At 62.7% G+C, this 55,159-nt stretch carries 56 protein-coding genes, 2 tRNA genes, 1 pseudogene and 1 riboswitch (2 of these 60 only partly in view); of the genes and pseudogenes, 31 read left to right on the top strand and 28 right to left on the bottom strand.

The annotated features are described in order from the left end of the window. Positions 1 to 1,186, bottom strand: the 5' portion of a protein-coding gene (locus Q0603_RS05980) for a xanthine dehydrogenase family protein molybdopterin-binding subunit (protein WP_298723489.1). The gene continues 1,019 nt to the left of window position 1, outside the view; the window shows 1,186 of its 2,205 coding nt (coding positions 1-1,186); its start codon is at positions 1,184 to 1,186; the stop codon falls past the left edge of the window. A 20-nt stretch (positions 1,187 to 1,206) separates the two neighbouring features. After that, positions 1,207 to 1,668: a (2Fe-2S)-binding protein gene (locus tag Q0603_RS05985; RefSeq protein WP_298723493.1), complete on the bottom strand. Its 462-nt coding sequence runs from the start codon at positions 1,666 to 1,668 to the stop codon at positions 1,207 to 1,209. A gap of 315 nt (positions 1,669 to 1,983) precedes the next feature. Here Q0603_RS05985 and Q0603_RS05990 point away from each other — a divergent pair, with 315 nt between their 5' ends. Continuing rightward, on the top strand, positions 1,984 to 2,418 hold the full coding sequence (locus Q0603_RS05990) for a helix-turn-helix domain-containing protein (RefSeq protein WP_298723497.1): 435 nt from the start codon (positions 1,984 to 1,986) through the stop codon (positions 2,416 to 2,418). A 15-nt stretch (positions 2,419 to 2,433) separates the two neighbouring features. Here the strand turns inward: Q0603_RS05990 and Q0603_RS05995 are convergent, their stop codons facing one another. After that, positions 2,434 to 3,342 carry a LysR family transcriptional regulator gene (locus tag Q0603_RS05995; RefSeq protein WP_298723500.1) on the bottom strand — a complete coding sequence of 303 codons (909 nt, stop codon included), beginning with the start codon at positions 3,340 to 3,342 and terminating at the stop codon, positions 2,434 to 2,436. A 114-nt stretch (positions 3,343 to 3,456) separates the two neighbouring features. Here Q0603_RS05995 and Q0603_RS06000 point away from each other — a divergent pair, with 114 nt between their 5' ends. Next, positions 3,457 to 4,569: an HlyD family secretion protein gene (locus tag Q0603_RS06000; RefSeq protein ID WP_298723503.1), complete on the top strand. Its 1,113-nt coding sequence runs from the start codon at positions 3,457 to 3,459 to the stop codon at positions 4,567 to 4,569. Positions 4,570 to 4,579: 10 nt separating this feature from the next. Further along, positions 4,580 to 5,599: a DUF2955 domain-containing protein gene (locus Q0603_RS06005; RefSeq protein ID WP_298723505.1), complete on the top strand. Its 1,020-nt coding sequence runs from the start codon at positions 4,580 to 4,582 to the stop codon at positions 5,597 to 5,599. A gap of 99 nt (positions 5,600 to 5,698) precedes the next feature. Here Q0603_RS06005 and efp read toward each other — a convergent pair whose 3' ends face one another. Then, positions 5,699 to 6,271, bottom strand: coding sequence for an elongation factor P (efp, locus tag Q0603_RS06010; RefSeq protein WP_298723508.1), 573 nt, complete (start codon positions 6,269 to 6,271; stop codon positions 5,699 to 5,701). Positions 6,272 to 6,412: 141 nt separating this feature from the next. Between efp and epmA the strand changes: the two genes are divergently transcribed. The 8 genes from epmA (at position 6,413) to argE (ending at position 14,843) form a co-directional block, all read left to right on the top strand. Next, positions 6,413 to 7,477, top strand: coding sequence for an EF-P lysine aminoacylase EpmA (epmA, locus tag Q0603_RS06015; protein ID WP_298723511.1), 1,065 nt, complete (start codon positions 6,413 to 6,415; stop codon positions 7,475 to 7,477). After that, positions 7,456 to 8,133 (top strand): extensin family protein, encoded by a 678-nt coding sequence (locus tag Q0603_RS06020; protein WP_298723514.1) that lies wholly within the window; start codon positions 7,456 to 7,458, stop codon positions 8,131 to 8,133. The genes epmA and Q0603_RS06020 overlap by 22 nt, the downstream gene beginning before the upstream one ends. Before the next feature lie 81 nt (positions 8,134 to 8,214). Then, complete coding sequence (locus tag Q0603_RS06025) at positions 8,215 to 9,543, top strand: hypothetical protein (RefSeq protein WP_298723517.1); 1,329 nt, start codon at positions 8,215 to 8,217, stop codon at positions 9,541 to 9,543. A gap of 114 nt (positions 9,544 to 9,657) precedes the next feature. Beyond that, a riboswitch (SAM riboswitch) is annotated at positions 9,658 to 9,737 on the top strand. Positions 9,738 to 9,808: 71 nt separating this feature from the next. Next, positions 9,809 to 11,035, top strand: coding sequence for an O-succinylhomoserine sulfhydrylase (metZ, locus tag Q0603_RS06030; RefSeq protein WP_366132449.1), 1,227 nt, complete (start codon positions 9,809 to 9,811; stop codon positions 11,033 to 11,035). Between the two features lie 165 nt (positions 11,036 to 11,200). After that, a complete protein-coding gene (locus Q0603_RS06035) occupies positions 11,201 to 12,253 on the top strand; it encodes an OmpA family protein (protein ID WP_298723519.1) in 1,053 nt (350 codons plus the stop codon). 185 nt (positions 12,254 to 12,438) lie between these two features. Further along, positions 12,439 to 12,846, top strand: coding sequence for a Co2+/Mg2+ efflux protein ApaG (gene apaG / locus Q0603_RS06040; protein ID WP_298723522.1), 408 nt, complete (start codon positions 12,439 to 12,441; stop codon positions 12,844 to 12,846). A 70-nt stretch (positions 12,847 to 12,916) separates the two neighbouring features. Beyond that, on the top strand, positions 12,917 to 13,543 hold the full coding sequence (gene folE / locus Q0603_RS06045; RefSeq protein ID WP_298724209.1) for a GTP cyclohydrolase I FolE: 627 nt from the start codon (positions 12,917 to 12,919) through the stop codon (positions 13,541 to 13,543). 91 nt (positions 13,544 to 13,634) lie between these two features. Further along, on the top strand, positions 13,635 to 14,843 hold the full coding sequence (gene argE / locus Q0603_RS06050) for an acetylornithine deacetylase (protein ID WP_298723525.1): 1,209 nt from the start codon (positions 13,635 to 13,637) through the stop codon (positions 14,841 to 14,843). Here the strand turns inward: argE and Q0603_RS06055 are convergent. Then, positions 14,820 to 16,202 (bottom strand): formimidoylglutamate deiminase, encoded by a 1,383-nt coding sequence (locus Q0603_RS06055; protein ID WP_298723528.1) that lies wholly within the window; start codon positions 16,200 to 16,202, stop codon positions 14,820 to 14,822. The genes argE and Q0603_RS06055 overlap by 24 nt on opposite strands. 67 nt (positions 16,203 to 16,269) lie before the next feature. Here Q0603_RS06055 and hutI point away from each other — a divergent pair, with 67 nt between their 5' ends. Then, positions 16,270 to 17,511 (top strand): imidazolonepropionase, encoded by a 1,242-nt coding sequence (gene hutI, locus Q0603_RS06060; protein WP_298723529.1) that lies wholly within the window; start codon positions 16,270 to 16,272, stop codon positions 17,509 to 17,511. A gap of 125 nt (positions 17,512 to 17,636) precedes the next feature. After that, positions 17,637 to 17,981, top strand: coding sequence for a hypothetical protein (locus tag Q0603_RS06065; protein WP_298723532.1), 345 nt, complete (start codon positions 17,637 to 17,639; stop codon positions 17,979 to 17,981). Between the two features lie 21 nt (positions 17,982 to 18,002). Here Q0603_RS06065 and Q0603_RS06070 read toward each other — a convergent pair whose 3' ends face one another. After that, the gene (locus tag Q0603_RS06070; protein ID WP_298723535.1) at positions 18,003 to 18,785 is read right to left on the bottom strand and encodes a creatininase family protein; all 783 of its coding nucleotides are present in this window, start codon (positions 18,783 to 18,785) and stop codon (positions 18,003 to 18,005) included. A gap of 610 nt (positions 18,786 to 19,395) precedes the next feature. Here Q0603_RS06070 and Q0603_RS06075 point away from each other — a divergent pair. Then, positions 19,396 to 20,688, top strand: coding sequence for an RsmB/NOP family class I SAM-dependent RNA methyltransferase (locus Q0603_RS06075; protein WP_298723538.1), 1,293 nt, complete (start codon positions 19,396 to 19,398; stop codon positions 20,686 to 20,688). On the opposite strand, the gene Q0603_RS06080 is transcribed toward Q0603_RS06075, so the two are convergent. The 4 genes from Q0603_RS06080 to Q0603_RS06095 all read right to left on the bottom strand — a co-directional run bounded on the left by Q0603_RS06080 (position 20,626) and on the right by Q0603_RS06095 (position 24,390). Further along, positions 20,626 to 21,417, bottom strand: coding sequence for a GMP synthase (locus tag Q0603_RS06080; RefSeq protein WP_298723541.1), 792 nt, complete (start codon positions 21,415 to 21,417; stop codon positions 20,626 to 20,628). The genes Q0603_RS06075 and Q0603_RS06080 overlap by 63 nt on opposite strands. A gap of 19 nt (positions 21,418 to 21,436) precedes the next feature. Beyond that, positions 21,437 to 22,243, bottom strand: coding sequence for an alpha/beta fold hydrolase (locus tag Q0603_RS06085; protein ID WP_298723543.1), 807 nt, complete (start codon positions 22,241 to 22,243; stop codon positions 21,437 to 21,439). Between the two features lie 31 nt (positions 22,244 to 22,274). Then, positions 22,275 to 23,036: a glucose 1-dehydrogenase gene (locus Q0603_RS06090; protein ID WP_298723545.1), complete on the bottom strand. Its 762-nt coding sequence runs from the start codon at positions 23,034 to 23,036 to the stop codon at positions 22,275 to 22,277. Between the two features lie 127 nt (positions 23,037 to 23,163). Beyond that, positions 23,164 to 24,390, bottom strand: a complete 1,227-nt coding sequence (locus Q0603_RS06095) for a threonine ammonia-lyase (protein ID WP_298723550.1) — start codon at positions 24,388 to 24,390, stop codon at positions 23,164 to 23,166. A gap of 202 nt (positions 24,391 to 24,592) precedes the next feature. On the opposite strand from Q0603_RS06095, the gene Q0603_RS06100 reads away from it, so the two are divergent. Further along, a complete protein-coding gene (locus tag Q0603_RS06100) occupies positions 24,593 to 25,099 on the top strand; it encodes a DUF2244 domain-containing protein (RefSeq protein WP_298723553.1) in 507 nt (168 codons plus the stop codon). Between the two features lie 53 nt (positions 25,100 to 25,152). Here the strand turns inward: Q0603_RS06100 and dapB are convergent, their stop codons facing one another. After that, positions 25,153 to 25,968 (bottom strand): 4-hydroxy-tetrahydrodipicolinate reductase, encoded by an 816-nt coding sequence (gene dapB, locus Q0603_RS06105; RefSeq protein ID WP_298723556.1) that lies wholly within the window; start codon positions 25,966 to 25,968, stop codon positions 25,153 to 25,155. A gap of 272 nt (positions 25,969 to 26,240) precedes the next feature. Then, positions 26,241 to 27,302: an AraC family transcriptional regulator gene (locus Q0603_RS06110; RefSeq protein WP_298723559.1), complete on the bottom strand. Its 1,062-nt coding sequence runs from the start codon at positions 27,300 to 27,302 to the stop codon at positions 26,241 to 26,243. A 173-nt stretch (positions 27,303 to 27,475) separates the two neighbouring features. On the opposite strand from Q0603_RS06110, the gene Q0603_RS06115 reads away from it, so the two are divergent. Continuing rightward, positions 27,476 to 27,844 (top strand): DsrE family protein, encoded by a 369-nt coding sequence (locus Q0603_RS06115; protein ID WP_298723562.1) that lies wholly within the window; start codon positions 27,476 to 27,478, stop codon positions 27,842 to 27,844. A 464-nt stretch (positions 27,845 to 28,308) separates the two neighbouring features. On the opposite strand, the gene dnaJ is transcribed toward Q0603_RS06115, so the two are convergent. Both dnaJ and dnaK read right to left on the bottom strand, forming a co-directional pair. Beyond that, a complete protein-coding gene (gene dnaJ, locus Q0603_RS06120) occupies positions 28,309 to 29,460 on the bottom strand; it encodes a molecular chaperone DnaJ (protein ID WP_298723565.1) in 1,152 nt (383 codons plus the stop codon). A gap of 102 nt (positions 29,461 to 29,562) precedes the next feature. Continuing rightward, on the bottom strand, positions 29,563 to 31,488 hold the full coding sequence (dnaK, locus tag Q0603_RS06125) for a molecular chaperone DnaK (RefSeq protein ID WP_298723568.1): 1,926 nt from the start codon (positions 31,486 to 31,488) through the stop codon (positions 29,563 to 29,565). Positions 31,489 to 31,918: 430 nt separating this feature from the next. Between dnaK and pncA the strand changes: the two genes are divergently transcribed. Further along, on the top strand, positions 31,919 to 32,545 hold the full coding sequence (pncA, locus tag Q0603_RS06130) for a bifunctional nicotinamidase/pyrazinamidase (RefSeq protein WP_366132459.1): 627 nt from the start codon (positions 31,919 to 31,921) through the stop codon (positions 32,543 to 32,545). A 234-nt stretch (positions 32,546 to 32,779) separates the two neighbouring features. Beyond that, positions 32,780 to 33,400, top strand: coding sequence for an alpha-ketoglutarate-dependent dioxygenase AlkB (locus Q0603_RS06135; RefSeq protein ID WP_298723574.1), 621 nt, complete (start codon positions 32,780 to 32,782; stop codon positions 33,398 to 33,400). 282 nt (positions 33,401 to 33,682) lie between these two features. On the opposite strand, the gene grpE is transcribed toward Q0603_RS06135, so the two are convergent. The 4 genes from grpE to Q0603_RS06155 form a co-directional block, all read right to left on the bottom strand. Then, positions 33,683 to 34,342 (bottom strand): nucleotide exchange factor GrpE, encoded by a 660-nt coding sequence (grpE, locus tag Q0603_RS06140; RefSeq protein ID WP_298723578.1) that lies wholly within the window; start codon positions 34,340 to 34,342, stop codon positions 33,683 to 33,685. Between the two features lie 212 nt (positions 34,343 to 34,554). Further along, on the bottom strand, positions 34,555 to 35,589 hold the full coding sequence (hrcA, locus tag Q0603_RS06145) for a heat-inducible transcriptional repressor HrcA (protein WP_298723581.1): 1,035 nt from the start codon (positions 35,587 to 35,589) through the stop codon (positions 34,555 to 34,557). A 128-nt stretch (positions 35,590 to 35,717) separates the two neighbouring features. Further along, positions 35,718 to 35,918 carry a hypothetical protein gene (locus Q0603_RS06150; protein WP_298723584.1) on the bottom strand — a complete coding sequence of 67 codons (201 nt, stop codon included), beginning with the start codon at positions 35,916 to 35,918 and terminating at the stop codon, positions 35,718 to 35,720. Positions 35,919 to 36,101: 183 nt separating this feature from the next. Continuing rightward, a tRNA-Gly gene (locus tag Q0603_RS06155) sits at positions 36,102 to 36,176 on the bottom strand. A 298-nt stretch (positions 36,177 to 36,474) separates the two neighbouring features. Here Q0603_RS06155 and Q0603_RS06160 point away from each other — a divergent pair. The 3 genes from Q0603_RS06160 to Q0603_RS06170 all read left to right on the top strand — a co-directional run bounded on the left by Q0603_RS06160 (position 36,475) and on the right by Q0603_RS06170 (position 40,365). Next, positions 36,475 to 36,550: transfer RNA gene (locus Q0603_RS06160), tRNA-Glu, on the top strand. Between the two features lie 68 nt (positions 36,551 to 36,618). Then, positions 36,619 to 38,205: a DUF6538 domain-containing protein gene (locus tag Q0603_RS06165; protein WP_366132451.1), complete on the top strand. Its 1,587-nt coding sequence runs from the start codon at positions 36,619 to 36,621 to the stop codon at positions 38,203 to 38,205. Positions 38,206 to 38,496: 291 nt separating this feature from the next. Beyond that, complete coding sequence (locus Q0603_RS06170; protein ID WP_298723650.1) at positions 38,497 to 40,365, top strand: replication endonuclease; 1,869 nt, start codon at positions 38,497 to 38,499, stop codon at positions 40,363 to 40,365. Positions 40,366 to 40,522: 157 nt separating this feature from the next. Here the strand turns inward: Q0603_RS06170 and Q0603_RS06175 are convergent, their stop codons facing one another. From Q0603_RS06175 to Q0603_RS06195, 5 genes are all read right to left on the bottom strand, one after another. After that, the gene (locus Q0603_RS06175) at positions 40,523 to 40,771 is read right to left on the bottom strand and encodes a hypothetical protein (RefSeq protein WP_298723653.1); all 249 of its coding nucleotides are present in this window, start codon (positions 40,769 to 40,771) and stop codon (positions 40,523 to 40,525) included. Next, entirely contained in the window at positions 40,771 to 40,950 is a 180-nt protein-coding gene (locus Q0603_RS06180; protein WP_298723656.1) for a hypothetical protein, read from the bottom strand. Before Q0603_RS06180 ends, Q0603_RS06175 begins: the two co-directional genes overlap by 1 nt. Before the next feature lie 147 nt (positions 40,951 to 41,097). Further along, positions 41,098 to 41,718, bottom strand: coding sequence for a hypothetical protein (locus Q0603_RS06185; RefSeq protein WP_298723659.1), 621 nt, complete (start codon positions 41,716 to 41,718; stop codon positions 41,098 to 41,100). Then, positions 41,718 to 42,626, bottom strand: a complete 909-nt coding sequence (locus Q0603_RS06190; RefSeq protein WP_298723662.1) for a hypothetical protein — start codon at positions 42,624 to 42,626, stop codon at positions 41,718 to 41,720. The genes Q0603_RS06185 and Q0603_RS06190 overlap by 1 nt, the downstream gene beginning before the upstream one ends. After that, positions 42,607 to 42,921, bottom strand: coding sequence for a hypothetical protein (locus Q0603_RS06195; RefSeq protein ID WP_298723664.1), 315 nt, complete (start codon positions 42,919 to 42,921; stop codon positions 42,607 to 42,609). The genes Q0603_RS06190 and Q0603_RS06195 overlap by 20 nt, the downstream gene beginning before the upstream one ends. A 181-nt stretch (positions 42,922 to 43,102) precedes the next feature. Between Q0603_RS06195 and Q0603_RS06200 the strand changes: the two genes are divergently transcribed. After that, positions 43,103 to 44,566, top strand: coding sequence for a MobA/MobL family protein (locus tag Q0603_RS06200; RefSeq protein WP_298723666.1), 1,464 nt, complete (start codon positions 43,103 to 43,105; stop codon positions 44,564 to 44,566). A 122-nt stretch (positions 44,567 to 44,688) separates the two neighbouring features. Here the strand turns inward: Q0603_RS06200 and Q0603_RS06205 are convergent, their stop codons facing one another. Then, on the bottom strand, positions 44,689 to 45,120 hold the full coding sequence (locus Q0603_RS06205) for a hypothetical protein (protein WP_298723669.1): 432 nt from the start codon (positions 45,118 to 45,120) through the stop codon (positions 44,689 to 44,691). Positions 45,121 to 45,416: 296 nt separating this feature from the next. On the opposite strand from Q0603_RS06205, the gene Q0603_RS19320 reads away from it, so the two are divergent. Both Q0603_RS19320 and Q0603_RS06210 read left to right on the top strand, forming a co-directional pair. After that, positions 45,417 to 45,506, top strand: coding sequence for a hypothetical protein (locus Q0603_RS19320; RefSeq protein ID WP_366132452.1), 90 nt, complete (start codon positions 45,417 to 45,419; stop codon positions 45,504 to 45,506). A gap of 63 nt (positions 45,507 to 45,569) precedes the next feature. Further along, a complete protein-coding gene (locus Q0603_RS06210) occupies positions 45,570 to 45,779 on the top strand; it encodes a hypothetical protein (RefSeq protein WP_298723671.1) in 210 nt (69 codons plus the stop codon). Between the two features lie 100 nt (positions 45,780 to 45,879). Here Q0603_RS06210 and Q0603_RS06215 read toward each other — a convergent pair whose 3' ends face one another. Genes Q0603_RS06215 through Q0603_RS19325 form a run of 3 tightly spaced genes read right to left on the bottom strand, consistent with a single transcriptional unit; the run spans position 45,880 to position 47,860 of the window. After that, positions 45,880 to 46,260, bottom strand: a complete 381-nt coding sequence (locus Q0603_RS06215; RefSeq protein ID WP_298723674.1) for a hypothetical protein — start codon at positions 46,258 to 46,260, stop codon at positions 45,880 to 45,882. After that, positions 46,257 to 47,558: a type II toxin-antitoxin system HipA family toxin gene (locus tag Q0603_RS06220; protein ID WP_298723677.1), complete on the bottom strand. Its 1,302-nt coding sequence runs from the start codon at positions 47,556 to 47,558 to the stop codon at positions 46,257 to 46,259. Before Q0603_RS06220 ends, Q0603_RS06215 begins: the two co-directional genes overlap by 4 nt. Beyond that, complete coding sequence (locus tag Q0603_RS19325; protein WP_366132453.1) at positions 47,555 to 47,860, bottom strand: helix-turn-helix transcriptional regulator; 306 nt, start codon at positions 47,858 to 47,860, stop codon at positions 47,555 to 47,557. Before Q0603_RS19325 ends, Q0603_RS06220 begins: the two co-directional genes overlap by 4 nt. A gap of 396 nt (positions 47,861 to 48,256) precedes the next feature. On the opposite strand from Q0603_RS19325, the gene Q0603_RS06230 reads away from it, so the two are divergent. The 3 genes and pseudogenes from Q0603_RS06230 (at position 48,257) to Q0603_RS19330 (ending at position 50,059) form a co-directional block, all read left to right on the top strand. Beyond that, entirely contained in the window at positions 48,257 to 48,412 is a 156-nt protein-coding gene (locus tag Q0603_RS06230; RefSeq protein ID WP_298723683.1) for a helix-turn-helix transcriptional regulator, read from the top strand. Between the two features lie 5 nt (positions 48,413 to 48,417). Then, positions 48,418 to 48,888: a hypothetical protein gene (locus Q0603_RS06235; RefSeq protein WP_298723685.1), complete on the top strand. Its 471-nt coding sequence runs from the start codon at positions 48,418 to 48,420 to the stop codon at positions 48,886 to 48,888. Beyond that, a pseudogene (locus tag Q0603_RS19330) lies at positions 48,881 to 50,059 on the top strand (HipA domain-containing protein). The gene Q0603_RS06235 and the pseudogene Q0603_RS19330 overlap by 8 nt, the downstream one beginning before the upstream one ends. A gap of 434 nt (positions 50,060 to 50,493) precedes the next feature. Here Q0603_RS19330 and Q0603_RS06250 read toward each other — a convergent pair. Continuing rightward, entirely contained in the window at positions 50,494 to 52,077 is a 1,584-nt protein-coding gene (locus Q0603_RS06250) for a winged helix-turn-helix domain-containing tetratricopeptide repeat protein (RefSeq protein ID WP_298723690.1), read from the bottom strand. Positions 52,078 to 52,305: 228 nt separating this feature from the next. On the opposite strand from Q0603_RS06250, the gene Q0603_RS06255 reads away from it, so the two are divergent. From Q0603_RS06255 to Q0603_RS06270, 4 genes are all read left to right on the top strand, one after another. Continuing rightward, on the top strand, positions 52,306 to 53,127 hold the full coding sequence (locus Q0603_RS06255) for an alpha/beta hydrolase (protein ID WP_298723692.1): 822 nt from the start codon (positions 52,306 to 52,308) through the stop codon (positions 53,125 to 53,127). Positions 53,128 to 53,188: 61 nt separating this feature from the next. Then, complete coding sequence (locus Q0603_RS06260; RefSeq protein ID WP_298723695.1) at positions 53,189 to 53,935, top strand: SDR family oxidoreductase; 747 nt, start codon at positions 53,189 to 53,191, stop codon at positions 53,933 to 53,935. Positions 53,936 to 53,998: 63 nt separating this feature from the next. After that, on the top strand, positions 53,999 to 54,451 hold the full coding sequence (locus Q0603_RS06265; RefSeq protein WP_298723700.1) for a hypothetical protein: 453 nt from the start codon (positions 53,999 to 54,001) through the stop codon (positions 54,449 to 54,451). A 42-nt stretch (positions 54,452 to 54,493) separates the two neighbouring features. Then, on the top strand, positions 54,494 to 55,159 hold the 5' portion of the coding sequence (locus Q0603_RS06270; protein WP_298723705.1) for an MBL fold metallo-hydrolase. 252 nt of this gene lie beyond the right edge of the window; the window shows 666 of its 918 coding nt (coding positions 1-666); it begins with the start codon at positions 54,494 to 54,496; the stop codon falls past the right edge of the window.

Below are 55,159 nucleotides of genomic sequence, written 5' to 3' on the forward strand. Positions count from 1 at the left end.
CCTGTTCGGGCTTGATGCCGAGGATACGCGCGGCATTCGCCTGATCGACGGTCTGGAACTGATCGCCAGCCCAGATTTCGACACCGTCCGCCGTCAGCCTGACGACGCAGTCCAGCGGCTCCATCGGCGCATGGGCGAGATAGGGGAAGTCGTAGGTCGCCTCGACTACCTTGGCCGCCTTGGCAAAGGCGGCATCGACATCGCCCTGCTTGCGTGCCGGCTTGCCGGGCGTTTTGGCGAGAGTCCTGTATTCGGCCAGGATCTCGTCCGTGCTGCGTTTCTCAGCGGCGGAATCGTCCCATTCGATCTCCAGGGCTTCGCGGCCCTTGCTGGCGGCCCAGAAATTCTTCGCTACGACGGCGACGCCATTGTCGATCTGCACCACATGCGTCACGCCGGGCACCGCCCTGGCCTTGGTCGCGTCGAAACGCTTCACCTTGGCGCCGAAAAGCGGCGGCCGCTGCAGTACGGCAGTAAGCTGGCCGGGCTGTTTCACATCGAGGGTGAACTGCGCCGTGCCGTTGCTTTTCGGGCGCGCATCGAGGCGTGGCACGTTCTTGCCGATGAGGGTGAACTCGCTCGGGTCTTTCAGCGTCACATCGGTCGGCGGCATCTGTCGCGCAGCGGCCTGCGCCAGTTCGCCGAAAGTCGCCTGGCGGTTCGAGGCGGCATGGCTGACCACGCCCTTGGAGACGGTGATCTCGCCGGGCGGCACCTTCCATTCCGCTGCTGCAGCGGCGACCAGCATGGCGCGCGCGGTGGCGCCGGCGCGGCGCAGCTGCTCGAATGAATTGGCAATCGCGGTGCTGCCGCCGGTGCCCTGGATCGTCCCGAAGGCCGAATTGGCGTAAAGCGCCGCATTGGCGGGCGCGCCTTCGGTGCGGATCTGCGACCAGTCGGCATCCAGTTCCTCGGCCACGATGGTGGCAAGGCCGGTGTAGGTGCCCTGGCCCATTTCCAGATGCTTCGACAGCACGGTGACGGTGTTGTCGGGCGAGATGCGGATGAAGGCATTCATCGTCTCGCCAAGCGGCTTGATGCTGCCATCGGTGACGGCGGCGGCCGCGGCCTTGCCGCGCGGCGCCCAGTGGAAACCGATCACCAGTCCGGCGATGGCAGCAGCGCTGCCTTGCAGGAAACGGCGGCGGTCGGCTTCAGGCAGAGTGAACTTGCTTTGCTCGGTCATTGTCGGTGCCTCGCTCTGGTTCAGGCGCGCAGCGTCTTGGCGGCGTCGTGGATGGCGCTGCGGATGCGAACATAGGTCGCGCAGCGGCAGATGTTGCCTTGCATCGCTTCGTTGATGTCGTCGTCGCTCGGCTGGGTGTTGGACGACAGAAGGGCCACCGCCGACATGATCTGGCCGGACTGGCAATAGCCGCATTGTGCGACCTCGTGCTTCACCCAGGCATCCTGCACCGCCTGGGCGACCTTGCCCTGCAGTCCTTCGATGGTGGTGACGCTCTGCCCTTCGACGGCGCTCAGGGGCGTCGAGCAGGAGCGGACGGGTTCGCCATCCACATGCATGGTGCAGGCGCCGCACTGGGCCATGCCGCAGCCGAATTTCGAACCCGTAAGCCCGATTTCGTCGCGTACTGCCCAAAGCAAAGGCATATCAGGGTCGACATCCAACGAAACTGGTTGGCCATTCAGCGTGAAATTTACAGCCATGGTGTCCCTCCACTTGGGGCGGTGAGGCAGAAAAGCAGTCTGGGTTTGCGTTGTACGGAAATGGCAGGGCGGTTGCTCCGCCTCTATGCTGAGATCAAGCGAAGTATGCTGCGGCTTGGCCAAGGCAATGGTCGCCGTCTCAGTGCAAAGATCATGGCACGAAAATCGTCGCAGACGATGCGGCTGCGGCGCTCATATCTGTGACGATGATTACAGTCTGACGTCGCTTTGAAATCGCAATCAATTAGGCACCTTGAAGGATGCATAGGCACTTTGAGGAAACCATTGGGTCGAACGGAATCGTTGGAGCGTGCGATGACAGAGGGTAAATCGTCCGTCCCGCCGGCTTGCGAAATCACCAAGGAGGCCGAGGATCTGGTGCGCGATCTGATGGTGCGCTTTGGTGATAAATGGAGCCTGCGCGTGATGGACGAGCTTTACGAGCGCGGCCCGATGCGCTTTTCACGCTTGCGTGAACGGCTGGATGGCATCAGCCAGAAGATGCTGACCCAGACGCTGCGCCTTTTGGAGCGCGATGGCGTCGTCGCCCGCCAGGTCTATGCCGAGGTGCCGCCGCGGGTCGATTATGCGCTGACCAAATCCGGAGTTGAATTATCCGAAGCCCTGTGCGGCGTGTGGGAATGGGCCATCCGCCATGTCGATGACGTCGCGGCATCGCGGCGCGCTTTCGACGGTCAGGCGCATGCCCGGCAGGGCAGCGATGACCAGTCCGCTGCCAAGGCGGGTTAACGGCCTGCCGGCGGGTTACGGCACATAAGGTTCAGAAGACTTCATGCGCTCGGCGATGAAGTCGAGAAACAGTCTCATCCGCGGCGGCAGATGGGCGCGTGAGGCATAGACTGCATAAAGATTGATCCGGTCGCATTCATAGGCTTGGAGCAGGCGCACCAGCCGGCCGGACCGGATATCGTCCTCCACGTCCCACAATGCCTTGCAGGCGACCGCATGCCCGTCGACCGCCCATTGATGAATGACTTCGGCATTGTTCGAGAGCAGCCGGCCGCTGACCCGGATCTCCCGCACATGGCCGTTCTCCTCGAATTTCCAGCCATCGAAGATCCGCCGGCCGCGCGCCAGCCGGGCGCAGTCGTGGTTGAGAAGGTCCTCGGGGCGTTCGATGGGAGGATAAGCGGCGAGATAGCGAGAAGACGCGACAATGACTCTCAGACTACGGATTAATGTCCGGGCAATGAGGCTTCCGTCGCTTGGCTCGTCGAGATAGAGCCCGATGTCGATTTCCTCTTCAAGAATGTCGACGGGCGCGTCACTCAGCACCAGTTCGATGCTGATCTCCGGATATTGCGCCGAGAATTCTGCGATCAGCGGCGCGATGCGGTTCCGGCCGATCTCCAGCGGCGCGCCCACGCGCAGGTATCCGCGGGGATGACCGGCCCGGGCCATGAGCTCGGTCTCGGTGTCATCGAGCGCGCGCAGGATGGCCTCGGCCCGCTCGAGCAGGAAGGTTCCTTCATCGGTCAGGGTGAAACGGCGAGAACCGCGTTCGATCAGCCGCACTCCGAGGCGATCTTCCAGCGCCGCAAGCCGCCGGCTGACCGCGGGCAGCGAGCTGCGGGTCCGTCGGGCCGCTTCAGAAAGGCTGCCTGCAGAGACGATACGCTGGAACAGGCGTAGATCCCCGATGTCATCAATCACGCTGCGATCCTTCCATTTTTCGGAAGGATGCCTTCAAGCGGCCGTGCCTACAAGACGCCGGCCGGGTGCCTGATATCCGCCGCGAAATGAAGCTGAACCAGCGAATGAAGAACCATGACCGATATTCCCGCGCCCGCCCTGTCCCCCGAGCAGCGCCTCCGCCGTCCCGCCCTGACGCCAGAGCAGCGTTTCCGCCGTAGCGTCTACAGCACGGTGGCGGCCGGAGCAGCGCTGCTCCTCTACATAGTTGTGGCCGATCAGTTCATGCCCGTAACGCCCGAGGCGAGGGTGCTCTACGACACGATCCGGGTTGCGCCGGAAGTCTCCGGTACCGTCGTCCAGGTCCATGTTACCAATGACCAGCCCGCCAAGGCCGGACAGGTCCTGTTCGAGATTGATCCCACCCGCTACGAGCTGGCGGTCACCGCCGCAGAACTGGCGGTCGAACAGGCGGAACAGACGATCCGTCAGCGTGATGCCGACATCGCCGAGGCCCGTGCTGCCGTCGCCAGCGCGAGGGCGGCCGCCGAGGAGGCGAGGCGCCAGGCAAATCGCATGGTGGAACTGAGCAAGCGCAATGCTGTCTCGCTCGCTGCTACCGATGCAGCGATAGCCAGGCGCGATGAAACCCGCGCAGCCCTTGGCGTTGCCGAGGCACGGTTGCGGGCAAGTCTCGTGCTCCGCGGCGAGGAGGGGCCCGACAATCTCTATCTGCGTGAGGCCCGCAACAAGCTCGCGCTTGCCCAACGGGACCTTCGGCAGACGAAGGTTGTCCTCGCCGAAGACGGCATCATCACCAACATGCGGCTGCGGCCGGGCAACTACATCTCCTCCGGCACGCCTGTTCTCGCCGTCGTCGGCCTGCAGCCGACTATCGCCGCCGACTTTCGCGAGAAGGCGCTGGCACGGGTGCAGGTCGGCGATCAGGCCCTCGTCAGCTTCGATGCCATTCCCGGACGTCTCTTCGAGGGGCATGTTGCCTCGATCGACGCCGGCATCGCGCAAGGGCAGGTCAATCCCGACGGCACCCTGGTCCAGACCGTCGAGACCGACCGCTGGATCCGCCGCGCCCAGCGCGTGCGGGTCAATGTCCAGCTGAATGATCCGCCGAGGCTTGTCAGCGGATCGCGCGCAACGGTGCAGCTCGTGCCAGGCGGTTCTCCCATCGCCCGCATGCTCGCCGAGGCCCAGATCCGGCTGATTGCCCTGGTGCGTTATGTCTACTGATTTTGCTCTCATGAGCGCCAATGACTGGCGGATGGCCTGCCGCATGGCCTTCGGCGGCTTTGTCGGCTGGGCCCTGGCGACGCTGTTTGGTTGGTCTTATGTCGTCTACTACGCCGTCTATCCGCTGGTTCTGATCGGCTTGGCGCCGGCCTATGACCGGCATATTGCCCTGCAGTTTCTGGCCAGCGCACCGACCGGCATGATCGCTGCCGGCATCATGGTAGGCGTGCTGTCCGCCTATCCGGTGGCGATGACGGCGGCCTATCTGGGCTTTGTGATCGTCTGCTTCGTGCTGATGACAGGTCCGCGCAAGCTGTTCATGTATGGGGCGGTATCGCTTGCTGTATGCAGCGGGCTGGTCCATTACGGCAGCTACCCCTATCCGGAAATGGCCTGGGAAGAGCTGTTCTGGGGCGCCGGCGGCGCCCTGACGTGCAGCGTTGTCCTTTATGTGCTGGCCTTCGCGCTGTTTCCGGATGCCGAGCCCCGTCCGCCCCGCATTCCGCCGCCGCGTTCGGCAGCCCAGCGCCGGCATCTCATCCTGTTGTGCACTTTCGGCGCGACCGGCTCCTTCATCTTCTTCCAGCTGTTCGAAATGAGCGACTCGCTCAGCGCGCAGATGGCGACGGTCCTCATCCTGCTGGGCATGACTCATGACGGCATCTGGAATGCCGGGCGCTCACGGCTTGTCGGCTCCGTCGTGGGATCGGTCCATGCGGTGCTGATCCAGCTCCTGGTCTCGTCCTACACAAGCTTCTGGCCGCTGACCGCCTGTGCCTATCTCGCTGGCCTGCTGTGGTTCAGTGTTGATCACGCGCGGGACAGGACCGGCCCCGGACGGGGGTTCGCTGCGGTGACGGCCCTGGCCATTCTCTATGGACTGCTGAATCCGACCGATGACCTGATCCGCAATTCGCTTTATCGCGGCGTGTCCGTCGTCGTCTCCATCTCGGTGATGCTGGTCTTCATCTCGTTGCTGCACTACCTGCTCAATCGCTTTCCCCGGACACGCTGGGAAGTGGCTGCCTGAAAACCTGAGCCCGGCCAATCGGGTCGTAGCCAAAAAAGAAAACGCCCCGCCAGAAAACCGGCGGGGCGCTGTAATGCTTGGCGATGATGCGAGGTATGATCAGTCCTTGGCCCGCTCGATATACGTGCCGCCTTCCTGGATGTTGATCACGATGCGCACGCCGGCGGTGATATGCGGCGGCACCATCACGCGCTGGCCGTTGGAGACGATCGCCGGCTTGTACGACGACGACGCGGTCTGGCCCTTCACGGTCGGCTCGGTCTCGGTGATCTCCAGCGTCACGGTCTGCGGCAGTTCGACCGAAACCGGACGGCCTTCATAGAGGCTGATCTCGACATGCATGCCGTCCTGCAGCCACACGGCCTGGTCGCCGATCACGTCGAGCGGAACCTGAATCTGTTCGTAATTCTCGATGTCCATGAAGGTGGCCTGATCGCCTTCGGTGAACAGATACTGGAATTCGCGGGTGTCGATGAAGACGCGCTCGACCGCCTCGGTCGTGCGATAGCGCTCAGTGGTCTTCAGCCCCGTCGCCAGATCGCGCAGATCGAGCTGGGTCACCGGCGTACCCTTGCCGGGCTGGATATTCTGCGCCGTGATCACCGCATAGAGCTTGTTGTTGATCTCAACCACATTGCCCTTGCGGAGCTGGTTGGCATTCACCTTGGCCATACATGTCTCTCCGAAACGATTTGCGCGGTTCTCGGCCTCTCAGCGCTGCTGGGATCGCAGCTTGTGAGACCGCGCTTGCGAAAAAGCCGGGCGGAAACTATCAGGTCGGGTATACCTTCTCAACCCGAGTCGCGGCCAAATATGCAATCCGGAAGGCAGCATGGCGGTATCCCCTGGTGGCGGCCGGACGTCTATGCCCGGCGTCGCCCCAACCTGCTGGTCCGCCAGACCGTGCTGCGGGCGATCCGCGAGACTTTCTCGGGCCGGGGCTTCATCGAGGTCGAGACGCCCGCCCTGCAGATCTCGCCCGGGCTGGAGCCGCATCTGAAGGCTTTCGTCACGACGCTGGAACATCCCGACGGCACGACGCGGCCGCTTTACCTGCACACCTCGCCCGAATTCGCCATGAAGAAGCTGCTGGCGGCGGGCGAAGAGAAGCTGTTCCAGCTTGCGCCCGTTTTTCGCAACGGCGAGCGGGCAGCAATGCATCATCCGGCCTTCACCATGCTGGAATGGTACCGGGCCAAGGCCGATTACCGCGCCATCATGAAGGATTGCGAAATCCTGCTGCATGCCGTCGGCGCGGTCACCGGCCAGCGGTTCCTGCGCTGGCAGGGACGCGAGGCCGATATCGTCCGGCCCTGGCAGTATCTCACCGTGCACGAAGCATTCGCCCGCTATGCGCAGCTCGATCTGGCGGCCTGCATCGGCGCCGATCCGCATCATCCTGATCTCGCGGCCATGCGCGAGGCCTGCGCCCGTATCGGCGTGCGGGTGGATGCGGGCGATTCCTGGGACGATCTGTATTTCCGCGTGGCGCTGAAAAAGGTCGAGCCGCAGCTTGGCCTCGAAGTGCCCTGCATCCTCTACGATTACCCGATCCACATGGCGGCCCTGAGCCGGCCGAAGAAAGACGCGCCGCATCTGGCCGAGCGGTTTGAGCTTTATGTCTGCGGCGTGGAACTGGCGAATGCCTTTTCCGAACTTACCGATGCCGCCGAGCAGCGCCGCCGCTTCGAAGCCGACATGGCGCTGAAGAAGCGGCTTTACGGCTACGATTATCCGATTGACGAAGATTTCATCATTGCCTTGCAGCATGGCTTGCCGGACTGCGCCGGCATCGCGCTGGGCGTGGATCGGCTGGTGATGCTGCTGACCGGCGCCAGCCGGATTGAGGAGGTGTTGTGGCTGCCGGTCGCCGAATAGGGTTGGTCATCGCCATCCTGTTGATGGCCGCCGGCTGCGCGCAGCGCCAGGCGGCTCTGCCGCCGGTGCCGATGCCCGCGCCGCAGCCGGGGCCGGGCATGCATATGTGGCCCAACCGCGATGCGATCCAGTCGGCCTGCCTGAACGATCTCGCCGCCACCGGCGCGCAGTTCGAACTGATTGCCCAGGCCGAGCCGGGCAAGAACGGCTGTACCCTGGTCAATGGCGTGAAGCTCACCCGCACCACGGTGCCGCTCAATCTGCCGGTGGAAATGACCTGTCCGATGGCGCTGCGCTATATGCAGTTCGAGCAGACAGTGCTGCAGCCTGAGGCACAGCGCCTGTTCGGCCGGCCTTTGGGGCAGGTCAATCATGCCGGCGGCTTCACCTGCCGCCGGATGACGGGGGGCGGCGGGCGGCTGAGCGAGCATGCCCATGGCCGTGCCTTCGACATCTGGGGCTTCACCTTGAGCGACGGCACGCGGCTGTCGGTGAAGGATCATTTCCGCGCGCGCGGCGCCATCGGCGAGTATCTCCGCAATGTCAGCCGCCAGGCCTGCCGCTATTTCTCCGTCGTGCTCGGGCCCAATGGCGACGCCAACCATCAGGATCATTTCCATTGGGATATCGGACCCTGGCCACGCTGCGGTGGATAACACGCGGCCATGTTTCGTCTATAAGCGCTTTCTGTTGATTTTTTGTTCTCCAATGCTAGAGTCTCTTGATGAGACTCGCTCATGGATCGTGCCCCGCCCCATAATCCGCCAGCGCCAAGCCGAGCCTCGGGCCGCAAGACCTGGGAAGCCTCCTCGCTGGGCTGGCTCTATCTCGACCTGAACAGCTATTTCGCCTCGGTGGAGCAGCAGCTCCAGCCGCGGCTGCGCGGCCGGCCGGTCGCCGTGGTGCCGGTGATGACCGATACCACCTGCGCCATCGCGGCCTCCTACGAAGCGAAAGCCTTCGGCATCAAGACCGGCACGCCGATCTGGGAAGCCAAGCAGAAATGCCCCGACATCGCGCTGGTGCCGGCGCGCCATGATGTCTATGTCGATTTCCATCACAGGATTCTGGATGAGGTCGACCGCCATATCCCGGTGGAGAAGGTCTGGTCGATCGACGAGATGGCCTGCCGCCTGATGGGGCCGCAGCGGCTGGAGGCCGAAGCGGTGGTGCTGGCGCAGCGCATCAAGCAGGGACTGCTCGACAATCTCGGCGAGTGCATCCGCTGCTCCATCGGCATCGCGCCGAATGCCTATCTCGCCAAGGTCGCCAGCGACATGCAGAAGCCCGACGGCCTGGTGGTGCTGCGCGCCGAAGATCTGCCCGGGCCGCTGTTCAAGCTGAAACTGCGCGATCTGCCGGGTATCGGCGCCAATATGGAAACGCGCCTGCGCCAGGCCGGAATCGATACGATCGAGACGTTGTGGAACCTGTCTGCGCGCGATGCGCGGCGGATCTGGGGCGGCGTTGCGGGCGAGGATTTCCTGGCGCGGCTGCATGGTCGGCAGTTGCAGGAGGTCGCGCAGGGCCGCCGCAGCATCAGCCACAGCCATGTCCTGCCGCCCGATCTGCGCAGCCTCGGCGCGGCTGAACTGGTGGTGCGGCGCCTGGCGGCGAAAGCCGGCAGCCGCGTGCGCCGCATGGGCTTCTTTGCGCGTCAGGTCGATGTCAGCGTGCGGTTCGAGAATGGCGAGCGCTGGGCCGATACCTTCCGCCTGACCGAGACGCAGGACAATTTCGTCATCCTCGATGGCGTCAGCCGCCTGTGGCGCCGCCTGCGGCAGGAGGAGAGGGGGCGTAGGCTGAAGAAGGTCGGCATCGTGCTGCATGACCTGATCGCCGAGACGGAAACGACGCTTGATCTGTTTGGCGGCGGCTCGGGCTTCGAGCGCGATATCTCGGTTGCCCAGACGCGCGCCAAGCTGTCCGGCGTGCTCGATCAGCTCAATGCGAAATTCGGCAGGGACACGGTCGCCATCGGCCAGTTGCCGGCCGAGCGCGAAGGTTTCATGGGCGCCAAGATCGCTTTCAACCGCATCCCCGAGCGTGCCGAATTCAAGGAGTAAGATGCGGCGCTATCATGGAAATCCGGTATTCCATCGGCCTGCGCATCACGCATGTGTGCCATGCGTGATCATCGTTTCTGCTTGACGGCGGCGCGGCCGCGCCGTATCACGCTGACCCATCATCGTGGTGATTTGAGCCGACCGGCTTGCGGACCACGTAAAACAAACCGCTAAAAGGTCGGGTGGTTGGACAAACCCCGGGCCTGCGGCGCCGGGGTTTTTTGATGCCCCGCCCGCCGCCGCCCGGCGCGAGGACGAGACGACGATGAACGAGATGGCGGGCGGCAAGGCAACGGATCAGCGTAAAAAGGATCAGCGCAATTGGCGGCTGGCGACGCGGATGGTGCGCGGCGCCACCAACCGTTCGCAGCATGGCGAGACCTCGGAAGCGATCTTCCTCAATTCCGGTTTCTGCTACGACAATGCCGAGGCAGCCGAAGCGCGCTTCAAGAACGAGGCGCCGGGCTTCGTCTACAGCCGTTACGAAAATCCCACCGTGCAGATGTTCGAGCAGCGCATGGCGCTGATCGAAGGCGCTGAAGCAGCCCGCGGCACTGCCAGCGGCATGGCTGCTGTGAATGCAGCGCTGACCTGCCAGCTGAAGGCCGGCGACGAGCTTGTCTCATCGCGCGCGGTGTTTGGCTCGATCGCCTATATCGTCAATGACCTGCTGCCGCGCTTCGGCGTCAAGACCACGATGGTGGATGGAACCGATCTGGCGCAGTGGGAGAAGGCGATCACGCCGCGCACCAAAGTCGTCTTCCTGGAAACGCCGGCCAATCCGACCCTGGAAGTCATCGATATCGAAGCCGTCGCCAAGCTGGCGCATCGCCACGGCGCGCGGCTGGTGATCGACAATGTGTTTGCCACCCCGGTGCTGCAAAAGCCGCTGCAGCTCGGTGCCGATATCGTCGTCTATTCCGCGACCAAGCATATCGACGGGCAGGGGCGCTGTCTGGGCGGCGTCGTGCTCGGCCCGAAAAGCTTCATCGAGGATGAGCTGTCGCCCTATCTGCGCCATACCGGCCCGGCGCTCAGCCCGTTCAACGCCTGGGTATTGCTGAAGGGCCTGGAAACGCTGGAGTTGCGCGTCGCCCGCCATGTCGAGAACGCCGCCAAGGTGGCCGACGCTCTGGCCGCGCATAAAAATGTAGTCAAGGTTCTCTATCCCGGCCGCGCCGACCACCCGCAGCATGCGCTGGCGCTGCGCCAGATGCAGGCCGGCAGCAACATGGTCGCCTTCTGCCCGAAGGGCGGCAAGGAGGGCGCGTTCCGTTTCCTCAATGCTTTGAATCTCATCGATATTTCCAACAATCTGGGCGATTCCAAAAGCCTCATCACCCACCCTGGCACCACCACACACCAGAGGTTGAGTGCAGAGGAGAAGGCACGGTTGGGGATCACCGAGGACCTGCTGCGCATGTCGGTCGGCCTGGAAGATGCTCAGGACCTGATCGAGGATCTGGTCCAGGCCCTTGATAAATTAAGCTGATCTGCCCGCAGCCTCTGTTGCCGATATGCCACAGCCCGGCATTTTCGCTCCCGGGCAGGCGGAAGGGTTTCCCGGTTGCCCGGGGCTGCTGTTATAGTCGCCTCTGGTTGAGGCTACCCGCTGAGCCCCCCGGGCTCCATAAAAATGCTTCTGAGGAGATCACTCATGAATGTTCGTATCGCTTTGCTGACCGGCGCCGCCCTGCTGGGCTTGGCCTCGGCTCCGGCCTTGGCGCAGTCGCAGGGTCCCTATGTCGGCGTCGCTGGCGGTGCTAGCTGGATTGAGGACGCCGATATCAACGGCGCCGGCGCCGTGAATACCCTGGAGTTTGACACCGGCTGGGCCGCCCTTCTGAAGGGTGGTTATGCGCTGGGCAACGGCCTGCGCCCGGAACTGGAATTCGGCATCCGCGATTTTGACGTCGACGGCGTCAATGGCGGCGGTTCCGCCAGCGGCGATCTCCGCACCTACACCGTGTTCGCCAACCTGCTGTACGATTTCATGCCGCAGGGCAACTGGAGTCCGTATCTGGGCGCCGGTGTCGGCTATGTCCGCTCCAAGCTCGACGGCAGCATCAACGGCGTCAGCGGCAGCGACACCGACAACACCTGGGGCGCCCAGGCCATTGCCGGTCTGTGGTACGCGATCACCCCGAACTGGCTGGTCAGCGCCGACTACCGCTACATGTACACCGGCGATCTCGACTATAACGCCGGTGCGGCAGGCATCGAGCTCGGCAACGAGATCCACACCGTCATGCTCGGCCTGACCTATCGCTTCGGCGCTCCGGCTCCGGCTCCGCAGCCGGCCGTCGCTCCGGCGCCTGCGCCGGCCCCGGCCCCGGCTCCGGCTCCGGCCGCCGCTCCGGCCCCGGCGCCGCGTCTGCCTGAGACCTATGTCGTGTTCTTCGCCTGGGACAGCGCGGATATCAGCCCGGTTGCCGCTCAGGTGCTTGACCGCGCCATCGCCGACTTCCGCGCCACCGGCATGACCAACGTCGTCATCGAAGGCCACGCCGACCGTTCGGGTAACGAGGCCTATAACCAGCGCCTGTCGCAGCGCCGCGCCGACGCCGTCGCCGCCTACCTGCGCAGCAAGGGCATCGGCCAGAACCAGATCCAGACCGCGGCCTTCGGCGAAACCCGTCCGCGCGTTCCGACCGCCGACGGCGTCCGCAACGACGAAAACCGCCGCGCCGAAGTGTATCTGCGCAAGTAAGTCATCGACCCTTATCGGGTTTTCCGGCACGGCCGTCCCTCTGGGGCGGCCGTTGCCATTTTCGGTATCCCGTAAAGAGCCGCTGCGCCTTCATCTGCACCTCGCTTGGCTGGACATTCGCGGTCCGGCTCCTACTATTGGCAGCGGGCCGCGTCAGGGTGGTAAGGCGCGCGAACGGAAGGACGATGTATCAGCAGACGACGTATCAGCAGACGACCCGCAACATCCAAGTCACCGTGCAGCCGATCTTCCTGGAAGAGCAGTCTTCGCCCGACGAGAGCTATTTCGTCTGGGCCTATAACGTGAAGATCGAGAATGGCGGGACCGAGACGGTGCAGTTGCGCAGCCGCTATTGGCGGATCACCGATGCCCGCGGCCGCATCGACGAAGTGCGCGGGCCGGGCGTGGTGGGCGAGCAGCCGGTGCTCGGTCCGGGCGAGAGTTTCGAATACACCAGCGGCACGCCGCTGCCGACGCCGTCGGGTTTCATGGTCGGCACCTACCGGATGGTGACCGAGTCGGGCGAGGAGTTCGATGTCGCGATCCCCGCCTTTTCGCTGGACAGCCCTCACGAGGCGCGGCGCGTGAATTGATCCGGCCCGAAAGAGTCTGGGCCGGCAGAATAAGGAGTTCAGGGTGACAGGTGCAGTGAAGAGCGGAAGCGTGCAGGCCTTTGCCAAGGCCAACGATGTCGCGAAGGTGGAGCGGCCGAGCCGCGAAGAGGCCGAGGCCGCGGTGCGGACGCTGATCCGCTGGGCCGGCGACGATCCCGACCGCGAGGGCCTGCGAGGCACGCCGGATCGCGTGGTGCGGTCCTATGAGGAATTCTTCGCCGGTTACGGCGAAGACCCGGTCGCTCTGCTTGAGCGCACCTTCGAGGAGATCGACGGCTACGACGAGATGGTCGTGCTGCGCGACATCCGGCTGGAAAGCCATTGCGAGCATCACATGGTGCCGATCATCGGCAAGGCGCATGTCGCCTATCTGCCGGGCAAGCGCGTCGTCGGCATCTCCAAGCTGGCCCGCGTAGTTGAGGTCTATGCCCGCCGGCTGCAGATTCAGGAGAAGCTGACTGCCCAGGTGGCAAACACCATCCAGGCGGTGCTGCAGCCGCGCGGCGTTGCCGTGGTGATCGAGGCCGGGCATCAATGCATGACCACCCGCGGCGTGCACAAGCCGGGCGTGACCATGGTGACCAGCCGCATGCTGGGTGCCTTCCGCGACGATCCGCGCACCCGGCAGGAATTCCTCACCATGATCGGCACGCCGATCGGGCGCGGCCAGGATTGAGGCCGGGCCCGATCGCGCGTTTCAGACCGGGAAAGGTGAGGGCGCGCCATGTCGCATTGACGGCGCGTCCGGCCTTTCGTAAATCCGCTGAATGACAAAATCTCCCCAGGAACCCAGCGCCGCTTCGCTGGAATGGATCGCCAAGCTGGTCGGCTTCGACACCACCAGCCGGCTCAGCAACCTCGCCCTGATCGATGCCATCGCCGACTACCTCGCCCAGCATGGCGTGGAATGCGAGCGCATCTTCGATGCCACCGGCACGAAGGCCAATCTCTATGCCACCATCGGACCGAAGGACCGGCCCGGCATCATCCTGTCGGGCCATACCGATGTGGTGCCGGTCGACGGCCAGGACTGGTCGAGCGATCCGTTCAAGCTGACAGAGCGCGACGGCAAGCTGTTCGGCCGCGGCACGGCCGATATGAAGAGCTTCATTGCCATCTGCCTCGCCATGCTGCCCGAGATGCTGGCGAAGCCGCTCAGCGTGCCGCTGCATTTTGCCTTCTCCTACGATGAGGAGGTCGGCTGCTTCGGCGTGCATGGCATCGTCGATTTCGTCAAGAAGACCGGCATCGTGCCGCGGCTTGCCATCGTCGGCGAGCCGACTGAGATGCAGGTGGTGAACGCGCATAAGAGCGTCTGCGCCTGCTCGACGACCGTGCATGGCCTGGAGGCGCATTCCTCCGCCACGCATCAGGGCGTCAACGCCATCCAGTACGCGGCCGAACTGATCGCGGAGATCAACCGTCTGCAGCGCGAATACCAGAAGCCCGAAAACTGCGATCCGCGCTTTACGCCGCCCTACACCACGATCACCGTGGGCCAGATCCAGGGCGGCACCGCGCGCAACATCCTCGCCAAGGAATGCCGCGTCGAATGGGACGTGCGCAGCATCAAGCCCGAGCATGACGAAGCAGTGATCGAATCCGTGAAGCGTTTCGCGGCCGAGAAGCTGCTGCCCGAGATGCGCCGGATCCATGTCGATGCCGCCATCGAGACGCGCGTGCTGGCCTATGTGCCGCTGTTGCTGCCGCAGGGCGACAATCCGGCGGAGACGCTGGCGCTGAAGCTCGCCGGGCAGAACCAGACCTTCGCGGTGGCCTATGGCGCCGAGGCGGGCATCTTCCAGAAGGCCGGCATCTCCACGGTGCTGTGCGGTCCGGGCAATATCCGCGAAGCGCATAAGCCCAACGAATATATCGAACTGTCGCAGGTGGCCGAGGGTGAGGCTTTCATGCGCCGCCTGATCGACTTCTGCCGCGACGCCGACAACCTGTCATTCTTCGGTCAGGCGGCGTAGCGTCTCGCGATATGCCGCTGCGAACCGGTCGGCATGGATATGCCGGCCGGCTTCCACCACTCGTTTTCCGCCGACATAGACGTCGCGGACCGGCGAGACCGGCTGCGCTGCAAAGATCCAGCTATCCAGCACGGCATCGCCGCGCTTGCCGGCCAGCACCGGCGCTTGGGCATCCAGCAGCACGAAATCGGCGCGGAAGCCCGGCGCGATTGCGCCGATCTTCAGGCCCAGCGCCTGCGCGCCGCCCTGGCAGGCGAGATCGAACAGACGGCGGCCGGTGGAGTAATTCGGCTCGCCCGCCAGCAGATTGCGGCCGCGATGCACAAGGCGCTGGCCGTATTCCAGCAGCCGCAATTCTTCCGCCGCATCGATGCAGATATGGCTGTCGGAGCCGACGCCGATGCGGCCTTTCTGGGCGAGATAATCGATGGCCGGGAACAGCCCGTCGCCAAGATTGGCTTCGGTGCTGGGGCAAAGGCCCGCCACCGCGCCGGAAGCGGCCAGAGCGGATGTTTCTTCTGCCGTCAGATGCGTGGCATGCACCAGGCACCAGCGTACATCGATCAGCCCCTGCGCCAGCAGCCATTGCACCGGTCGCTGGCCCGACCACTGGATGCAGTCATCCACCTCGGCGGTCTGTTCGGCGATATGGATGTGAATCGGCGCGGCGGCATCGATATCGTTCAGCATCGCCACGGCATCGCGCAGAAGTGCGGGCGAGACGGCGCGCAGCGAATGCGGCGCGATGCCCAGCCTGCGATCCGCACGGCCCTTGAAAGCGGGGGCCAGCGATTGCAGCAGGCGGTGATAGGCATCGGCATCATGCAGAAAGCGGCGCTGGCGCTCCTGCGGCGCGCGCTCGCCAAAGCCGCCATAGCGGTACAGCACCGGCAGATGTGTCAGTCCGATGCCGCTGGCCTCGGCGGCAGAAAGGATGCGCCAGCTCAGTTCCGCCGCATCGCCATACGGCTGCCCATCAGCCTGGTGATGCAGGTAATGAAACTCGGCCACTGCCGTATAGCCAGCCTGCAGCATCTCGGCATAAAGCTGCGTGGCAATGGCTTCGATATCGGTAGGTGCCAGCTTGCCGGCGAAGCCATACATCGTCTCGCGCCAGGTCCAGAAACTGTCCTGGCCGGGGCCCGAGCGTTCCGCCAGCCCCGCCATGGCGCGCTGGAAGGCATGACTATGCAAATTGGGCAGGCCGGGCAGCACGGGGCCATTCAGGCGTTCAGCGCCGTCGGCGGCGGGCTGATCCGGCGCAACAGAGGCGATGGTGCCGTCCTCGCCGGCCTCGACCAGAACATTGTCGTGCCAGCCATCCGGCAGCAGGGCATGGCGCAACAGGAAGCGGCGCATGACGGGGTCTCCCAACTTGTATATATAAGTTGGCAGAAGCCGGCCCGGAACGAAAGGGACAGCCCACATGCAGTATTGGGACAGCGTCTGGCGCCAGACCGACATCGCCACCATGCTGCCGGCGCAACAGGCCGGCGGCGCGCCCTTCGGCGCCATCCGGAATGGCGCCATCGCCGTGCGCGATGGCCGCATCGCCTGGATCGGGCCGGATAAGGATCTGCCGCGTGATCAGATCGGCCCGGCCACGGTGGTGCATGATCTCGGCGGCGGCTGGATCACGCCGGGGCTGATCGACTGCCACACGCATCTGGTCTATGGCGGCAGCCGCGCCCATGAATTCGAGTTGCGGCTGAACGGCGCGACCTACGAAGAGATCGCCAGGGCCGGCGGCGGCATCCGCTCGACGGTGACCGCCACCCGCGCTGCCAGCGAAGACGCGCTGATGAAGCAAAGCGCGCCGCGCCTGCGCTCGTTGCTGGCTGAAGGCGTCACCACCGTCGAAATCAAATCGGGCTACGGCCTCGATCTGGAAAACGAACTCAAATCCCTGCGGGTTGCGCGCAGCCTGGGGCAGCGTTTTCCGGTGCAGGTGAAGACCACCTTGCTGTCCGCCCATGCCGTGCCGCCGGAGTTTCACAACAATCCCGACGGTTATATCGACCTCGTCTGCAACGAGATCATTCCAGCCGCAGCCAAAGCCGGTCTTGCCGATGCCGTCGACGCCTTCTGCGAAGGCATTGGTTTTTCGCCGGCGCAGACGCGGCGTGTTTTCGAGGCGGCGAAAGCGCATGGCCTGCCGGTCAAGCTGCATGCCGAACAGCTCAGCAATCTCAACGGCGCGGCTTTGGCTGCGGAATATGGCGCGCTGTCGGCCGATCATCTCGAACATCTCGATGAAGCGGGCGTGAAGGCGATGGCCGCTGCCGGTACCGTGGCGGTGCTGCTGCCCGGCGCTTTTTACGTGTTGCGCGAGACCAAGCTGCCGCCCATTGATTCGCTGCGCCGCCATAACGTCGCCATGGCGGTGTCCACGGACTGCAATCCCGGCACCTCGCCGATCAGCTCGCTGCTGCTGATCCTGAATATGGCCTGCACGCTGTTCCGCCTGACGCCGGAAGAGGCACTGGCGGGTGTGACCCGCAACGCTGCCAAGGCGCTGGGGCTGGAGGCGGAATGCGGCGTACTTTCACCCGGAAAACGGGCGGATTTTGTGGTCTGGGACATCGACCGCCCGGCCGCGCTCGCCTATCAGATCGGCCTGAATCCCAGCCGCCAGGTGGTGTTCGGCGGGCGGGGCCTGTCGCATTAACCATCGGCCGGGCATGATCGTGGCGCAAGCCGCTGGGCTAGGCGCAAGATTGCGCCACCATGTCGAGGCGATGTATCCTGACCCCCGGCGATGCTTGTCCCAGTTGTCAATATCGCAGGTGATCCATGAATGATTGGCTTTATGTCATGGGTGGCGCCATCGTCCTCTTGTGGTTGGGGGCGTGGCTGTTGCTGCATCTTGGCAACTTCGAGCAGCGCATCAGCCAGATGCGGATCACGTTGGAAACCCGCATGGGCAGCATCGAAAAGCAGTTCGCTGCCTATAACAAATTCTTCGCCGAGAACGAGCGTGCGGCGCAGCTCACTTATGGTGAACTGAACGAGCTCCGCGATCAGATTTCCGAACTGCGCCAGCAGCTGGATGAGACCAAGCGCGCCATCAACGTGCTGGAAGTTGCGGTCAACGACATCAAGCTGCGCACCAATCCGCGCAACCTGCGCATCGTTTAATCCGTCATAAATCCGGCCACATCATAAATCCGGCCACAGGCGGCGCAGGTCTTTTGCGATCTCGTCAACGATGGCGGCGATCAGCCGTTCGCCTTTTTCCGCCGTCGCGGCCGTTGCATCGCCGGTGGCGCCGCTGCGGTTCACGATGCCGCCCGGGCGTTCCTCAGGTGTCAAACGCATAGGGCGGCGCAGGCTGGTCAGCACCACATCCTCGCTGTCTTCCGCCGCCACGGTTTCCGCCAGGCGGTCCATCCGCACCATGCCCGGCGCAATGGCGAGCAGCAGCGAGGTTTCGCGTTCGTTGGCATGGCCGCTATCCGGCGTGCTCCATTGATCGGCGCAGGCCTGGCCCAGCCGCGGCAGATCGGCGATGGCCACAGCCACGCCATGGCGCTGCAGGATGGTCTGCGCCGCCAGCCGCAGCGGCGGCTCGGTGGAGATGCCGTTGTTGAGCAGCACGATGCGCTCGGCGCCGTGCCGCAGATAGCCTTCGATGATTTCTTCGACCATCGCCTGAAAGGTTGGTGCGGTCAGATGCTGGCTGCCCGGATAATCCATGAAGGCAGGACAGAAGCCCTGGCCGATGGTTGGCGCGACCAGCACGGGCAGGGCGGCCAGCAGGCGTTCGGCAATCGCCTCTACCACCAGTCGGTCGCTGCCGAGCGGCAGATGCGGACCGTGGGCCTTCGCTGCCGCGCCGATGGGCAGCAGCACGGGCAGGCCGTCGCCGATCAGGTCGGCGGCATCGATCCAGGTCAGGTCGGCGAGGCGGAAGCCGGTGCGGGCGCGTTGCGGGGCTGTCACGGTTTGTTGCGGGCGTTCTGGTAACGGGTGTTTGGTGAATCGGCGCCAAGCCTAGCATTCTTTGCCCCATCACCGTCCAGCAGCGATTGCGCAGGCGGCGTTTCCATCTGCGATTTCCGCATCTGCGGCCTTGCCCGCTTTCCCGCATGGCCCTATCTGTGGGCGCCTTGATCGACCGCCAGTCCTGACCTTTTGCCAGAGAGACGCCGTGCCCCGCCGCCCGCCTTCAGGCCGTCCCCCTTCCAGCCGTTCGCCGTCTCGTGCTCCGGCCCGTTCGCCATCTGCCGGCCGCACGCCGCGCAGGCCGGAGCGCCACTCAGAGCGCCCAGCCGGGCGGAGCGCCGGCGGCCTGGAAACGCGTCCCGCGGGCCGCAAGCCCGAACACCGCAAACCTGAGGACCGCAAACCCGCTGCCGAGCGCGGATACCAGCAGGGCACACCGAAGCCGAATAATCCGCAGCAGGGTCATCCGAAGCGGGGCGGGCAGAAGACCGCCGGCTTCCGTCCCGGAAAGTCCAGTGCAGGAAAGAGCCATCTGGAAAGCCGCGCCGAACGGCCGCGTCATGCGCGTCCCGAGCGGCGCGAAGGGCGGCCGGACAAACGTGCTGCCATGCGTTCCGGCTCCAGCCGCAAGGCGGTGGAAGGCGCGATGGCGCTGCTGGATGCGATTGCTGCTTCGGGCGAGCCGGCCGACCGCGTGCGCCATGCCTGGATGCGCGATCATCACAAGCAGTTCGATCCGGCGGAGCGTGCGGCGCTGATCCAGTTGAGCGAGCAGGTGCTGCGCCATCGCGGCCAGCTCGACTGGTGGATTACCCGCGACAAGGGCGGCCTGACGCCCGACAGCCGCCTGCGGGTCTGCGCCTTCCGCATTCTGTCCACCGGCGCCAAGGCGGCCAGCCAGTTTCCTTTCTTCCAGTCGGACGAGGTGAAGGAAGCCGAATTCCTGCGCCGCCTGGAACGCCATACGCTCGATCATCCCGACATGCCGCTGACGGCGCGGCTGAACATCCCGGACTGGATCCTGCCGCATTTCAAGAAACGCTTCGGCGTCGATCTCGAACTGGAACTGACGGCGATGCTGCGGCCAGCGCCGCTGGATGTGCGCATCAATCCGCTGAAGACGACGCGCGATGCCGCGGCGGCCGCTTTGGCGGCGGAAGAGCTGCGCAGCCAGCCAACGCCGTATTCGCCGCTTGGCCTGCGCCTGTCGCCGCAGGCTTACGTCAATAACGGCCAGGCCTATGCCGATGGCCTGATCGAGCCGCAGGATGAAGGCTCGCAGATCGCCGCGCAGCTCGCCGATGCGGCCAACTGCAAGTTCGTCGTCGATTTCTGTGCTGGCGCCGGTGGCAAGACCCTGGTGTTGGCGGCAGCGATGCGCAATGTCGGACGGCTGGTGGCGATGGATGTCAGCGCCGGGCGGCTGACACAGGCCAGGCTGCGGCTGCGCCGCGCCGGCGTGCACAACGCAGAGACCCGCGAACTGGATTCGAAATGGATCAAGCGTCATTCCGGCCAGGCGGATCGCGTGCTGGTTGATGCCCCCTGCACCGGCACGGGCACCTGGCGGCGCAAGCCGGATGCGAAATGGCGGCTGACGCCGAAGGATCTGGAAGAGCTGGTACCGCGCCAGGCGGAAATCCTTGATCGCGCCGCGCGGCTGGTGAAGCCCCAGGGACGGCTGATCTATGTCACCTGCTCGGTGCTGCGCGAGGAGAATGACGATCAGGTCGCCGCCTTCCTCAAGCGCCATCCGGACTTCAAGGTGATGCCGGTAACGGAGGTGTGGCCCCAGACGATCGGCGGCGCCTGTCCGGTGCCGGGGCCGTATCTGGCGCTATCGCCCGCCCGCCATGGCACCGACGGCTTCTTTGCCGCGATTCTTGTACGTCACGCCTGATTGGAGCCAGATATCGAGGAAGCCGTCCAGCCAGGCGGCGATCCCGGCATCGTATTGGGCGCAGGCCGCCCTCATGGTCTCGCGCGCCTGCGCGCCCGGCAGCGCCAGGCGATGGCCCGCGGCGGTGCTCCAGCGCCGCATCATCGCTTCCGTGACTTCCGGATGGAACTGCACGCCAAAGGCATTGGGGCCGATGCGCATGGCCTGATTGGGGAACCAGGTGGATGACGCGAGCCGCACGGCGCCGCGCGGCAGGCTGAAGCCTTCGCCATGCCACTGGAAGATATGCAGCTTGTCGGGAAACAGCTCGCGGCCCTGCGGCGTTGGCTTCACCGGATAGTAGCCGATCTCATGCCAGCCGTCGGGATGCGGGCCGACCTTGCCGCCACCCGCCCGCGCCAGCAACTGCGCACCGAGGCAGACGCCAAGAAACGGTCTGCCGCTGGCAACCACGCGCGGGATGAAGTCGAGTTCCTTGCGGATGAACTCGAGATGATCGTCATTGGCCGACATCGGCCCGCCGAACATGACGCAGCCGGCATGCTCGTCCAGGCTGACGGGCAGTTCCTGGCCCAAACATGGGCGGCGGATATCGAGCCGGTAGCCCCGCTCGCGCAGCTTGTCGCCAATGCGGCCGGGATCGGAACTTTCCTGGTGGACGATCATCAGGATGGCCGGCTGGGGCGCGGGATGGCCCTGGCCGTGATCCTGCAGCGGTCCTTGATACATGCCTGGGTCGGCTTCCTCTTCAGAGACTGCCGAGGAACGCATCCAAAGCAGCGTTCACCGCAGCCGGCTGTTCGATGCTGGAACTATGCCCCGCTTTGGGAATTCTGACTAGCCGAGATTGTGTGATGGCCGTCTGGATTCGCTCAGCTTTTGCCGGCACGGTGGCGGTATCCTGCTCGCCGACGATGATCAGCACGGGGCATTTGATCCGCCCCAGCTCCTCATAGATGCCCTTGCGCTCGATCACGCCGTTCACCGCCCGCCAGATTGAGCGTCGGTTGTTCAGAAGCTTCTGCCGCCAATAGGCGCGCTCGCTTGAGCGCGCCGGATCAGTCATGAAATCCTGGCTGAACATGATCGGCATGACCTTGTCGGCCACCAGCCGCAGGCCGAGCCAGCGCGCAACCAAGTTGAGTTTGCGGTATTTCGGTACGTTCTCGACGGGCTCCGGGTCGGCTGAGGTTTCCATCAGCAGCAGCGAACGCACCAGATCGGGCCGCCGCGCGCCCAGCCGCATGGCGACAAAGCCGCCCATCGACAGGCCGCCGAAATGCACCGGGCCGAGCTGTAGCTTCTCGATCAGCGCGACCGCATCCTCATAGACGGTTTCCATGTCGATACAGCGGGAGGGATCGTCGGCGCTGCGCCCCTGGCCGCGGTGATCATAGGCGATGACGCGGTAGCGGCCCTTGAAATGCGCGATCTGCGGCGCGAACAGCTCGGTATCCCAGAGCAGGCCGTGGCTGAGGACGATGGTCTGTCCGGTCGAACCTGGCCCGGTGTCTTCGTAGTAAAGCCGGGTTCCGTTGACGGCGATCTCAGCCATGAAAGAGCCTTCTGTTCCTGGACGTTTCTGGTTATTGCGCGGTGATCCCGCCATCGATGACGAACTCGGCGCCGGTGGTGAACTTCGATTCATCGGAAGCGAGATACAGGATGCAGTTCGCCACGTCGTCCGGTTCCCCCAAGCGGCCGAGCGGCACCTGCGCCTCCAGTTTCTGGCGCACCACCGCCGGATCGCCACCGGCATAGATCATCGACTGAACCATCGGCGTGTCAATGAAGGTCGGATGCACAGAATTGCAACGAATGTCATATTTGCGCTTGGCGCAATGCAGCGCCGTGGTCTTGGCCAGCATGCGGGCACCGGCTTTCGAAGTGTTGTAGGCCGACATGTTGTGGCCGGCGATGATGCCCGACACCGACGAGATGATGACGATCGAGCCGGGCGCGTATTTGCGCATGCGGGGCAGGCCATGCTTGATGCCAAGGAACGGCCCGTCGAGATTGACGCTGTGCACGAAGCGCCATTCCTCGACGCTGATGTCTTCGACATTCTTCAGGATGCCGACGCCGGCCGAATGCACCATCACATTCAGCTTGCCGAAGGCGGCTTCGGTCACGTCAAGCGCGGCGATCCATTGCTGCTCGTTGGTCACGTCCAGATGAACGGCGATGGCGGCCTTGCCGATCTCATCGGCCACGGCGCGGGCGCCCTCCAGATTGCGGTCGGCAATGGCGACCTTGGCGCCTTCCTTGGCCAGCAGGATGGCGGTGGCTTTGCCCAGGCCCGAGGCTCCGCCGGTAATCAATGCGACTTTATTTTCTACGCGACCCATCGTGTTTCCTCCTGTTTGCCGGGAGGATAACCGGGATTTCGGGCCTGCGGCCAGCCTGTCGTGACGTCAGCGGTTCAGTCAGCGCCGTCATGCCCGCTTGCGCGGGAACGACGCGTGATCTGAAACCTCAATCCGGCTCTTCGAGCTTGGCCGGCAGGCCGGCATCGGCGAGCGCGGTCAGCAATTCCTCAAGATGGGCACGGTCGCGCGCCTCGACGACGAATTCGATCTCGGCGCCCTTGGCGGAAGCCAGGGTGAACAGGCGGCGATGCGCCACTTCGACGATGTTGACGCCGACCTTGCCGATCACGCCGGATGCCAGCGACAGCCGTCCCGGTGCGTCGTCGGTCATCACGATGATGCGGGCGAGGCGGCCGTTGCGCACCAGGCCGCGCATCAGCACGGAGGCGAGCAGGCGGGTATCGATATTGCCGCCGGAGAGCACAATGCCGACATGGCGGCCCTTGAAGCGCTCGGGCTCGGCCATCAGCGCGGCCAGGCCTGCTGCGCCCGCGCCTTCGCTGACGGTCTTTTCGATCTCGACCAGAGCCACGATGGCGCGCTCGATATCGGCTTCGCGGGCGATCAGGATGTCGTCCACCAGGCGGCGCGCGATCTCGATCGTGGTGCGGCCCACATCGCGCACTGAAATGCCTTCCGCGATCGACACGCCGCCGACCTGCACCGGCTGGCCCTGCAATTCCTGCTGCATGGCCGAATAAAGCTCGCTCTCGACGCCGAAGACGCGCAGATCGGGCCGCAGCGCCTTGGCCGCAATTGCCATACCGCCGATCAGGCCGCCGCCGCCGACCGGCACGATCAGGTCCTGCAGTTTCGGTGCCTGTTTCAGCATCTCCAGCGCCACCGTGCCCTGACCGGCAATCACGGCTGGATCGTCGTAAGGATGCACGAAAACCAGGCCTTCTTCCTTGGCGATCCGCTGCGCTGTGGCGGCGGCTTCGGCCAGCAATTCGCCATCCAGCACGACGCGAGCGCCGAAGGCGCGCACATGACGCACCTTCACGAAAGGAGTGAATTTAGGCATCACGATGGTGGCCGGAATGCCCAGCCGCCCGGCATGGTAGGCGACGCCCTGCGCATGGTTGCCGGCCGACATGGCGATCACGCCGCGCTTGCGTTCCTCGTCGCTGAGCTGCAGCAGCTTGTTCAGCGCGCCGCGCTCCTTGAAGCTTGCGGTGAACTGGTGGTTCTCGAACTTCAGCCACACATGGGCACCAGTCAGGTCCGACAATGTGTGGGAGTGCAGGCACGGGGTTTCGGCGATGGCATCGCCCAAGCGCGCCGCCGCCGCGCGGATATCCTCAAGACCCAGCGCTGACGCGTTGTTGGGCATTCCGTTTTCTCCGTGAAACAAACAGACTGGGGGCAAAATGCAGGCGGTAAGCGGTACGGTTTACCCGGGTTCAAGTCAACTGCCGGGACCGTGTGTCATCTGTCTGCGTCCTCCCGTTTAAATGGAGGCGAGGGCTGCGAAACAGAATCACGGCAATGCAAAATCACTTGGCGCGGATCGTTTCGCGCACTAGGCTCAAGGCATGGCTTTGGCAATCAAACCGCCTGTCTTTGCCGCAGAGTTGCGGCCGCACCGCTCTCTGGGAGCGCGCGGTTTCCTGATCCTGATGCTTGCCGTCGGCGCGGTGAATTTCACCGCTGGCATTGCCTTCTGGATTGCCGGCGCCTGGCCGGTTTTTGGCTTTTGTGGGCTGGAAGTGCTGCTGCTATGGCTTGCCTTCCGTGCCAGCTACCGCCAGAGCCGCGCGCGCGAATACATCCAGCTCGATCAGGACAGCCTCACCGTCTGCCGCCGCGATGCCAAGGGCGCCGAGCGCGTCTGGCGCCTGCAGCCTTACTGGCTGCGCGTCGAATGCGCCGATGATGACGAGCAGGCGCGGCTGAAGATCTGGAGCCATGGCCGCGCGCTGAGCCTCGGCGAATTCTTAAGCCCCGACGAGCGCCGCAGCCTCGCCGATGCACTGCGCGAGGCGTTGTGGCGCTGGCGGCAGCCGGAGGGCGCGGGCCTGCGGCCGATAGGGCAGGTTTAAGGCGCAGCGTCTGGCGCGGCACCGGCTGCCCTTATCACTGGCGTCAATTATTGTTACAGGCCGCCGAAACCCAGCACGTCGGCCATGCGGTAAAGCCCCGGCTGCTTGCCCTTGGCCCAGATGGCGGCGCGCACTGCACCGCGTGCGAACAGGCCACGGTCGGTGGCCTTGTGGCTCAGTTCGATCCGCTCATGGTCGGCGGCGAAGATCACCGTATGCTCGCCCACCACATTGCCGCCGCGCAAAGCCGCAAAGCCGATATTGCCGGGCTTGCGCGCGCCGGTAATGCCGTCACGGCCGCGGTCGGCAACCTTCTCCAGCGGCACGCCGCGGCCCGCCGCGGCCGCTTCGCCGAACAGGATCGCGGTGCCCGACGGCGCATCGACCTTCATGCGGTGGTGCATCTCGACGATCTCAATGTCCCAGGATTCGTCCAGCGCCGCGGCCACCTGGCGCACCAGGCCGGCCATGAGATTCACGCCCAGGCTCATGTTGTAGCCCTGCACGATGGCGCAATGATGCGAGGCTTTCTTCAGCGCCTCGAAATGCTCCGGCGCTAGGCCCGTCGTACCAACGATATAGGCTGCGCGGCATTGCGCAGCGAGTGCCGCATGATGCGGCAGGGCTTCGGGCACGGTGAAATCGATCACCGCGTCGATATTGGCAAAGAGTTTTGCGGCATCGTCCGTTACCTTGATGCCGGTTTCGCCGATGCCGATCAGCGCACCGACATCCTTGCCGATATGCGGCGAGCCCGCACGCTCGGTGCCGCCAGCTAGCTCCGCGCCCGCCGTATTGCTGACTTCGCGCGCTAGCGCCTGACCCATGCGGCCGCCAATGCCGACAATGCCGATGCGGACTGCGCTCATGTTCTCCCCCTATGACTGGCGATATGGTGACGATGTTGCGCGACACTCTAGTGCGGTTGGCGGCGCGGGGAAACCGCTGGCGCCTATACCCTCCCATCGCTGACGTGATGGGTCCCTCCTTCTCCCACTGGCGTGGGCAAGGGAATCTTTTTGCCCTCTTTCGCTTGCGGGAGGGATGGACCCGCAAAGCGGGAGGGTAAGGGCAAGTAAATGGGGGCCAGGCTCTCGCGGCGCAAAAAAACGCTGTTTGGCCGGGATGACGTGAATGCGTTCTACAACGAGCGGGCCATCTGGCGCCAGGCGGCGGGGGGCAGGCCGTAGGCGCGGGAGAAGGCGCGGTTAAACGCGGCTTCGGTGCCGTAGCCGGAATCGTAGGCGATGGCGGCGATCGGCTTGCCGCTGGTGCTGAGTGCGACGCTGGCGAGATAAAGCCGCCAGTCGCGTAAGTAGCGAATCGGCGAGGTCTGCAACACGGCTTCAAAACGCTCGGCCAGGGTGCTGCGCGACAGGCCGGCAGCGGCGGCCAGACTCTGCACCGACCATTCGTGCCGCGGGTCGTCATGGATCAGCGCAAGGCAGCGGCCAAGCGCAGGATCGGCCAGCGCCGCCAGCCAGCCGACGGCGTCGTGTGGCGTGGCGGCGATCTGCTGGCGCAGCATCTCGATGAAGGTGATCTCGGTCAGCCGCTCAAGCAGCGACAGGCCGCCGCTTTGCGGATGGTCGGTTTCCAGCGCGATCTGCCGGATGGCGGCTCGCAGCCAGCTGCTGCGGTCGCTTTCCGCGCAGCGCAGATGCAGCAGCGGCGGCAAGGCCTCGCGCAGCGGGCGGAAATTCATCGCCTCGCAATGCAGATAGCCGCAGAGCATGCGCAGGCGCGCAACGCCGTCATCGCCACGCAGGTCGTCATAGCGCAGGATGGGCAGGCTGCGCCAAGGCTTAGGGGGCAGGTCACGCACCGGGCAGATGGTCGGGCCGCCTTCGCCCGCACCAAGCTGATGGCCGCTGCCGAAGGGAAAGGCGACGATGTCGCCTTCCTCCAGATCGACATGCAGGCCGTCCATTTTCAGCCAGCAGCTGCCTTCGACGACGATGTGAAACGGCACGGTATGTGAGGACGCCGCTTTCGATGCACCATCGCCGCTTATCAGTTCGGCAAGGGCGGGTGCATCGTCGGTCTTCCAGGTGCCGGTCGGCATGAAGCAGAATTGCAGCGCGCCGGACAGCCGGATGGTGCGCAGCACATCGGAAAGCACGTCGCGGCTGTTCTGCGTGACATCAGCCGCCGATGTGCTCAGGGCGGACGTGTCCCGCGCCGGTGAAGCGATGGCGCTCACGCGCGGACTTGCAGGCGGCCGCTGCCGGGTTCCCGCATGCCGCGCCCTTGCGCCTGCCGCAGTGGGCGGCGGATTTTCGATCAAGTCATTCGGCAATCCGGCCAAAGACGTCTCCTTCCCGATCCAGTAGACCGGCGGCCCCCCAATCACGCCTGCTATAGGAGGATAAAGCAATGGCCGTTGGAACTGACAAACTTGTGATTTTGATGACCAAGGGGATCGATTCGGAGCTGTCTTCCGTCGCCTTCACCATCGCCAATGGCGGACTGACCGCCGGGCTGAAGGTGTTCATCTTCCTGACCAGCGCCGCCGTCGACCTTGTGCGCAAGAACGGCCAGGCGATGACCCATGTGCCGCCGCTGGAGCCGCTGGCGGCGATGATCGCCGATTTCCAGAAGCGCGGCGGCACCATCTGGGCCTGCCCGCCCTGCGTGAAGTCACGCGGCTACGAGCAAAAGGATCTGCTGGATGGCGTGATCATCCAGGGCGCATCCGCGATGCATGCTGAGATCAAGGCGGGCGCCGCGACTCTGTCGTTCTGAGTGGAGTTTCAGAGGAGAAAGACCTCAGGGGGCAGCGCATCATCGCGTGCTGCTCCGCTCCCGGGATGACGATAATGAGAGCGCGGGAGGGGGATGGTGAGTGACGGATGGCTATGTGCTGCCGAGACGCACCCTCACCCTCCCGGCCTTCCTCTCGTAGAAGTGGGAGAAGGGACGGGCCCATCGCGTCAGCGATTTAGTTGAGGGGCTGGTTCAACATAAATGCGGTCCCCGGGGCTCGTTTCACTCGCCCGGGGCGATGTTTCCCTTGATTGCAGAAAATGGAATCCCGGCTCGCGCGGCGCAAAAAAAAGAAGCGCCGCCCGGCCGGGATGACGGGATATGCCTCGCAGAAGCAATTCTTCAACGACGCAGGAGATGGCGAAGCGGAGACGGTGGTGAAGCGGAAGGCGCAGAGAAGGCCGCTCGCCGCAACAATCACTTGCCTTCGTCACTCATCCAGATCACTCGCCCTTGCCGGCGAGCATTTCCTTCACCTTGGCGAAGAAGCCGGAGCTTTCGGGGCTGGAATCGTCGTTTTCGAGCTGGGCGAATTCTTCCAGCAGTTCGCGCTGGCGCTTGTTCAGCTTCACCGGTGTCTCGACCATCACCTGGATGTAGAGATCGCCAAAGCCCGCCCCGAAGCCGCTCTGCTGCAGGGAGGGCATGCCCTTGCCGCGCAGGCGGAACTGCTTGCCGGTCTGCGTGCCTTCGGGGATGGTGACGCGCGCATGGCTGCCATCCAGCGTCGGTACGTCGACATGGCCGCCAAGCGCGGCCGTGGTCATCGAGATCGGCACACGGCAATGCAGATGCTGGCCCTCGCGGCGGAACAGCCGATGCGGCTTCACGCTCAGGAAGACATAGAGATCGCCGGACGGCCCGCCTCGCAGGCCCGCTTCGCCTTCGCCGGCGAGACGGATGCGGTTGCCTTCATCGACGCCCGGTGGGATGTCGACGGTGAGCGTCTTTTCCTTGTGCACGCGGCCCGCGCCGCCGCAGACCTTGCAGGGCTTTTCGATGACGCGGCCGACGCCGCCGCAGGTCGGACAGCTGCGTTCGATGGTGAAGAAGCCCTGCTGCGCACGCACCTTGCCATGGCCCTTGCAGGTCGGGCAGGCGACGGGCTGGGCCGCGCCTTCCGCGCCGGAGCCGTCGCAGGCCTCGCAGGCGATCGAGGTCGGCACACGGATCTTCGCCGACTTGCCGCGGTAGCAGTCTTCCAGCGTGATCTCGAGATTGTAGCGCAGGTCGGAGCCGCGATTGGCGTTGCCGCGTCCGCCGCGCCCGCCCGAGCCCATGAATTCGCCGAAAAGGTCGTCGAAGATGTCGGAGAAGGAGGTGAAGTCGAAACCGGCGCCGCCGGGGCCGCGTCCGCCACCGCCTTCGAAAGCGGCATGGCCGTACTGGTCGTAGGCCGCGCGCTTTTGCTCGTCCTTGAGGACGTCGTAGGCTTCGTTGATTTCCTTGAAGCTCTGTTCGGCCGACTTGTCGCCCGGATTGCGGTCCGGGTGGTATTTCATCGCCAGTTTGCGGAAGGCCCGCTTGATGTCATCCGCGCTGGCGTCGCGCGATACGCCGAGGACTTCGTAATAATCGCGTTTCGTCGTCGCCATGCTCAAAGGTTCCTGGCGTAAGGCTTCATGGGCGCGAAAGGCCTGCCCCGAAGCGAGTCCGGGCGCCGCTTCCGGCGCCCGGTTCGCTTGCGGTCACGCGGCCTACTTCTTCTTCTTGTCGTCCTTCACTTCTTCGAAGTCGGCGTCGACGACATTGTCATCGGGCTTGGCGTCGCCGCCGGACGAGGTGCTGGTATCCGCACCGGCATCGCCCCCGGCTTCGGCCGTCTTGTAGAGGGCCTCGCCGAGCTTCATCGAAGCCTGGCTGAGCGTCTGGCTCTTGGCCTTGATCTCCTCCAGGTCGTTCGCCTCGATCGCCTTCTTCAGGTCGGCAATGGCAGACTCGACCGCGGCCTTGTCGGCGGCCGGCGCCTTGTCGCCCAGATCGGCGATGGTCTTCTCGCAGGCATGAATCAGCGTCTCGGCCTGGTTCTTGGCCTCGGCCGCCTCACGCCGTTTCTTGTCTTCGGCGGCATGCTCCTCCGCCTCGCGGATCATCTTCTTGATGTCCTCTTCCGACAGGCCGCCGGAGGCCTGGATGCGGATCTGCTGTTCCTTGCCGGTGCCCTTGTCCTTGGCCGAGACATGGACGATGCCGTTGGCGTCGATGTCGAAGGTAACCTCGATCTGCGGCACGCCGCGCGGCGCCGGCGGGATGCCGACCAGGTCGAACTGACCCAGCAGCTTGTTGTCGGCCGCCATCTCGCGCTCGCCCTGGAAGACGCGGATGGTCACCGCATTCTGGTTGTCCTCGGCGGTCGAGAAGACCTGGCTCTTCTTGGTCGGGATGGTCGTGTTGCGCTCGATCAGCTTGGTGAACACGCCGCCAAGCGTCTCAATGCCCAGCGACAGCGGGGTCACGTCGAGCAGCAGCACATCCTTCACATCGCCCTGCAGCACGCCGGCCTGGATGGCGGCGCCGATGGCGACGACTTCGTCCGGGTTCACGCCCTTATGCGGCTCGCGGCCGAAGAGCTGCTTCACCGTCTCGATCACCTTCGGCATGCGGGTCATGCCGCCGACCAGCACCACTTCGTCGATGTCGCCGGCCGACAGGTCGGCATCCTTGAGCGCTTTCTTGCAGGGCTCGATGGTGCGCTGGATCAGATCGTCGACCAGCGCCTCAAGCTTGGCGCGGGTCAGCTTCATCACCAGATGCTTCGGACCCGAGGCGTCGGCAGTGATGAAGGGCAGGTTGATCTCGGTCTGGGTCGAGGAGGACAGCTCGATCTTCGCCTTTTCGGCCGCCTCCTTCAGGCGCTGCAGCGCCAGGCGGTCGGTACGCAGGTCAATGCCCTGCTCCTTCTTGAACTCGGTGGCGAGGTAATCGACGATGCGCAGGTCGAAGTCCTCACCGCCGAGGAAGGTGTCGCCGTTGGTCGAGCGCACCTCGAAGACGCCGTCGCCGATCTCCAGGATCGAGATGTCGAAGGTGCCACCGCCCAAATCGTAGACGGCGATCTTCTTGCCGTCGCCCTGCTTGTCGAGGCCATAGGCAAGGGCCGCCGCGGTCGGCTCGTTGATGATGCGCAGCACTTCAAGGCCCGCGATGCGGCCGGCATCCTTGGTGGCCTGGCGCTGGGCGTCGTTGAAGTAGGCCGGAACGGTGATCACCGCCTGGGTGACCTTCTCGCCGAGGAAGCTCTCGGCGGTTTCCTTCATCTTCTGCAGGATGAAAGCCGAAACCTGGCTGGGGCTGTATTTCTTGTCCTGGACTTCCACCCAGGCATCGCCGTTATCGCCCTTGGCCACCTTGTAGGGGACCATTTCGGTGAAGCGGCGGGTCGCCTCGTCGCTGTACTGACGGCCGATCAGGCGCTTGACGGCGAAAAGCGTGTTTTCCGGGTTGGTGACCGCCTGGCGCTTGGCCGGCTGGCCGATCAGGCGCTCGCCATCCTTGGTGAAGGCGACCATCGAGGGCGTCGTACGCGTGCCTTCCGCGTTTTCGATCACCTTCGGGTTCTTGCCATCCATGATGGCGACGCAGGAATTCGTCGTACCGAGGTCGATGCCGATGACTTTGGCCATAATCCACTCTCCTTTTTCGCGGCGGTCCGGGGCGGCCTTGGGAAGCACCGCAGCGGACCCCTTCTGGTTCGGTGTCGCCGGCTATGTAAGAGTGCGTATGCGCTCCCGCAACAGGTGTGGCGAAAAAATGTCCGGTTTGTCCGGGCATTTCCGGGGCAGAACTGCCGAATCAGGGATTTTCCTGAGGCTTTTCGCCGCGCCAGACCGGCGCGGGCCCCTATCTGGTCACCGATGGTGCCATCCGCAAGGGGCGGCGGACGGAGGAAAAGCAGGCCGGGCACAGGGGCCGGCCTGTGGAAAAGGCCGGGCGAGGGGCGTAGGAAGCGGGATCTGTCAGGCGCCGCGACGGGGCAGGGCCAAAGGATAAGGAGCGACGAGTAGCAATATGAGTGGAGTTGGGATGGGCCAGACTATGCGGAACAAGATCACCCTGGGTGGCGACAGCGCGCTGCTGGTGGTCGATATCCAGAATGGCTTCCTGCCCGGCGGCAGCCTGGCGGTGCCGGGCGGCGACGAGATCATCCCGCTGGTGAATGCGCTGGCCAGGGGCTTTGAGAATGTGGTGCTGACCCAGGATTGGCATCCGGCCGACCATCTCTCCTTCGCCTCGCAGCATCCCGGCCGCCAGCCCTTCGAGACGGTGCAGATGCCCTATGGCGAGCAGGTGCTGTGGCCCGACCATTGCGTGCAGGGCAGCGAAAGCGCGGCGCTCGCGGCCGATCTCGCCATTCCGCAGGCGCAGCTGGTGATCCGCAAGGGCTGGCGTCGCGCCATCGACAGCTACTCCGCCTTCCGGGAGGCCGACGGCCAGACCGTCACCGGCCTTGCCGGCTATCTGAAGCAGCGCGGCATCGCGCGCGTATTCGTGGTCGGCCTCGCAACGGATTTCTGCGTCGCCTGGACGGCGATCGATGCACGCAAGGAGGGCTTCGAGGCTTACGTGATCGAAGACGCCTGCCGCGGCATCGACACGGCGGGCTCGCTGGCAAAAGCCTGGGCGGACATGGAAGCTGCTGGCGTGCAGCGGATCATGGCGGCGGATTTAGCGCAGGCCTGAGGGCGTAAAAATGGGGCCTCGGGTCAGGCCCGGGGCGACAAATAGAAAAAATAGAAAAAACGACAGAGCGTTCGTCATCCCGGGCGAGCGCCATGTCGATGGCGCGAGACCCAGGATCCCATTTGGCTCACCGGATAAAGATCCTGGGTCTGCGGCGCCCCATCGCGTGCTGCACCGCGCCCGGAATGACGAATAACCCTAGACACCAGCCTGCGCAGGCCTCACATCAAAAATATGACGACAGCGACGGCAATTGAGGGATTTCGCTACTATCCCGGCTTTCTCGATGCCGCGCGCCAGCGCGCGCTGACCGAGTCGGTGATGGCGGTGCTGACCCAAGCGCCGGCCTATCACGCGACGATGCCGAAAAGCGGCGTGGCGATGAGCGTGGCGATGAGCAATGCCGGGCGCTTCGGCTGGTATAGCGACAAGGAGGGTGGCTATCGCTACATCGAGCGGCATCCTTTCACAGGCCAGCCCTGGCCTGCGATCCCGGACGAGATCCTTTCGATCTGGGATGCGGTGGCAAATTACGGCGTGGCGCCGGAATGCTGCCTGATCAATCACTATCGCGCCGGCGCGAAGATGGGCCTGCATCAGGATCGCGACGAGCAGGATTTCGACGCGCCGGTGGTATCGATCTCGCTGGGCGATACGGCGGTATTCCGCCTGGGTGGCTTGAACCGGAAGGATCCGACGCGGGCAATGAAGCTGCAATCGGGCGATGTCTGCGTGCTCGGCGGCGCTTCGCGTCTGGCCTTCCATGGCATCGACCGCGTACTCTCCGGCAGCAGCCGCCTCATCCCCGGCGGCGGGCGGATCAACCTCACTTTGCGCCGCGTGACGCGGCCGTGAGGGGAAAGCTAGGAAACTAAAGACTAAGCGGCGGGCGTGGAACCTCTTGCGCACAACCCTCACCCTCTCCATCACTGCGTGAAGGGGCACTCCCTTTTCCGCAGGCGGAGCGGGCGTTGGTGTGGCGCTTCGCATTCTCTTTCCCGTGACGACGGGAGAAGGCGGGGTCGCTGCAAAGCAGCGGGAGGGTCAGGGCCAAAAACGAAGCCCCGGGTTTAAGCCCGGGGCGACATGACGATTACAGTTCTCTAAAAGCTTAGGCGGCTCTGGAAAGCAGCGGGCTTACGCTTGCGTGTTGACGCTCTGACCGGGCTGGGCCTGCGGCTGGGGCCCGCCTTTGGAGACGCCAACCATGGCGGCGCGCAGCAGGCGGCCATGCTGGACATAGCCAGCCGCAACCACCTGCAGCACCGTGCCGGCCGGCACGGAGGAATCTTCGATCTCGAACATCGCCTGATGCAGGTTGGGATCGAATTTCTGGCCCTTCGGATCGATGCGGGCAATGCCGTGGCGCTCGAAGACGGTGAGCAATTCGCGCTCGGTGGCTTCGACGCCGATCAGCAGGTTGCGCACCGGCTCGCTCAGGGCTGCGGCGCCCTCGCCATCCTGCGGCGCGCTTTCCAGCGCGCGGCGCAGATTGTCGGCGACGGTGAGGATGTCCTTGGCGAACTTCGCCGCCGCGAATTTCACCGCATCTTCGCGCTCGCGCTCCAGGCGCTTGCGCAGGTTTTCCGCATCGGCGCGGGCACGCAGCACCTGATCCTTCAGATTGGCGATCTCGGCCTGGGCCTGCGCCAGCGGATCGGGCTGCTGCGCCTCGCCGGCAGCTTGCTGGCCGGCATTCTGGGCGGCGTTGCTGTCGGTGGCCGCAGTCTGGCCCGCATTGGCCTGGCCCGGATTGTCGTTACGGGCGGCGGCATTCGGATCGGTATTCTGGGTCATCGCATCTCCTCGCATTGGCCGTCATATACGGATCGCCTGCGCGAATTGAAAGGGGTGCGCCGAAAAACCGCGCCTTTTCCGCTGCGATCTGTCTGTGGTCATGGTCTGTGCCGCGCAAAAAACGCCAGCTATGCCGATAGGGCTAAGCATGTGGAAATAAAGGGTGAGGCTTTAGGCGGACAGTTTCTGCCGCGTGGTTTCAGCCAACAGCGTCAGCCGAGCAGGCGGCCGACCACCTGGGCGGTGAAATCCACCATCGGCACCACGCGGGCGTAGTTCATGCGGGTCGGGCCGATCACGCCGATGGCGCCGACGATGCGCTGCTGCTGGTTCTGCAAAGGCGCGACGATCAGCGAGCAGCCGGCGCGGCGGAACAGCGTATTCTCCGAGCCGATGAAGATGCGCACGCCTTCGCTGCCCTGCGTCAGCTCGATCAGGCGCAGCATCTCCTCGGTATTCTCCAGTTCTTCCATCAGCGCGCGGATGCGCTCCAGATCGGCCAATGCTGCGACATCGTCGAGCAGATTGGCGCTGCCGCGCACGATCAGCGTGCCGCGTTCGGATTCGCCGCCCCAGACGGCCAGGCCCGCTTCCACCACCTTGGCGGCAAGCTGGTCGAGCTCGGCGCGGCGCGCTTTCAGCTCGTCCAGGATTTCGTTGCGCGCCTCGTGCATGGTGCGGCCAGCCAGGCGCTGCGACAGGAACTGCCCGGCCTCGGCCAGCGCAGAGGGCGTCATGCCCATGGGCAATTCGACCATGCGGTTTTCCACCTGGCCGGATTCCGTCACCATCACCACCAGGGCCTTGCCGGGCCCGAGCGGCACGAATTCGACATGGCGCAACGGTGCATCCACTTTCGGCGCCACCACAAGGCCGGCATGGCCTGAAAGACCCGAAAGCGCGGAAGTGGCTTCGGTGAGCACCTCCTGAAAGCCGCGGCCCGACGCGGCGCAGCGGCTTTCGATCGAGCTGCGCTCATCCTGGGTGAGATCGCCGACCTGCAACAGGCCGTCGACGAACAGCCGCAGGCCCGATTCCGTGGGCAGGCGGCCGGCCGAGGTATGCGGGGAATAGAGCAGACCTGCCTCTTCCAGATCGGCCATGGTGTTGCGGATGCTGGCCGGAGAGAGTTTGTGCTCAAGCTTTTTCGACAGATAGCGCGAACCGACCGGTTCGCCGGTGGCCATATAGGTCTCGACGACCAGCCGCAGAATTTCGCGGCTGCGCTGGCTCATCTCCTGGATCATGTGCAACAATTAAGGAAGCCGGATGGGCGGCGTCAATATGGCGCCCGGCAGGATGGAATAGCCCGGAGTTCCGGGCTTGGGGTGCAAGGGCGTCCCGTTCGCTTCTTTCGCGCTTTCTGCGATGTGTTTCAATGCGCTTCGCTGCTGCCGATATCGTGATGCAGATTGCGCTCGTCGCCGCGCGCATTGTGCTTGCGCACATAGGTGATCATGGCGGCGGGATTCTTCTGCTTCACCTTTAGGGCGGCAATCAGGGCGTCCTCGGCTTCGACGGTGACGCTTGCCGATTTGCTCTCATTCCGCATGCCGACCATATAGCGTCCGACCATGGCTGGGGCTCCCGCGCTAGCGGAGGATGGGCGCGATCCTCGTGAGAAGAGATATAGTGCGGCGGCAGCGACGGCCCAAGGATGATATGGCCCAGGGGCGGGTAGGCATGGCCATTCACGCCACGGGTATCCGTGGCGAAGCTGCTGGGATGTGATGGGAAGAAAGATGTGATGGGAGGAAATTGGAGCGGGCGAAGGGATTCGAACCCTCGACCCCAACCTTGGCAAGGTTGTGCTCTACCCCTGAGCTACGCCCGCTCGGCAGATCGGCAGGCCCGCGGGGGCCAACCCGGCGACCGGGGGTACCGTGTCGCAGGCGCGCAATATACCCAGCCGCAACCCCGATGCAAGTATCTCGTTTAACAAAATAATGGGGCTGCCAGACCTTTTTTGCAGACCTTTCGTAGTGCCCGGGCTCCGGGGCCAAGCGCCTGGGCGGGCGGCGGAATTCCGGGGGCGGGAACGCCCGGTTTGTCCGGAAAAGGCTTGCGCACAGGGTGGCGCTCCTGTATGTGGTGCGCCTCGCGCGGCTCAATCAGATGGCCTTCGCGTATGGGTCCCCATCGTCTAGAGGCCCAGGACGGCGCCCTCTCACGGCGCAAACCGGGGTTCGAATCCCCGTGGGGACGCCAAGTTTCAGCTAAGTGGCTGAAAATACAGCGAAATCCGACAAGGCCCTGACGGCATGTGACACACAGTTGTGCTACACGCCGCGAGGTCCCTCTTGAGCCGGATTCCGCATGTTATCAGACGCCGAAATCGCCTCTATCTCCGCGTCCGAATACCCGCTGACGTTGCGATGCTTGTCGGCAAGGATTATCACGTTCGGACGCTCCGAACTGGTGACCCAAGACGAGCGAGGTTGGAAGCAGCGCGCGCCTTGGCGCAAGCGCATGCAGCTTGGAATGAGGTTCGCCGGATAATGTCAGCAAGAGTGCTTGGTAAAGCGATTCACGAACTCGCAGACGACGACATTCTGCGCATACGCAACGAAGACATAGAAGCCCTGAGTGACGCTGATAAGGCAGCGCTGATTCAGCAGATGGAGCTTATCGTTGAGCGCGAACGGCTGGCGGCTGAGAATGCCGAGGCTGGGCGGGCGAAAAAAAGCTTTGAGGTGCAATCCATCGCTATCGAAGTAAACGCGATGGAGCGCACCATGCGAGAAGCAAAGCTGATAGAAATGCAGGGCAAGGCTGCGGTCGAACATGCGCAGCAGAGTTTGCGACTGGCACAGGTAGAGCAGGCAATGCGAGAAGCCGTTACCCGCATCGGTTCCGTGCCCGCCGGACTTGCGCAAGCTGAACTGCCGCCAGAGGCCTCGCTTCCATGGAATGACGCCTCGCTCCTCGAAAGGTTCTGCGCCGACAATCCCGCTGGCGAATCATCAGCAGATGAGCGCGACCGAGCCTTCCGCGAATTCGCCGACCTGATAGGCGGCAAAGCAGTGAAAGACGTTGCCAAGGTAGATATCAAAGCCTACGCCGATTATCTCAGAGATAAAATTGGAAAGCGTGGGAACCCACTTAAACATGCAACGATTGTCAAGTCGCTCGGCTATGTGAAAGCGTATTTCAAATGGCACGCGGCATCGGGACACATCAATGTGAATCCGGGTGATGGTGTAAATCCTCGTGCCAAGACTGCGGCGGAGAAGGGGCAGCAACGGCGCGCATTCACGACCGACGAATTACGGCTTCTCTTCGACTCGCCGCTATTCACCGGATGCAAATCGCCACTTCGCCTTTCTAAGCCCGGCCCGAACGTGTATCGCAACGAGCGATATTGGTTCTGGATGCTGCTGCTGCTGACCGGCGCGAGACTGGATGAAATTGCTGCGGCCCCGGCGCGCATCGTCAAGGTCGGTGAAGTTGAATGCTTGGACTTCCTGCATTCGACAAAAACGCCGAACGCTCCGCGCTTAATTCCAATTCTCTCCGACTTGCGGCGCGTCGGCATTCACGACTGGATTGAAGCTCAGCAGCGGCGAGGCCGCGGTCTTGTTCAAGGTCCGGACGCTGTGGTGGACTGGTCGAAATGGCTGAACAGATATTTGAACGACCTCGGACTCGACGATCCGAAATTGGTCGCCTACAGCCTCAGGCATAATTTCCGGCAGCAACTCCGCGCATCGGGAATTCACAGTGAACTGGTCGATAAGGTGTTTGGACACGATGGCGAGACTGTCGGGGCGAACTACGGCCGCGACCTGTCGCCTGACGAAGCTCGGCTCGTTGTCGAACGAGTCCGACCGCCCGTTCCGATTGAGCACCTGTGGCAAGCATAAAAGCGGCGGCCGAACGGGGTAATCCAGCCGGGCAAAAAGATTCCTTGACTTGCTTGCGACAGCCAACGGCAAAATAAAAACGCCGCGTCATCGGTCTTGGCGGACCTCGGCGGCGTTTTAACTCTAGGTCTTCAAATCATGCGCATTGTGCTTGCAGATTTCAAGGCCGCCGTTCTTGGCGGTTAATTGGACGGGCGGCTGCATAGCCCGCCTGCCACCAGATCACATCCAGGCCCACCCAATGTTGACAATGTTGACACAGCGCGGCGGCTAGCAATCCGCAGCTCTCTGTTGACAGACCACGGCACAACAAGATCGTGGCTGTCGCAGTTCCTGCCACCCGAACCGCCAGCGCCGCCCCCAGCCAGTAATGACCCGCGACCCGTCGATCGTGATCTCGACCGGCGGCTGGTCGAGGCGGAGCTAGATGCCGAACTAGCCATCGACCGCCTAAATCAGATAGCCGAAACTCTGCCACCAGCCGCTGCACTGGCCCTGCTGCGCCAAATCGGCGTCCGTACGACATCGGTACAGGCTTTGCGGCAGGCCCTGGATAGCCGTAGGCGCTTGGCGTATCGGGGCACGCTGCCGGTCAACGACGACACGCCTAAACGCATTCTGGACGACGCACTGCCCGCCCTGGATCGGCTATCGGAGTTGGTCGGCAAAGACAACCTGCGGCTTCTAACCGCAGACGACAACGACCTGCTCGTAGAGGCCACAGAGATTGCATCCCGCCGCCAAGCCCGGCATGCCGCCGCAATCGCGGCAGGGAAGGAAGGTCTACATCCACGGGAGCGGGATGCCCGTTCGATCCGGCGGTGGCTGCGCCGTCAGGTCAATCAGAGCGCAGCGCATCTCGCAGGTATCCTTGGCCTAATAGGCGGGCGACAGTCCGCCCGGTTACCCGCTTACGTCGACGATTGGGCGCTGAAGCGCTGGCAACAGGTTCAAGAGGCCGGGCGAGCCTTCGTCGAAAGCCGAGTTCTCGTCGCAGCGAATGGCGAAACGGTGCCGCTAAAAGACGCCGTGGAAGGTGCAACCAAGGCGCGGGAGGCGCGCTGGTACGCCGTCCTGCTTGGATTGCAGCAGGTCGCGCAGCGGCGCGGCCTTGCGCCGGTATTTCTGACGTTAACGCTTCCGGCTGAATATCACCTGCATGCCACCAATGGACAGCGTGGGAACCCACGAAATTCGCCGACCGTCGCGGCCAAGGAAATCAATGCGCGGTGGCATAACCTCCTGTCCGTCGTTCACCAGCGCGGAACCACACCGATTGGCGTCCGAGTCATTGAGCCCCACACTGACGGTTGCCCGCACCTGCACTGTTGTCTGTGGCTGGCGCAGGATGGAATTCGTGATCTGACCGACGCCCTCGATATTCATTTCCCGGCCACAACGCCGGAGGAAGCAGCAGCACGGCGGCGCGGCGACTACACCCAAGGCCCCGCAGCGCTGGTCAAATCATGGCGGCCCGGCGAGGCTGCATCGCCCGTAAGCTATGTGCTGACCTATGTGCTTAAGACCCTTAGATCCGAAAAAGCGCCGGATGACAATGAACCGAACGGAGGACATGACCGGGCGGCAGCGTGGGCCAGCATGGTGGGAGTTCGCCGTCTTGACCTGATCGGGCTGAAAAGAGGCCTACAAGGGCGCTGGCAAGCTATGCAGCGAACGATCCGGGCGGCCGGTGATGACCGCCTTCCAGAGCCGCGCGCCCGCGCTATCGCGCATGCAATGAAGCGCAGGCAGTGGGGCACGGCCCTTGTCCTGTTAGGCGCGTTTGCCGACGCACCCCGACTGGCTGCGGTGCGGGCAGAACGCCGGAATTGCTGGGGAGACGCGGTTCAGGTGACGACGGATTACGCCCACCCGTTGACCGGCGAAATCGTCGCCACCGTCCGACCCAGAGAATGGAAGATTCAGGAAATCAGGAAGGCAGAACCAGCAGGCCAGCAGGCGACCGCGTGGACCGAGGAATCGCTGAATAAAGTGTTAGAGGACTACGGACTTTCAAAAGTTTTTAGTTACCCAAGTGGGGGCGCTGGCGCGCCCCCACCCGGCTCCGCCGGTCCGCCGCCAATACGGCGAAGGCCGACCATGCTGCAAATCGACGCCGCCAATGACGACCAACTGCCCGAAACCGACGCGGCAGCCTGAGTAGCTGCGCGAACAGTAGGAACCCACGGAATTGAGGTTGCCGCAGCTTCACCCCATGGCCTAGGGCTTGCCCCCTCAAGGGGGCTGCGCGTGCTCGCCCGTTCCGGGCTGCGCAATCGAAGTCAGCGGCGCGTCCAAGGACGCGCCTTGACCACAATCAGTCCGTCATGGACGACAGCACAACCCTGTTGCCCACGACTTCGACGTCGTCGACCAGCAGACTGAACCAGCGGCCGTTTTCACGTTCGATTTCGTCATAGATATCCTGCTCGATTTCATCGTCCGACAGCCCTATTGCGCGAGCATCGACGACGTAACGCGCAATCTCCGCAGCAGCAGAGTCCGGCACGCCACCCTGCTCCCCAGAGGAGCCGACAACAAGGATATCGACCTCCGCCGCCGCCATCACACAGACTCCGACCGCAAGAAGGCGATAACTTGCTTCACGGTGCGCTCCATCGTCGCATCAGGTCCGCGCCCCGCAGCTACGTGAGCGAGCAGATTCTGCCAATCCTGTTCCAGGAACCCGGCCAACTTCTCCGCCTCCAGCTTCCGCTTCGATTCGTTGCTCATCATCATCTCCATCGCTGTTACCCGTGATGCGAATCAGTATGCCCGATCGCGCGCGGGCTGGCAACCACAAAATCGCCAAAATGCCAATAAAAACAAATACTTGTCAACATAGAGCCGCAATCCTTACTCGCAAGGATTGCGGCTCTATGTTGACAAGGATTACGCGGCAGCGATGTCCTCGAATCCTTGCATTGCCTCGAAAATCTCTTGTCCGATTTTCCCGGAATAGATTCGCCACAGCACCTCGACCTCTGGCGTGTCCGCACAGGCTAGGCAACGACCGCCCTCGTAAATATAGCTGGCGAACTTCTCAAACAGTCGCGCGCGCCTCTCAACCGGATCGCTCAAATACTCTGATTCGTAGTCAGCACCGCGAGCAACCGCCGCATCGAGGACGCGCCGATCCGGCGGTTGCAGATACCAGTCGACAGCGTGAAACAGTTCGTGGAATAGCGTTTCCAGCGCTGTCGACGCATACGCCCGAGTGTTAACGAACACCACGCCTTGGTTTTGATGGCAGTGTCCGCCCCATCGTTCGCCCGTCTCTGAGAGAATTCGCGGACCCAAATAGAGGTCGACCCACGGCGCAATCCTCGTCGCCAGCTCGGCGATGTAGCCAAGGGCCGGGGCAACAGTAACGTGCTCGAGACCGCTCTTGACCACCGTGAACGCCCTGCCATCACCAAACTTGAATCCCTCAACCGGCAATTCGGAAACTGTCAGACTGCCACCTTTGATACGGTAGAGCCTCCGACTCACACGCCTGCCATGCTTTTCCATCACATCACCGCTCTGGACTCGTTGCTGATATCTGTTGCTGGCGTTTCGTTGTCGTGCCGCCGCGTCGGCGGCGGTAGCAGGCCAGGCAGCGGCCGACCAAGTTCCGGGAATTCATCCAGCTTCGCGCCGATGGCGTCGATCTCACGCAATTCCCGGAGACAGCGCGCACCGCCGGACAGCGCACGGTCGAGTTCAGAGCGCCACGCCTGCGCAGTTTCCGTGTCAGCGGCATTCACGGCGGCAAAGAACCTGCGACTCGGACCTCGAAAAGGGGATTCCCCGCCGACGCCGTTGAGCTTGTAATCCAGATACTCAATTGCGACGGCGGCAATATCGCGGGGCGTTCGCCCCGGCAGTTCCGGGATTCGCGCAACAAGCGCCTTTAGCTGTCTGATTCGCTCGCGGTACTCCGCGAGCGTCGCCCTGACCTCGGCAGCCGAATACTCGGGCGCGGGCGGCAGCACGATTTCACGATCAGCAGGCGGCGGAAGCATTGGCCGCCGCCCGGACAGCGAACCAAGGAACGACTCCAGAGCCGCGCGAATCGCACCGACCATCGCTGCCGACATGGTGGCAAACGATTGCCGAAAGGCGAAGTCGGACAGTAGCTCGGCATCCACCCGCAGCGCCCGACGACGCTTTGCATGACGAGATTTACGCCCCTGCCGTTCACGCTGCCGATGATAGTCGGCGACCGCTTCCTGCTCGGCGGCGCGCCGAGCCGCCGCCCGCCTTGCCGCATCTCGATTATCGTCGTCGGCAGCCAGTTCAGCGAGGCGACGACGGCGTTCAGCGTGGTAAGCCTCCTGCTGAATCCGCGACAGCGAACCGAGCTCGACACGGCCTGATTCGACCGCCGCAAACGCAGCATCCGGATTCAGATCAGGCTCAGGCTGACGTTTCACCATTGCCATCGCCCTTTGCGACCGGAGTCACCTCAAATGGCGTCCCCCTGAGGGTCTCATAGTCGATGTCGCGGAGCGCCTGACTGGCGATATGATTCCGCGCCGCTGCCAGACGCTGTTCGCTGGCGGCAATCCAGTCGCCGAGCAGCGCGCCGAGTAAATATTTACGGCTGTTGTCCCGCCGCCTGATTTCCTGCCGCAGCCGCCGCTCTACGGCCGCGCGCACCGCCCGCGCCCTCGCCAACCGCGCCTCAGCCCGTTTCCGCTGTTCCTCGATTGTCAACATTGTTTGCCGCATCGCCGTCCTCCTGGAATTGCGTGGTCTTCCAATCGTGAATCGGCGGCAAGCAAGAAAGAAAAAGAAATCTGGTGTCTTGCAACAGTCACCTAAAAACTTGACGACGACCAACAGAGGCCGACCGAAGGTCGGACAGTCTCGCTTATACGTTCCTGCGGAACGTGCTCGTCCGGAGGACGACATGACCAACAAGACGGCGCTATTCCACGCGCACTTCGGCGTCGTCCAGCGCGCCGCTGGCAACCATGCGGTGAAGGTCTCGGCTTATCAGCTGTGCAGCCGATTGCAGACCACCGAGGGCCGCCGCTTTAATTTCACCCGCAAATCGGCGGAGCATGCGGGACATGCGATGCTGCTGCCGGATGGCGCGCCATCCTGGGCGAATGACCCGGGCGAGCTGTGGCGGCGGGCTGAGGCGGCTGAGAAGAGGGGTGACGCACAGACGGCGAGATTGATTGAGTTCGCAATTCCTCGGTCGGTTCCTGCCGACCGTCGCCTTGAGTTTGCTCGCTCCGTCCTCCAGCCGTTCGTTGACGACGGCATGACGGTCCAGCTCGATGTCCACGCCCCACCCGGCGGAGCGACTGACGGCGGCGAGCAGCCGCATGCGCATGCGCTGATTACGTTGCGCAGGTTCGACGGTGACAAGTTCGCGGCGAAGAAGGAGAGGTCCTGGAACGACCAGTTCACCGCCGACAAGGGCCGGACGATGCGCGGCCAAATTGCCGACCGCATGAACAAATGGTTGGCGGCCAACGACCTCGCTGACCGCGTCGACCATCGCTCCAACCGTAAACGCGGCTTACCGCCACTAAGAGAACCTGACGTTCCGGACTGGCAATTCGAGAAGCGGCGGCAGACGGGGCAGGCTCCTGACGCGCTGGCGGATCTGATAACGCAGCGGCGGGCGCGCCGGGCGGGACACAATCTATCGAGCGCTGTCAAAGTCTCCCGCCTATCAGAGGAGCGATGGCAACAGCATCTCTCTGAGATAACAAAGCGCGGTCGAGCCAACGCGCTCCGTCCGGCCGACCCTGCTGAGCGAAGGGCGCGAAAAGAACGGTTCGTTGCCATGATGCTCGCGCGGCATTACGACGTGAAGTGGCTGCCCCAAGGCGTAGCCGAGCGAATCGAATCCGTTCAGCTCGATGCCGCCCGACACCTCGCCTTTATTCGCCTTCGGGACGGCAGTCAGATTATCGACGCTGGGGATGCAATCGCTCTCCGGGGTAGGTGGTCGCAAGACGCGATCAAGGAACTGGTTGAGGCGGTCAGCAGGAACGGCTGGGAGGCGGCCGAGGTGGCCGGAACGCAGGATTTCAAGGACAGGATCACGACGGCTTTGGCGCTCCGGAACCCGCCCGTGCCCGTCACCAACCACACCCTCAGCCCGGCGGCACAGGCCAAGCTCGACGCCGAGCTAGCCCGTCGGGAAGCCATGGCGGCCAGACGGGCAGAGGAGGCCCGTCAATTAGAGGCCGCCCGTCAGGCCATGCAGCAGGCCCGCAGGCCGCCAGCAGCCGCTACAGCGGCTCCAGAGGCCAATCTGCCCGGCCACACCCCGGCATACGTTCCGCCGTGGCAAAGAGCCGTTCAGCGACCACCCGACGGCGCGAAGCAAAAACAGGATCAAGACCGGCGGTAAGGTCGGCTTACGCACACAACTCACAGATACTCCGCCAGCACTTTTGATGGTGCGCTGCGTATCTGTGAGTTGCGCTCCGCTTCGCTGCGGCCCGCCGATGGCGGGCTGGAAAGCCGAAAGCATCACTTTTTGACTGGCGCAAATTTCTTTCCATCTGGACCAAAGCAGAAATATCGCTGTTCTGCCGACAATTGTTCGTACCGGGGATATGGGCAGTCAGGCCACATATGCACCCAAATCCTTGCAACACATTCATCGAAGTCGCTGGGGCTGATTGGCACATAGAGCGGCCGAATATCAAAGAAGTGCTTACGGCCCTGTAGGGCCATCAGGTTCTCTTTTGCCATCAATATTGACGCCATCTGCTCGGCAAGCAGCAAACGAAGATCATCATTAGGTATGGTGAGACTGGCATCGCCGCCGGTTTTAAGGGCGTGCCGGATTAGGGCTGCGTCTACCTGCATCCAATTTGCCAATCGATCCGCAACAGAAGCCGCCGTTGCGAGAAGGCTGTCCAGGTTTGCCAGTAAGGCGCGGCGTCTACCGAACCACATGCGGCCTCAGCCAATGTTGACAAGGATTACAGCCATTGTGATACATGGAAGTGTTACACGCCGTCCAGCCCGGTATATAGGGTTGGTCGGGCTTGTCGGATCAATAGCTTGTATGTTGTTTGGCACCCGCTCCCCGTGGGGACGCCAAATTTAAAGTTTTCCCAGTTTTTCGGTGCCTTTTCGGCTGTACTTTCCTCAGTTGGTACACTGGGTGGTACACAAATGCTCATCTCCATGAGATTTTCTGCCGTGCCGCGCCGGCATCTACATTTGTCGGCATCATTTATCGTCGCCGTGTGCCGGGCCATTTGGTCGACGTCATCGGCCAATGCGAGTTGAAGCGTTCGCTGGATAATCGGGATGAGGCTACGGCTATAGCCAGATAGCCGGCAGCTCACGAGTGGGCCGAAGGCCTGCTAACTGGTGCTGGGAGCCGCCCAGTAGGCGATTTGAAGCGGCTCGCCGACCGCTGGTTACATGCGCAGTTGACCGAGGCCGCGATCGAGGCGGCTGCCCGAAAGCCCGTCAACAATGGCAGTCATCGTATCACGACCATGACGAACTGGCAGAGGAATTGCCGCCGCCGCTGCGCCATCACCCGACGATCCCGGCCCGCCCCGGCGACGCGCTCGATCGCGATCTGCCACCAAGCCCAGTGAGCCGCGTCGTCTGCTGCTGCATGCGTAAACGACGGCGGCCGTCTCTCGATCAGTGTCCATGCGACATCTCCGACCCCGAGGCGCTGTACGTTGCGTATCGTCAGGGTGTCGGCGGCGGTGGGGCAAACTGCAGATGACATGACACCACGCTCTCAGCATACAGCTGCATGAGCCAGCGCCGATCCATGCCCACCGGGCCGGTGTCGAAGCAAAGCTCTGCGTCTGAAAGTGAGTCGTTCAGGGCTCGACAGATCCGATCGACGAGCTGTCCTTGCCGATCCACTTGTTCCAGGGTGAGGCCATGGATCGCTTCGGCCATCGGGTCCCATTGATACCCTGGCGACTGCGATTCGTCGGCACGCGCAATGAGCATCGACCGTGCTTCGACATGTGCATTCTCCGCCCACGCCCAGCCAACCTCGATCGGGTAGCCATCGCGCAGGGCTGAGGCCTCGAAGTCAACGAATACGAGGCGCCTCACGGCTCATTCTGGCCGACCGGGTCGAGCTTCCAGAGTCGGAGCTGATCAGCACAGCGCGCTGCGACTCCGTCGAGAACCTTGTCCAGGATTGGCGCCTTCAGGCCGGCCAAGTGGCATCGTCTCACGACAGCGGCCATTGCGTCTGGCAGCTGGTGTGCCATCTCCCACAGCGCGTCAACAAGCCGATCCTCGTCCATGCGGACCTTCTTGGCGAGTTGGCGCCAATGACGAAGCGCAACGTCGCCGTATTCGCGCTTGTCGGCGATCCGCATCGGCATTCTGGGATTCCTCCCGTCGTGATACGGCAGAAAGCTCGCGATGTCATAGAGCGGCGCCAAGCGGAATCCGCGCTCGCCGTGGAGGATTGAGTAGTTCTTGGCGTGCGCGTCCGTGCCTTCGATCAGGAAATTGAAGATGATGGCCTTCATGAACGCCAGCCGATCGTCCTGGGCCCGGCGGCTGCCGATTAGCACGCTGTCGATCTGCGCGATGCCGGGACCGCCATCAGACTCATATTTCTGCCCCGGGTGCAGACCAAGTGCCTGGCACATGTCCTCCTGATGCACCCGAAGCACGGAATCACCATCGAAGACACGATCATATCGCTCGACGACGATGACGACATGCTCGCCAAAATGAGCAATCTTGCTGCACGTCGTCGTCAGGCCCATTTCGGCTGCGGTCTCAAGGCACAGATGCTCGTTCTCGACCAGGCCCTCGAGGTTCATGGCCGCTGGCTTGAAGATATGCGTCGACGGCACGCTACCCCATGGTTGGAACCATCGATCGTCTTTGTTCAGCAGTGCGATCTTTGGCTGAGCTCCTGGAAGGCTGAACGCGCCAGGGTGTTCGCCTGACCCCGGAACGCTGCCAGTGGTGATGACATGTGTCAGATTCTGCGCAATCTGCTCCTCGGTAAGCGGATCCGCGCCGCCATCACGCACGATCTGATCAACATCTTCAGGCGCCACGATCTGAAGGGCGCCCGCACAGTCGGCACCAACCTTGCGGATCAACTGCATAACACTGTTCGGAGAGCAAGGGCCCCCAAAATTTGGGTCCCTTGCGATCGCTTCAAGGCGGCGCGGGTTATCCGGCAGCAGGCCCCAGAGGAAGTTTTCGACTATTCTACGCTGCGCACGACCGCGCCTGCCCAGCCCCGCCATTCCGAACCGGGGTAGCGAGATGGATACTGGGATCGCGACGTCGTAGCCGTCGGCGTACTCGAAAAAGATGCCCGCTGCGTCCTGGATGAAGTTGCCGGCATGGACGCCATGCAAATAGGCCTGCAGGATCATTTCGGTCGCCGGAAGCGAGCAATATGTTCGTCGATGTCGACCATCGGGCGGGACGGTGGGCGGAGATCCCGATCGGTCCGCATCATGTGCTCGTCGGTCATCAGCCCGACATCGAGCACATTCAGGATCGCGAACAGGGTGCCGACGCGGGGGTCGGCGTTTCCGTTCTCGATGTCGGAAATCGTCGCCTGGCGGACACCGACCCGGCGAGCGAGGTCGGCCTGAGTCATGTTGCGCTGTTGCCGCTTGGCCGCGATTAAGTCGCCTATGTCTTTGATAGATCTAAGCATGGAGTTTAGCATATACGGTTTGCCGTATAAATCAACATTAATACGCTTTACCGTATTTATACGGTTCCCCGTATAATTGGCCGAAAATACGGTATTCCGTATAAGTCACTCCAAAATGCGTCGCTCCGGCATAGTCGTCATTTTGCCGCCCTCAAGGCTCGCGCGCCTTGGGTGAGCTTGCAGGAACTGATGACCAGGACGGTACCATCATTTCACAAGGGTTGACGCGCGGTCTCCAATGACCTGCATGGTTCTCCCGGTTTTATTTGCCCCGAGGGCTTTTTTCGTGTGATATGCTATCACATATCACACGAAGAATTTGATATATTAATACAGATCATTTCTTGAAAAGCTTCTATTGGATATATGTTATTATATATAAAATGATCCGCTGATATATCTCTGCATATGATTTACGCAACTGAGGACATCGTGAAATCGCTTAAGGCGGCAAGGAGGGCTAAACGCCTTACCCAGCGAGATCTCAGTGCGCTTACGGGCCTGCCACAAAGTCACATCTCGAAGATCGAGGGGGGCGTACAGATATCCGCCTGTCGAGCCTAATCGAGTTGGCCCGCGTCCTCGATTTGGAACTCAAGCTCGTACCACGGAAGGCTGTGCCCGCTGTTGAAACTGTCGTCCGCAGCACGGCTCCATCGTTAGAGGCTCAACATTCAATCACGCCGAAAACTTTCGCCGAGCTCTTGGCAACGCGCCGCCTTCTTCAAAAGCTAAAAAAGAAATTCCCTAACAACCCGGCTTTGCAAGACATGCAGCGTACTTTGCAGTCTCTGCAATACATGTCGATCTCCGAAGCGGTACTTCACAATATCATTGTAGAAACCCGTAAATTTCTCGCTCTCCTACAGAAGCAGTCAAAAGCAATCGACGACGTAAATTTATCTCCCGATGCACTGCGAATCCTGACGAAAGCAGCGGACAACTTAAGACAAATCCGCAATCAGGCCGTTCATGGCGTGCCGATGGCGACCACACCGCGCCCCGCATATCGTCTCGATGACGAGGACGGTCATGGCTAATGTTTCAGTCCTTAACGTCCGCCTCCACGGAACGACGATCGGAAGTATTACGCATGTGCAGGGCGACCGAACGGTGTTCGCCTTCACTGATGAGTATGTTCAAGATCAATATCGGCCAACTTTGAGCCTGTCATTTAAGGACGAATTCGGCTCCCTTATTACCGAATGGCCGGTCAGACAAAAGCGCCTAATGCCTTACTTCTCAAACCTCTTGCCTGAGGGACACCTGAGGGAGTATCTGGCCAAACGCGCAGGCGTGCATCCCGAGCGCGAATTCTTTCTGCTCTGGGCATTGGGAAGAGATCTTCCGGGCGCATTGACCGTCGAACCTGCCGACGGCGAAATTTGGCCGCCTGGTCTGGATGAAGGCGAGAACACCGAGCAGGCTCGAATGCGCTGCGATTTTCGCTTGCTGGCGTGCAGCTTAAATTCTCCGCTGTACACGATGCCAAAGCCAACATGAGCCTGACGATCCCCGCAAAGGGGGTTGGCGGTTCATGGATCGTCAAGCTTCCGTCACTTCGCTTTGAGGGAATTCCCGAGAACGAATTTGCCATGATGACTCTTGCCCGCCTCGTGGGTATTGAGGTGCCAGAGATCAAGCTGGTGGACATTGGCAGCATCGGTAATCTGCCCGATGGCATCGGTGACCTGCGTGGCCAGGCCTTTGCGATTGCCCGCTTTGATCGCACGCCGGCAGGGGCCGTGCATACTGAGGACTTCGCTCAGGTGTTCGCCATATGCAGAAACCGGGCAGGACGGCGTTACCGAATTTATCAGGCGGTTAACGTTCAATACTCTTATCGGCAACGCCGATATGCATCTGAAGAACTGGTCACTTATCTATCCGGATCAACGGACACCAGCTCTTTCTCCGGCCTATGACCTTGTATCCACGATCGCCTACCTTGATGAGGATCAAGCCGCATTAAAGTATGCACGCACTAGGAATTTTGATCGGTTCTCCTTGGATGAACTTTCCTATCTGGCGGCTAAAGCCAGTCTCCCAAAGAAACTGGTTCTCGACACCGCTCGGGAAACAACCGCGCGCTTCCTTGAAGTCTGGGCTGCAGAAAAATTTCACTTGCCACAAGACAAGCGCGTAACAAAGAAAATCGATGCCCACCTCAAGCGCCTGCCGATCGTCAGAGAACATGCTGCGTCTAACTGACGCTTGCGATCGATTATTGTCTTGATGGATCCATCATGGATGTCAGCTTCACTGCGACTGAGGCACGTCTACCTGTGTTCTGTTCCGCGGCTTGACGAGAAGACCATCAGCCGATCCAAGTAGTGCCTGTCGGTGATATCCGGCCCCAAGGCCTGCGTCTCGGTCATGTTAGATACGAGAGCGAGATAAGCTCGAAAATTGATTGCATCGGGCTCGTTTGCAAATTTCCATACAGCAATGTCTCGCCCGTCTCGGTGTCGGCCCAGCGCCCGAATTGGTGGCGCGTCAGCCGGGCCCTGATCCAGGCCTCAATCAGATTCAGCCGCTGCCCAAATCGGTATGGTGGGATCACTTCCTTCCGCCAGCAATGGCACTCATCCGTCTCTACATGAGAAACTGAAGGCGAGCCGCGCTTTAACCAGACATTTTTCGCCTCACTCAGGCAACCCCGCTCGCCGTAACCCTTCGGAGAATATCTCGACATGCTCCGGGTGGCGAATGGGGAGCCAATCCGTCAACCCGGAGATGCGGAGCGTCGAATCGAGCTGGCGCAAGTGATTCATTGCCTTCTTGGCTTCGTTCGGCCGATCGGCCAAAGCATGGCTTGCTGCGATGATGGCAACGACCATCAGAAAGCTCGGCAGCTCCCTGTAGGCTTTTTCTGCCCATGAAGAGGCGGTGTTGAAGCGGCGGGCAAATAAATGCGCCAGCGCCATTCCTGCCTGCATGCGAAACATCTCCGGGTCCAGCGGGCTGAAGCGCATGGCTCTGGAGAAATAGTCGATGGCGCTGTCCGTATCGCCGCGTTCGGTTCTCAGGAAGCCGCCAAGGAACCATGCGGCGGCGAGATTCGGATCGAGTGCCAGCGCCCTGTCGAGCAGAGCAATGCTCATGTCGAGATCGCCCACGAAGTGCGCGAGTGCATGACCGCCCCTGGTCAGCGCAACGGCGTCCTCCTTACCCAACTCTATAGCTCTTCTGGCCAGGCGCGTGCCTTCCGCGATCTCACGTTGACGATCGATCATCCATCCATTGACCTTGCGCCAGAAATGACACCAGGCCGCCATCGCATAGGCGGATGCAAAATCCGGATCGAGTTCAATTGCTTTGTAGAAGTAGGGAAGACCCTCTTCTATTGCCTCCCTGGTGCCTAGGTTCAAGCTTGCGCGGCCGCGCAGATAGCAGTCGTATGCATCAAGGTTATCGGTCGGCTTCCGTTTGGCGCGGTCGATTTCCGCTTGCTCCAGTTGTCGCGCTATCGCACCCACGACGCTCGCGGAGATCTGATCCTGCAGTTCGAAAATGTCGTCGAGCGTGCCTTCATAGCGCTCTGCCCAGATATGCATTCCGGTCGTCGCATCTATAAGCTGACCGGTGATGCGCACGCGGTTTGCGGCCTTGCGCATGCTGCCTTCGAGAACATAGCGCACGCCGAGCTCACGGCCGACTTGCGTTATATTTACTGCCTGTCCCTTGTAGGTGAAACTTGAATTGCGCGCGATGACGAACATCCAGCGAATGCGTGACAGCGCCGAGACGATGTCCTCGACAACCCCATCGATGAAATAGTCCTGGGAAGCATCCTGACTCAGGTTCACAAACGGCAGGACGGCGATGGACGGCTTTTCGGGAAGTGGCGGGGGTTGAGCGTTATCCTTTGCCGTAGCGGTGTCTCCGGGCGTAGGAGAGCTGGCGCCAACTTGTACAGGCCGAACCAGAACGTCGCCGACGAAGCGAAACCCCTTCCGGGCAATCGTCCGGATCAGGCGCTGTTCCTGGCCGCTATCGCCGATCGCGTTGCGGACGGCATTGATATGGCTGGCCAAGGTGGACTCGGAAACGATGCGCCCTTTCCATACCGTATCCAGCAGATTGTCCCGGCTGACTACCCGTTCGCGGTGTTCCACCAAATAAAGCAATAAATCAAAGACCTGGGGCCCAAGCGTAATCACCTCTGCCCCACGAGAAAGTTCTCGCCGGTCGGGGTCGAGCACGCAATCACCGAATACGAATGGCATTCGGCTGTCTCCCTGGCCGTGCACGGATGAGTGCGGGCGGCCTTCGCGGCGCGGGTCTTGGATAAAAATCCAAGCAAAACCTAACAGTAATTCAATGCTGCCGCAAAGTTTTCCTGCCGTCTTTCAGGCATCGTCTGCTCATCGGTAGCGAGTGATGCAGTCCGATCAACGAAATGGCTGCTGCATCGCCTCGCTCAATGAACAGCCAGCCGAAGAAGGAATGTCGACATGAGCATGATCAGGACGAAGGACGGCACACAAATCTACTACAAGGATTGGGGGAAAGGGCCCGCCGTTGTTTTCTCGCACGGCTGGCCGCTGAATGCAGATGCCTGGGACGGGCAAATGCTTTTCCTTGCAGAAAAGGGCTTCCGCGTTATCGCACATGACCGGCGCGGTCATGGCCGTTCAAGCCAAAGCTCATCCGGTAATGACATGAACGGCTATGCCGACGATCTGGCCGCCCTCATCGAGGCCCTCGATCTTAAGGACGCGACGCTCGTGGGCCATTCTACTGGCGGCGGCGAAGTTGCCCGATATATCGGTCGCCGCGGAACCGAGCGAATTGCCAAAGCCGTGCTGATTGCCGCCGTGCCGCCAATCATGCTCAGGTCCGCGACTAATCCGGAAGGCCTGCCGTTGGAGGTGTTCGATCGCATCCGCGCCGGCGTCGCCGGAGACAGGTCGCAATACTACAAGGATCTCGCCATTGCCTTTTATGGCGCCAACCGGCCGGGAGCAAATGTGTCTCAAGGGATGCTGGATCAGTTCTGGCTGTGGAGCATGCAGGCGGGGACTAAGAATGCCTATGAGTGCGTCAGGGCATTTTCGGAAACCGACTTCACCGAAGACCTGAAGAGGTTCGATCTGCCGACGCTCGTGCTCCATGGCGAGGACGATCAGATTGTTCCGGTTAAGGATTCGGCCATCAAGTCTGCGCGGCTGATCAAGGGAGCTCAGGCGATTTATTACCCTGCCGCGCCCCACGGCTTAACCGCCACTCATCAGGATCGGGTCAACGCGGATTTGCTGGCTTTCATCGGCGCGTAGCACCTGCAGGCGAGCCTCATGCGGACGGACGCCTGATACCCTTTTCACAATGGAGAGACATATGAAGATCGTCGTCATCGGAGGCAATGGCCTCATCGGATCGAAGGTCGTGGGCCGGCTTCGGGGAATGGGCCATGAGGTTGTTGCGGCATCCCCTGCCTCAGGCGTGAACAGTGTCACCGGCGAAGGGCTGACGGATGCGCTTGCAGGTGCCAGCGTCGTCATCGATCTGGCAAATTCGCCTTCCTTCGACGACAAGGCCGCCATGGACTTCTTTGCCGCAGCGGGGCGCAACCTGCTTGCAGCGGAGGCGGCCGCCGGAACGGAGCATCACGTGGCATTGTCTGTCGTTGGAACGGAGCGCCTTCAGTCCATGGGGTATTTTCGCGCGAAGTTGCTCCAGGAGGATCTGATCAAGGAATCTGGCCGTCCCTACACGATCATCCGCTCGACGCAGTTCTTCGAATTCACGGCGGCCATCGCCGAATCCGGTGCGAGTGGACAAACGGTTCGCATGTCGCCAGCCCTTTATCAGCCCATTGCATCGGACGACGTCGCTGCTGCCGTGGCAGACATCGCGATCAAACCGCCGGTGAACGGCACGATTGAGATCGCCGGCCCGGACAGAGTGCCGATCGATGAACTGGTGCGGCGTTTTCTGACTGCCACCCGCGATCCACGAACCGTGATTGCTGATTCCCGCGCCGGCTATTTCGGCGTTGCCGTGGACGATCAGTCGCTGACCCCAGGCGCAAACGCGCGCATCAGCAGCACTCGTTTCGAGGACTGGCTCAGCCGAATGGCTTAACGGACCTATCGTGATGCGCCGCCATGCAGTGCGTCATCACGATACCGGAAAGGGAGACGCACCATGAGGACCAGAAACGACATTGGCGAAGACCGCCGCGTGGTGATGGCTGCCATACTCATCATGGTCACCTTCAATAGCCTTTTCCTTTCCCTCAATGGGATGTTCATGCTCGTCAACCCGCTGACCTGGTACGAGCTGGTTCCCGGGGTCACCGATACCGGATTCTTCAACCAACACTTCATTCGGGACATCGGCATCGTCCAGCTTTTCCTGGGCATAGCCTTCGTGATCGGCCTGTTCTGGCCGGAGCGTCGGATTGGCCTCTGGGCTGGCGCTACGCTGTGGCTGATCGCGCATGCCGTGTTTCATCTGTGGGAGGTCGCCGTTGGCATCTGCGCGCCGTCCGTCATTCCTCGCGATTTTCCGGCTGTCACGTTGCCAGCACTTATCGGCATCGCACTCACTTTGTGGGCAATCGGCCGCGCCCGTGCCGGAAGAGCGGCTTTCACCTGAGTTCTCATCACCAGCAAAAGGAAAAGGACGATGACAAAACATATGGACAATCTCGCCCGCAAGAGTGACACGCACCGGTCGGAACCAGACGATCCGGTCCCCTCACGCTACGCCTTGCGAGTTGGGGATATTGAAGTGCTGGTCGTCAGCGATGGGGTGCTGCCGCTACCGACTGCAACCTTGGCCACTAATGTCGAACCGGCCGTCCGTGCGGGCTGGTTCGAAGGCATGTTCCTGCCGCCGGATAAGTTCGATTGGGCGCTGAATGTGCTTGTGTTGCGCAGTGGCGAGCAAACCATACTCGTCGATGCGGGGCTGGGAGGGCAGTTTCCCGGCTTCCCCCGGGCTGGCCAGTTCCCAAAACGACTGGACGCCGCAGGCATCGATCTGGCCTCGGTCACCGATGTCATCATCACCCATATGCACATGGACCATGTCGGCGGCCTGCTGGTCGGCGAGGTCAGGAAGCGGCTGCGGCCGGATCTGCGAATTCACGTCGCGCGCGCCGAGGTCGATTTCTGGGCGTCGCCCGATTTCTCCGCCACTGCCATGCCATCGCCGGTTCCGAACGTCCTTCGGACAACTGCCAGGCAGTTCCTGAAGGAATATGGCAGCCAGCTGCAGATCTTCGAGGAAGAGTTCGAGGTGGCGCCCGGGGTGGTCGTGTGGCGTACCGGCGGTCACACGCCGGGACATAGTGTAGTCCGG

Origin of the sequence: uncultured Ferrovibrio sp., assembly GCF_937960835.1 — a bacterium.
GTDB lineage: Bacteria > Pseudomonadota > Alphaproteobacteria > Ferrovibrionales > Ferrovibrionaceae > Ferrovibrio.

What these genes read in the sequence shown, in the direction of transcription:
- dapB (WP_298723556.1), bottom strand. Translation starts at nt 25,968, where the DNA reads ATGAGCGCAGTCCGCATCGGCATTGTCGGCATTGGCGGCCGCATGGGT.
- Q0603_RS06265 (WP_298723700.1), top strand. Translation starts at nt 53,999, where the DNA reads ATGAGGACCAGAAACGACATTGGCGAAGACCGCCGCGTGGTGATGGCT.
- Q0603_RS06115 (WP_298723562.1), top strand. Translation starts at nt 27,476, where the DNA reads ATGGCCGTTGGAACTGACAAACTTGTGATTTTGATGACCAAGGGGATC.
- Q0603_RS06255 (WP_298723692.1), top strand. Translation starts at nt 52,306, where the DNA reads ATGAGCATGATCAGGACGAAGGACGGCACACAAATCTACTACAAGGAT.
- metZ (WP_366132449.1), top strand. Translation starts at nt 9,809, where the DNA reads ATGAACGAGATGGCGGGCGGCAAGGCAACGGATCAGCGTAAAAAGGAT.
- efp (WP_298723508.1), bottom strand. Translation starts at nt 6,271, where the DNA reads ATGGCCAAGGTGAATGCCAACCAGCTCCGCAAGGGCAATGTGGTTGAG.
- Q0603_RS06000 (WP_298723503.1), top strand. Translation starts at nt 3,457, where the DNA reads ATGACCGATATTCCCGCGCCCGCCCTGTCCCCCGAGCAGCGCCTCCGC.
- Q0603_RS06080 (WP_298723541.1), bottom strand. Translation starts at nt 21,417, where the DNA reads ATGTATCAAGGACCGCTGCAGGATCACGGCCAGGGCCATCCCGCGCCC.
- argE (WP_298723525.1), top strand. Translation starts at nt 13,635, where the DNA reads ATGACAAAATCTCCCCAGGAACCCAGCGCCGCTTCGCTGGAATGGATC.
- Q0603_RS06185 (WP_298723659.1), bottom strand. Translation starts at nt 41,718, where the DNA reads ATGGAAAAGCATGGCAGGCGTGTGAGTCGGAGGCTCTACCGTATCAAA.
- epmA (WP_298723511.1), top strand. Translation starts at nt 6,413, where the DNA reads ATGCAATCCGGAAGGCAGCATGGCGGTATCCCCTGGTGGCGGCCGGAC.
- Q0603_RS06035 (WP_298723519.1), top strand. Translation starts at nt 11,201, where the DNA reads ATGAATGTTCGTATCGCTTTGCTGACCGGCGCCGCCCTGCTGGGCTTG.
- Q0603_RS06095 (WP_298723550.1), bottom strand. Translation starts at nt 24,390, where the DNA reads ATGCCCAACAACGCGTCAGCGCTGGGTCTTGAGGATATCCGCGCGGCG.
- Q0603_RS19325 (WP_366132453.1), bottom strand. Translation starts at nt 47,860, where the DNA reads ATGCTAAACTCCATGCTTAGATCTATCAAAGACATAGGCGACTTAATC.
- Q0603_RS06195 (WP_298723664.1), bottom strand. Translation starts at nt 42,921, where the DNA reads ATGCGGCAAACAATGTTGACAATCGAGGAACAGCGGAAACGGGCTGAG.
- Q0603_RS06190 (WP_298723662.1), bottom strand. Translation starts at nt 42,626, where the DNA reads ATGGTGAAACGTCAGCCTGAGCCTGATCTGAATCCGGATGCTGCGTTT.
- Q0603_RS05985 (WP_298723493.1), bottom strand. Translation starts at nt 1,668, where the DNA reads ATGGCTGTAAATTTCACGCTGAATGGCCAACCAGTTTCGTTGGATGTC.
- Q0603_RS06065 (WP_298723532.1), top strand. Translation starts at nt 17,637, where the DNA reads ATGAATGATTGGCTTTATGTCATGGGTGGCGCCATCGTCCTCTTGTGG.
- Q0603_RS06180 (WP_298723656.1), bottom strand. Translation starts at nt 40,950, where the DNA reads ATGGAGATGATGATGAGCAACGAATCGAAGCGGAAGCTGGAGGCGGAG.
- Q0603_RS06250 (WP_298723690.1), bottom strand. Translation starts at nt 52,077, where the DNA reads ATGCCATTCGTATTCGGTGATTGCGTGCTCGACCCCGACCGGCGAGAA.
- hutI (WP_298723529.1), top strand. Translation starts at nt 16,270, where the DNA reads ATGCAGTATTGGGACAGCGTCTGGCGCCAGACCGACATCGCCACCATG.
- Q0603_RS06135 (WP_298723574.1), top strand. Translation starts at nt 32,780, where the DNA reads ATGACGACAGCGACGGCAATTGAGGGATTTCGCTACTATCCCGGCTTT.
- Q0603_RS06200 (WP_298723666.1), top strand. Translation starts at nt 43,103, where the DNA reads ATGACCAACAAGACGGCGCTATTCCACGCGCACTTCGGCGTCGTCCAG.
- Q0603_RS06085 (WP_298723543.1), bottom strand. Translation starts at nt 22,243, where the DNA reads ATGGCTGAGATCGCCGTCAACGGAACCCGGCTTTACTACGAAGACACC.
- Q0603_RS06260 (WP_298723695.1), top strand. Translation starts at nt 53,189, where the DNA reads ATGAAGATCGTCGTCATCGGAGGCAATGGCCTCATCGGATCGAAGGTC.
- Q0603_RS06205 (WP_298723669.1), bottom strand. Translation starts at nt 45,120, where the DNA reads ATGTGGTTCGGTAGACGCCGCGCCTTACTGGCAAACCTGGACAGCCTT.
- grpE (WP_298723578.1), bottom strand. Translation starts at nt 34,342, where the DNA reads ATGACCCAGAATACCGATCCGAATGCCGCCGCCCGTAACGACAATCCG.
- Q0603_RS06055 (WP_298723528.1), bottom strand. Translation starts at nt 16,202, where the DNA reads ATGCGCCGCTTCCTGTTGCGCCATGCCCTGCTGCCGGATGGCTGGCAC.
- Q0603_RS06230 (WP_298723683.1), top strand. Translation starts at nt 48,257, where the DNA reads ATGATTTACGCAACTGAGGACATCGTGAAATCGCTTAAGGCGGCAAGG.
- Q0603_RS06005 (WP_298723505.1), top strand. Translation starts at nt 4,580, where the DNA reads ATGAGCGCCAATGACTGGCGGATGGCCTGCCGCATGGCCTTCGGCGGC.
- dnaJ (WP_298723565.1), bottom strand. Translation starts at nt 29,460, where the DNA reads ATGGCGACGACGAAACGCGATTATTACGAAGTCCTCGGCGTATCGCGC.
- Q0603_RS06175 (WP_298723653.1), bottom strand. Translation starts at nt 40,771, where the DNA reads ATGGCGGCGGCGGAGGTCGATATCCTTGTTGTCGGCTCCTCTGGGGAG.
- apaG (WP_298723522.1), top strand. Translation starts at nt 12,439, where the DNA reads ATGTATCAGCAGACGACGTATCAGCAGACGACCCGCAACATCCAAGTC.
- Q0603_RS06100 (WP_298723553.1), top strand. Translation starts at nt 24,593, where the DNA reads ATGGCTTTGGCAATCAAACCGCCTGTCTTTGCCGCAGAGTTGCGGCCG.
- Q0603_RS06090 (WP_298723545.1), bottom strand. Translation starts at nt 23,036, where the DNA reads ATGGGTCGCGTAGAAAATAAAGTCGCATTGATTACCGGCGGAGCCTCG.
- Q0603_RS06075 (WP_298723538.1), top strand. Translation starts at nt 19,396, where the DNA reads ATGCGTTCCGGCTCCAGCCGCAAGGCGGTGGAAGGCGCGATGGCGCTG.
- Q0603_RS06025 (WP_298723517.1), top strand. Translation starts at nt 8,215, where the DNA reads ATGGATCGTGCCCCGCCCCATAATCCGCCAGCGCCAAGCCGAGCCTCG.
- Q0603_RS06150 (WP_298723584.1), bottom strand. Translation starts at nt 35,918, where the DNA reads ATGGTCGGACGCTATATGGTCGGCATGCGGAATGAGAGCAAATCGGCA.
- hrcA (WP_298723581.1), bottom strand. Translation starts at nt 35,589, where the DNA reads ATGATCCAGGAGATGAGCCAGCGCAGCCGCGAAATTCTGCGGCTGGTC.
- Q0603_RS05990 (WP_298723497.1), top strand. Translation starts at nt 1,984, where the DNA reads ATGACAGAGGGTAAATCGTCCGTCCCGCCGGCTTGCGAAATCACCAAG.
- dnaK (WP_298723568.1), bottom strand. Translation starts at nt 31,488, where the DNA reads ATGGCCAAAGTCATCGGCATCGACCTCGGTACGACGAATTCCTGCGTC.
- Q0603_RS06220 (WP_298723677.1), bottom strand. Translation starts at nt 47,558, where the DNA reads ATGATCCTGCAGGCCTATTTGCATGGCGTCCATGCCGGCAACTTCATC.